The organism is Colwellia hornerae (assembly GCF_007954355.1).
GTDB lineage: Bacteria > Pseudomonadota > Gammaproteobacteria > Enterobacterales > Alteromonadaceae > Colwellia_A > Colwellia_A hornerae.
Genome location: NZ_VOLR01000001.1, coordinates 115,344 through 173,014, shown reverse-complemented (window position 1 = coordinate 173,014; position 57,671 = coordinate 115,344). Strand labels below are relative to the sequence as shown.

Here is a 57,671-nt window from a genome sequence, read left to right as displayed (position 1 = left end):
GGGAACTACCGATGGTATCTTTAAAGTCGATATTAAAACCGGCGCATCAACACAATACAATGTTGGTATTAACGGCGCAAATGTAAGGGTTAGCGGGATAATTCGTCTAGCATCTGGAGATATTTGGGCAAGCACACAAGGCGGCGGACTGGTTCGTCTCTCTTTTTCTGGCCCTGATAAGCGCACCGTTAATATAAAAACAATGACCAAAGAAAATGACCTGCTTAACGGTCAATTAAAATCAGTGGTCGCTCAAGGAGAGAGTCGACTTTGGTTTACTACCAGCAATGAGCTCTACATGTATGACATTTATACTGAACAAGTAACTCAGTATAAGTCTTTACTCTTGGACAAAAACTTTAACTTCATTGAAGCGGCTATTGCCATCGTTGATAACACCTTACTATTAGCGACCAACAAGGGCTTAATTCGTGTTGAAACAGATAAGTTGTCGCAAAATAACTTTAACCCCCCGATCCAAATAACTGAGATCATTGTTGCTAATAAGAGCACAGTGATAGTCAGTGATAAAACTTTTTCTGAAAGCTTGGTTCTCGATGGTGAAAACCCCAATATTCAAATTTATTTTGCTTCGCTTGATTATACAGCGCCTAAAAACAATCATTATCGATATCAGCTTAAAGGCTTTGATAGTGATTGGGTGTACAGTGAGAATACCAACTTTGTTCAATATACTAATTTAGATCCGGGCAGTTATCAGTTTGTTGTCCAAGGAACGAACAGCGATGGGGTATGGAGTCGGGATCAATCGACGATGATGATTGATGTTGGCATGCCCATTTGGTACTACCTTTTTATCGTTTTATCACTTATTACCCTAGCTATATCAATTCGTTATGTAATGTTAAAAAAACAAAAGCTGATAGAACTTAATCAACGAGCCAACCATGATGCATTAACAGGATTGGCTAATCGCTATTATTTAAACCAAAAATTAAACGAATTAGTTGCTAAAAAGAACAGCTATTTTGCCATTGTCTTTGTAGACATTGACCATTTTAAAGAAGTTAACGACACCTTGGGCCACGACGCAGGCGATCAGTTGATTATTCAAATAGGTAAACGACTGCAATCATGCTTACGCGCTCACGACCTTTTAGCTCGATGGGGTGGTGATGAATTTGCCATTATCATCATTACCTCCCCTGATGATGATGGTCTTGCCCATATAGTTGAAAGAATGCACAAGCGTATTAGTGCTTTGTATCATATTGATGATCAAAGGATCAAAAGTTCAGCAAGTATGGGGGTTGCCAAATTCCCTCATCACGGAGATGACAGGAAAACCTTACTTAAAAATGCCGACATTGCCATGTATGCAGCTAAGAATTCTGGCAGAAATAGCGTCAACTATTACAGCCCTATTTTAAGTAAAGAAATGTTAGAAAAGTTTGAGCTCAGCAATACCTCAACATCACAGTAACTTGAACCTTGTTATTGCTACAGTAGTGAATTAATGGTGTTGCATCTTAACTTTCACACTTATTAGAGTGGTGCTTCTTAGCGGTATTCGAGGGTAAATCATTAAATAACAATCGCTAAGTCATTTAGAAATAACAGGTCGTTGTTAGCTAAATTGATGATATCGTTATTTTAGCGAAATAGCGCTAAGCACTATATTTAAGAGATTGTCAGAGGAGAATATTGTTGAAAAAGCCCTCTTGCGTTGCAGTTAATCTATATCGCGATAATGCCCAAATATGTCAACTAACAAATAAAAACGACTCCGACAGGAGCCGTTCTTTATTAATAAGATGTTTGTTTATGCTTTTTTACGTTGCGCTTTAATTGCTAAGCCAAAAAGTGCTAAAGCAAATAACCACAGCGTGGCAGGCTCAGGAACTTGGGTGACGACAATGCCATCTGCAGAAACTCTGCGCTCGCCATTGGTACAATCTTTTTTACCAATAACGGTATCAGCACCAAATTCAATAAAGTTACTTGCTGAATAAGCACCGCCGCAATCGTTGCCTATGCCGGCTATCATTGAATCAGCACCCGTTTGAACAAAACCTCTAGCAAAAATATAACCTCTAGCCTCAGCGCCCGCGCCCAATTGTGTGTAACCGGCTGAGCCGGTTTTGTCACCAAGAACATTCCAGATAATAGTGCTGTTATCAGTAACATCTTTCAATATTACTTTTGCGTTTGCAGAGAAGGTCAGATAGTTGGCAATGTTAAAAATCCAAGAGCCATCCATGCCTTTGCCATCAAGCGTTAAGGTTTTACCAATCGCTATGGTTAAATAATTTACCGTGCTGTAGATACCGGCTTCAAGTGTTTCGTCATTGGTGCCAAAAGTGGTTGATACAAGCTCTGTTCCTGTACCCAGGTCTTTTATATCTTGTTGCACAGAGGTAATAAGTGCTTCCTGATTAGTAATGATGGGGGTCAGCGCAACAACTTTCAAAGAATTAGCGGTAAGCTTGCCAACGATGCCAACACCAGCACCAATAGTGGTGGTAGTTCCGGCATCAACATTGCTCCCGAAAAGCGAACTAGCGCCAACCGTTACTGTACTGCCTGCTAAAACATTGCCGCCAACAGCCACTGTCGCACCAATGGTGACCGTAGTGCCAGCACTCAGCTCACCATCAATTTTTACACTAGCGCCAAGCGTTGCCGTGGTGTTAGCTTTAATAGAGCCCTTAACTGCTGCGGCTGCGCCAAGAGTAGCTGTTGAGCCTGCCTGAATAGAACCATTTACACCGGCAGCTGCGCCAAGCGTTACTGCGGTTCCTGCCTCAACACTACCGCCAACAATTGCATTTGCTGCCAGTGTTATCGCAGTGGCACTTTGAATATTACCACCAACAGTGGTACGTGCACCCATGGTTATATAGCCACTGGCATAAAGCGACTGGTTATTTAGGTCGGAGCCTAACAAAGGTTGAAAGCTCGCTTGTGCGCTAGGCACAGCAGATAACACCAAAAAAAAGAGGAGTAGCTTGATAAGTTTCAAATTAGACACCATTTCATATAGCTGATAGCTGATAGCTGATAGCTGATAGCTCAGCATATAAAAAAACTTAATTTTTACAGAACAAAAAAACTTATTCTAAGACTTGTACAATTGTATAATAACAGATCACCGCTCTCTTGTATGTAACTTAAACAGTTAAATTATAATGCTAGGTAATCATTGTTTAACTTTACAGCTTATTGAACCGTTTTGTGTCAATTGATACTATTCAATGTCTAAAGTTAAGGCTATTAATTATTTCATGCTTAAACTCGTCTACTTTCAAGTTTACCATCGAGTAATAAAATATATTTGCAAAAAAGGCTGTGAATTATTGATGACAACAAAGAAATATTGACTTTCCTCTAACATAAATAAAAATAGCGACTAGAATAAAGTAGACAGTAATTATTACGGTGTTATAGTCACACATGCTCCCTAATTAAGATTACTCACGTTTGCTGTTCACTCGCCTAAGCTATTAGGACTATAGACAGTGACAATGTGACATTGTCTTAATGTTTATCAATAAATGGTTATACTGGGTCACTTTTGACCATTACCACCTCAAAACTGCTAATTATAAAACGGACTTTATGAAACATACACAGCAATGTCTTATTATACTGATGCTTTTTGTTTGCACTAATGTACAAGCAGCTCTACCGCCTAAGCTAGCTCCTCCTTTGGATAGCCTAATCATCTATTCTGGTGCGGCAATAACCATGGGCGCGAGTTCAATTGTCAATGGTAATATTCAAGTAGAGGCCGCCGCAACGATCGGCGCAAGTTCAACAGTTGGTGGCTATATTGTGGCTGGAGCCGCTGTAACACTTGACGCGTCTGTACAAGTTGCTGGCTATATTGAAGCCCGCGACTCTGGAACAATTGGCGCAAACTCAACGGTTGGTGGTCACTTAACGACCGGAGATGCCGCAACGCTTGGCGCAACAACCATAGATGGCAATATCATGATTGGTGGTGATCTTACCGCCGGCGCCGCCATACTGGTGGGCGCAAATGCAGTAATTTTAGGTAACCTTAGATCAGGAGCCGCGGCATCGGCAAATATTGGTGCGGATGCAATAGTCGGTGGCAGTGCAACCGCCGGAAGCGCACTAACATTAGGCACAGATGTCAATGTTAGTGGTCATGCTCAAGCAGGAACCGGTGCAATAGCACTTGACGTGAATGCAGCTGTTTCAGGAAATGCTCGCGCCGGAACCAGTGTAACGCTAGCAGCAGGAGCAAGTGTTAGTGGCACTATTACCGAGCAGAGTATTGAGAAATTTGCTAACGCGCCCAAAGACCCCGTAGATAATCAAACTCCACAACTCGAGCAGATGCAAGCAGATCTGGCTGCGATAGCTGCACCTGCGGAAAATCAGCTACCTACATCAATGACAGTAAGCAGAACACTGACTAAGGGTGTATTCCACACTACTGCCCTAACGACGACTGCAGGCATAACGCTCACCTTTGATGGCGAAAATGAAGATGGCCATTGGCTTATCAATAGTGATTCCTTTATTGCTTTTGGTGCAAGTACGATAATGATATTAAAAAATGTAACGCCTAACAGTACGATTACTTGGAATGCAGGAAGCTATACATCGACAGGCGAGAGCGTCAAGATGATAGGTACTTTTTTTGCTGGCTCTTATATCCTTACTGGCGCAAGCACTACATTAAAAAGCGTTGGTGATGCTTGTGGTGGCCTATTTACCGCTACCGGCGCCGTCACATTAGGCGCCAGTAACATCATTGGCACATTAGGTTGTACGGTTCAACCCATTGAACCCTTGCAGTGCATTGCAATCGCGGTTTCTGATAAAATAACAATTGAGAGTTCTGCCAACATCTATCAATGGAACGGTAATTCGGCAATATCAACTAACAGCACGGCCAGTAAAAAAATTAAAGTTAAAGATTCAAGTACTGTACACACTGATGTTCTCGTTGGATCCGGAGGCAATACCACTACAGTGATTGAAATCACAGGTTCTGGTTCCATCACAGGTTCGCAGAGTGTCCAATCGTCGAACGAAATAATACCATCTAGCATTATTGCACCTAACGTAGGTGGTAATTTCGGTGATGTTACTTATAAGAATGTGTCGGTCACCATCAGTAACAGCTTTGAGGCTGACGATCTAAAAATAACAGGCAACGCGATAGTTTATATTTCCGGGGACGTTACCCTAGTGACCAAAAAATTCAAAATTGAAGATACTGGGCAATTGATTCTCAATCAAGGAGCTAGCTTAAAAATTTACGCCGATAAAGGTTTTGAATTTAAAGACACTGCCCAAGCAAACAACGGTGGTGATCCTGCAAATTTAATGTTTTACGGCACTAATAAAGATATAAAAATTGAGGATGATTCTCGCGTTTATGCACGAGTAGAGACAGTAAATAGCAAATTGGAAGTTAAAGATGAGGCCCAGTTCCGAGGTGGTTTTAAAGGTCGTGAGTTCAAAGTAAAGGATTCAGCAAGTGTATATGCAGATTACAACGCTTGTGATATACCACCCCCTTTAACGCCTATTCCCATGGTGGCAGGAAAAGTAACCTTAAATAATACAGTAGATAATCCAACCTTTACTCATGTATGTTTTGATACCCCTTTCGAAGAGGTGCCGATAGTATTTAGCTTGCCAACCACTGCCAATAACAGCGATCGTTTAGCCCTTAGGATCCGCAATGTTACTACTGATGGCTTTGATATTGCTCAAGTAGAATCACCAGAAGACGCCAATCCTAATCCACCAGCCGGTAACTTACCTCAAACTGTCGATTTTTTAGCGATAGCTGCGGGCGATTATAATCTAGATGGCGGTGCAAAAATGCGGGTAAACACCTTACAAACCTTAAAGTTTCAAGGCAGACAAATAGCAGGTGCGTCTTGGCAAACTGTTTCTACTGCAGATTTAGGTTTTTCCCAATCACCAGCCATCATCACCTCCATTCAAACAATGAATAACGAAACCAACCCGTTTTCTATTTCTAACCCCTTTTTAAGTACTACGGTAGACAAAGTGTCTAACACAAAATTTCAAATCGCTTTGGAGCGAGGGGAAACAAACTCAGGAACACTTAACACCCCTGAAATCATAGGTTATATTGCTATTTCTGCGGGGTTTAACGGTCAGTTGACCAATAGCATCAGTTACGAATCATTTAAAACTAGTAATAATGTTACCGGGATCAATAGCTGCCGATTGTTCAACTTAACAGATAATTACACCGATAATCCACTCGTAATAGCCAGCCAAAACAGTCGAAATGGTAGCGACGGCGGTTGGCTAAAACGCTGTTCAATTTCAACGTCGAGTGTTGGATTTTCGATCGTTGAAGATGCCGATAGAGATAATGATAATTATCATACCAATGAACTAGCCGGTGGCTTGGCGCTGGGCGGTACCTTTGAAGATTTCACCAATACTTGTGCTAATGTTAAATACTACAAAATTGAACACGATGGTCAAGGATTAACCTGTGAGTCAGAAACTGTAACGATTAAAGCCTGCACCGATGAAAGTTGTTCGAATTTAAGTACCGAACCAGTGACACTTGACTTTATCGCTAATGGCACGGTAATTAATTCGCCAACCTTTAGCGAAAGTACTACCGTTAGCTTTGATCATACGGTGGTTGAAACGCTCACTTTTTCGCTAGCCAATGCCACTATTCCAGCGACTAGCCCGTTTGTGTGTGACGATAACAGTAGTAATAGTTGTGATATGGCATTTGCCGATGCCGGTTTCAGGTTTCTCTCAGGTACGGCTAATAACGCCACAATACCTAATCAAATAGCTGGCTCGGTATTTAACGAAGTATTAAAGATTCAAGCGGTGAAAAATACGAATGGTGTTTGTAGTGGCTTATTTATCGATAATAAAAACATTGCTTTATCACAAGAAAACGTCGACCCCGGCGGTAGCAGTGGCCTGAGTTTTAATGTGGATAACGAGAACATTGCCAAACACTCAAATGTCACTCCTATCTTATTAGATTTTGATGCCGACAGCATGGCGATAATACCGACACCGATATATCACGATGCAGGAAAAATTCGCTTACATGCCAATTATGACATAGACGGTATCACACTATCGGGAAGCAGTAATTCGTTCTGGGTTAGTCCGGCAAACCTTATTATTAGTGCCAAGTCTGGGGCCATTAACTTAAATGGCGCTAGCGCAACGGCAACGACAACTCATCCCGCTGGAGAAAACTTTACACTGACGGTCACCGCCTATAATGCGGCTAGTCCTGCTGTTATAACGCCGAACTATTCACCAGGACAAATAGCGCTGAAGTTAACTCGAACCGGTCCGACCTTAACAGATAGTGTCAACGGTAATTTAAGTTACGGGGCATCAGGCACCTTAGCTACAAATACCAGTGCCGTCTTTCAAGATGTGACCCTGAATAATTTTTTGTTGGGCAGCTCTACCTATAATGCGGCACAATATTCTGAAGTTGGCTTAGTTAATTTAGATGTTCAAGACAGTAACTATGGCAACGCGAGTACTATTATACCCGCCGAAGCAATTAACATCGGGCGCTTTATTCCACATCATTTTAGCCAAACAGTGGCAGATAATGGTTATTTTATTGCAACCTGCAATACCGGAACAACCTTTGCCTATAGCGGTCAAAAAGATGAAGCGACCAGTAGTATTGGAGCAATTTCATATTTAACCAATCCGGTATTGGCGATTACCGCTTATAATAAACAAGGCAATGTTACCCAAAATTATTTTCAGGACAGTCAGGGTAGCGCTAATGATTATATGAAACTTATTGCTAATAACGTCAATATCACAACACCAACATTAGACCAATTAGCAAGAGGAATTAATGGTAACAGGATAGCGTTAACGGCCACTATGCATCCCGGTACTTTAAGTCAAGTTGACTTAACTCAATTACCTAGTGTCGTCGCATTACCCAAAGGTGTATTGCACTATCGATTGTCAGATGACGATCATTATTTCTACAACCGCTCTGCCAATGCACTTGTCGCGCCATTTACCTCCGATATTGATTTTGCTACGACGACTATTATAGATGCAGACTCAGTTAACGTAACCACGACTGTCGATGCATCACCCACTGGCGTTGAAATTCGCTTTGGCCGCTTACTGTTAGAAAATAGCTTTGGACCTGAAACCTCAGATATTAAGCAACCGATGAAAGTTCAACATTTTGATGGCAGCGCCTTTATTACCAGCTTGAATAATCATTGCACAGGTTATAACGATAATAATATTTCATTAACCGATATTAGCTTAGATCCCACACTGACTAATGCCCAAGGCGGCACAGGAAATTTCATTGCTGGTAAAACACGAGATATCGAACTAGCTGCGCCAGGCGCTGATAATCGAGGTAAAATAGGTGTCTCATATGATGCTTATGAATGGTTGGAATACGATTGGAATAATGATGGCCTCTATAATAATAATCCTACCGCCGTTGCTACCTTTGGTATATTTCGAGGTAACGACCGGATCATTTCCTGGCGTGAAGTCTTTAATTAATGAAAATTGGATATTTTAAATGATTAAGCCAAACGACATGACTTAACACTTTAACGTGTTTCGATTTATTGAGCTACATACTAGCAGTAATATATAGCGTGTAGCTCAAAGTGCTTTCAATAATTATTAATTATATAAAGTACACAGGCAGTTTTGGCATATAGAATAAGGGGAATAAGCCCATAACAGCATGTACAAGAGCTTTAAACGAAAATAAGCGCTATAGTTTATGTTGAAATCAATATCACACATTTTACTGAGTGGCATATTGCTTAAATTTCACCTTGTTCAGTAAAATACCCCTTAAATCATAATATGGTTTATTAATAAAATTTAAAATAAGTGTTTAAAGCGCATGGCTAATCGCTTGCATAAGTTGTTCGTCGCTTAGCAAAACTGGATTAGCAAGCATACTACCGCTTCGACAGCTTGAAATAACGGGCTGAATATTATCGAGCGAAAGTCCGTATTGTGATAAACCTTGTGGCGTATAGTTTAAAGCATAGTCTTTTAAGGTTTTAAGTAGCCCAGCTAAAATATCTTCGTCCGCCAAGCTGGGATTAAATAGTTTACCAATTTGTTTATACTTATTTAATATTAAAGATCCTCCATCTGTTGCTAATAGTACGTCGATATTGGCCGAGGTTATAGGGGCTAACAGTTTTGCGCAAACAATGCCGTGTGGAGCATCAAAAAATGCTCCGATGGGTCCTGCTAGACCATGTACAGCACCAAGTCCCGCATTAGCTAAAGTAGTACCCGATAGTGATGCCGCTAGCATTAGATTGCTATACCCTTGCTGCTGTTTACTCTCATCGGCACTATTAATATTTTCAAACGCCCCTTTAAAAAGAGACATACCTTGCCAAGCTAAAGCGTCGGTGATTGGATTGCTTTTGGGAGTCGTATACGATTCAAGCAACTGGGTAAACGCATCCATACCAGTGGCGAATAAAACCTCTCTAGGACAAGTTTTGAGTAATTCAGGGTCTAACCAAGCTTCTTTAGCTAACAATTTATTATCACGAAAAGACTTTTTAAATTTACCTATGCTCGACAAAACGGCATTTTTTGTCGTTTCACTGCCGGTACCTGCGGTAGTAGGCACGGCAATAAAGGGACACGTTGTCACATTAAAAGCCTTGCCCATTCCGACTCCTTCTAAATAATCCATCACAGACGTTTGGCTTGGGATCAAACCGGCAATGGTTTTCGCAGCATCTAAGACACTGCCACCACCAATACCAATCACTAGTTGTGTATCTATTTTACATTTAGAAACAATATCATCCACCAATTCTGGTGAGGGCTCACCCGAAACGATAAAATGGTCAAGGTGGCGAGTGGTCTCGGTTAATGCAGCACGAATAATTTGTCCAAATTGACCTTTCTGACTCAAAAAACTTCCAGTAATAAGCACAATTCGCCCAGAATATTGCTTTTGTAAATGGCTAATTAAAGAATGGCGAACTCCCCAACCAAAGTGAATGTAAGGCATAGGGGCAAACTGAAAAGCAGTGTTGGACATAGGAGACCCTCGATTTTTATAAATATGTAGATTAAAGAAATGAGCGTTGCTCGTTGGGGAAAGCAGCCAAGAACACCTCTGGTCTGCTGACACAATAACCACAAAACTTTCAACGCTGCTCGGTAATTATTCCAATATCATCATGATATTTATATTCTTATAGTTATTTAAATCAAAAACTTAAAAACAAAGTTCTATTTACCTTTACTAGGGTAACTCAACAAGACAAAGCCATAATCATAGTAACTAACGACTTCGATAGAGTTTAATAAGTGCATTTGTTGAGCCATCCATGTCTAGCGTTTCACTGGGATCAGATATTTTTGTTAGGACTTTATTACCGAGCGACTTGCCTAGTTCAACCCCCCATTGGTCAAAAGAATTTACATTCCAAATAACGCCTTGAATAAACACTTTATGCTCATACATAGCAATTAAACTGCCGAGCACCTTAGGTGTTAACGTTTCAAATAAAAGTGTATTACTGGGTTTATTACCCTCCATAACTTTATGTGTAGACAGTTTTTGAATCTCTGATACATCACAGTTCGCTTTTTTCATTGCCGCTTTCACTTCTTGAAGACTCTGCCCAGACATTAAGGCCTGACTTTGACCAAAACAGTTAGACGCGAGCATGTCATGATGATTACCCATCTTATGAAAAGGAAATAACGGCATCAAAAAATCAACTGGAATAGGCGTTTTGCTCTGATGAATAAGTTGGTGAAACGAATGCTGACCGTTGGTCCCTTCACTACCCCAAATGATAGGCCCAGTATCATAAGACATCGACTTATTATCAAGTGAAATAGATTTACCATTACTTTCCATATCCAGCTGTTGAATATAAGCGGGTAAACCTCGTAAATAATGGTAATAAGGTAATAATACTTGCGATTGCGCGCCATGAAAATTACGGTACCAAATGCCTAATAACGCTAGAATAACGGGGATATTTTTTTCCAGCGGCGCCTGGGTAAAATGTTCATCCATTTCAAACGCGCCTTGTAAAAATTCACGGTAATGGTCAAATCCAATCGCTAATGCTAAGGGTAAACCAATCGCAGACCACACCGAATAACGACCGCCCACCCAATCCCACATCGGGAAAATATTGTCTTTATCTATGCCCAATGCTTGCGCGGCCTCAACATTTGACGACACACAGGCAAAGTGATGTTTAACCTCTTCGTCTGATGCGGTTGCCACAAACCAATCACGTGCTGTTAGGGTATTACGTAAGGTTTCTTGGGTGGTTAATGTTTTCGATGAGGTAATAAAGAGCGTTGTTTCAGGATTGACTTTAGCAAGCACATCATGAATATGGCATCCGTCAACGTTCGCAATAAAATGCACATTTAACTGGCTTTGTTGATAAGGCTTTAGTGCCTCTGACATTATTTTAGGCCCCAGAAAAGAGCCGCCAATCCCAATACTAATAACATCGGTAAACGCTTTGCCGGTATAACCTACTTTTTTACCTGATGAAATATCATTAACAAAGATTTCAAGTTTAGCCAGTGTTGCCTGTATTTGTGGCATCACATCGACACCCTCAACATAAACAGCCTTCCCTGAAAAGTTACGTAGCGCGGTGTGTAATACCGGACGATTTTCCGTGGTATTAATTGCTGAGCCATTAAACATCTCAGCACGCTTGTCGACTAAACCCGATGACTGTGCCAAATTCATTAATAAATGCATGGTTTCATCGGTAACACGGTTTTTAGAATAATCGAGCATTATTCCCGAGGCAGATAGCGAAAAATGAGTAAAACGTTCGGTATCTTGCGTAAATAAATCGCGCATTTGTACCGATACGTTTTTATTATAATGATTGACGAGTGATTTCCACTCAGGGGTGCTTGGTAACATACCCGTTATATCCTAATTTAAAAGAGGAGACTGACTACAAAGTCACATAATAGCGCAACCTTTAGCTATCAGTCTTGTTTATACCAACAAATCATTACAAGTGATTAGAGAGCGGGCTTTAAATACCCTAAACAGGCATCAACTTCTTCCGTTGACCCCATAATAACTGCCACACGTTGATGGATATGTGATGGGGTGATTGTTAAGATACGCTCGTGCTCAGTAAAAGCTTTACCCTGAGCATGTTCAACAAGCATGGCTAAGGGATTGGCTTCATACAACAAACGTAATTTAGCCGGTTGCTGAGGGTTTTTAGTATCACTGGGGTAGCAAAAAATACCGCCACGAGACAAAACACGATGAACATCACCGACCATAGCGCCATTCCAACGCATATTATATTTTTTAGCGCGCGGGCCTTCATTGCCTAACAGTAAAGCATTAATGTAATCGGTAAAGCCCGATGACCACTGAGTAAAGTTTGACATATTGACCGCAAACTCTGCTGTCTGAGTTGGTACTTCTAATTGTGCCGTGGTCAGTAAATAGCAGCCTTGGGTTTTATCTAATGTATATAAACGTGACGGACCGCCCGTTGTTAGCGCCAGCATAGTCGAAGGGCCGTATAACACATAGCCTGCACATACTTGCTCCGTTCCTTGTTGAGCAAATTGTAATTCGCTGGTTGCTGGTACGTCGTCTTTGGCGCGATAGATGGTAAATATCGTGCCTATTTGACCATTGATATCGATATTAGAAGAACCATCAAGCGGGTCAAAGGCGACAATATAAGGGGCACCTTCGGTTGCCGCAACAACCGAGTCTTCTTCTTCAGACGCAATGGTTCTAACGCGACCACTTGCTAACAACATATCTTTAAGTAACTGATTGCTGATGATATCTAATTTTTTTTGCGTTTCACCCTGAATATTTTCATCTAAGGTAGAGCCCAGCACATTTGACAATGCGCCTTGTCCTACTCTAAAAGAAATTTCTTTACAGGCCGTTAACAGGGTATCAATTAACAGGATAAGTTCAATATCAACCTTATCGTTTTCTAAACAGTTTATTAAACGTTTCATAGGTCTCCCTTATAGCGATTAAGGCAATTAAGTTCTTTAAATGAAAGGATTAAACGTTCAGCCATCGACAATTCAACTTTGCGCAACCAGACTCGTGGATCATAATATTTTTTATTAGGGCTATCGTCACCCGTAGGGTTACCTATTTGGCTTTGCAGATAGGCTTTATTGTCTTGATAATAGTCAGCAACCCCTTTCCAGCTTGCCCACTGAGTGTCGGTATCGATATTCATTTTTATGACACCATAACCAATAGCCTCAGTGATTTCTGCCGGCGCAGAGCCTGAGCCACCATGAAAAACAAAGTTCAGTGTGTTATGTCCTAAACCATATTTCTCGGCGACAAAGGCTTGTGAGTTTTTCAATATCTTAGGCGTTAATTGCACATTACCCGGCTTATAAACGCCATGGACATTACCAAAAGAAGCCGCAATGGTGAATGAATCACTTACGCGACTTAAATGCTCAAAAGCATAAGCAACGTCTTCGGGTTGGGTATAAAGTAATGAAGCATCAAGGCCGGTATTATCGACACCGTCTTCTTCGCCGCCGGTACAACCCAATTCAATTTCTATCCCCATATCTAGTTTTGACATACGTGCTAAGTACTTCTGACAAGTCTCAATATTTTCAGTTAAGCTTTCTTCCGACAAATCAAGCATGTGCGAACTAAATAATGGTTTACCATGTAAATTATAATAGTCCTCCCCTGCTGCTAATAAGCCATCAATCCAAGGTAATAATTTTTTAGCGGCATGATCGGTATGAAGAACAACGGGTATACCGTAATTTTTTGCTGCCTGATGTACGTAATGAGCAGCGGCTATGCCACCCAATATAGCTGGTTCATGGTCTTTTAGTGGTACACCTTTTCCTAGAAAAAATGCTGAACCACCATGCGACAACTGAATAATAATCGGTGACTTACATTGATAAGCAGCTTCAAGTGCGGCATTAATCGAGTTAGTACTGACAACATTGACTGCTGGAATAGCATAATTTTGCTGACGAGCAACACGGTACAGTGTATTTAAATGCTCGCCACTCACAACACCTGCGGGTACTAAATGGGTTAAATTTTTCATTAATGATCCGTATATTATAAAAATGTTAAGCTAATAAAATTGCATCTTATCTAAATGACAAAACGACTGACATCATTCATTAGCCGCTTTGCAACAGCATCTAGCTATTGCAGCTTCTATTGTGCATTCAATGCCAATAAATTAATTTGCCTAGCCACAACATTTATTACATCGAGAATACGACCAATTTCAGTACTGTCATCCGCTACCCGTTTAATGATCATTTATGCTTGATTTGTTCACAAAGTTGGTCAATAGATGTCTTTGCTCCTTCACCAATAATTCAGCGGTAACGATAGTATTATCAGCAGATTTAGATTTATCAGCCGTACCTAAACAATTAGCGGTCACTTCTTGTACTGTAGCGCCTAATTTATTAACAGCCACAACGACCATTTCAATTTGGTTTAAATCCGTACCGACTTCTTTATTAACCATTATTATGATCTGCTGAATGTCACCAGTCGTCTAATTTTTTGATGAATACAGTGATCGAAACTACTTTTTCTTTATCAGATATTTAATAAAAAAACCTGTGCAATAATGCACAGGTAAAGCATAAAGAGCAGTCGGAGAGTGCAAAACACTCACTTAGAGGACAGACTTACTGCTCACTTGCAAAATATGACCCTCAGCACAAAGAATGAAGAGGCTTTATACTGATGGTCATCTCAAAAGTTAAACACTAAAAGTAAGGTTAGTTAGTAACCTACTCAGTTAAAAATCATATTGAAAACCAACTATTACAGCAGAATAATCCGCTTGTACGTCAGATTTATATTCTTGTAATTCACCCACTAAACGTAATTGAGGAGTTACTTGATGATGAACAAATAGCATTGACAATTCATTATCAACTTCCGCTACTGCACCAAGTCCTTTGGTATCATCAGCATCTTTACTATCTTGATGTCCTTCACCATAACTATAACCAAGGGTCGTTTTGTCAAAGGTATAAAAGGCTTCAACATACCATTGGGTAGCGTCAACATTAGCATCGTTAATAGTGCCACCGTATAAACCATCAGCACCAATACCGGTAGTATCGCTATATGATAAAGCAATACTGAAATTACCTAAGTTAACTTTAGTACCAAGATCAATGCCTTCTAAATCGTAGTCAAATGACGTAGCACCTGAGACAGAAACATTTTGTTGTAAAAATCCTGTCCATAGCGATATGCTGCCATTGTCGAATTCAGAGGTGTAGTTGATTTGTGCTTCAAAACGCGGAGAGTCTGTTTCAATAGCAGCATCTTGTGGCTCTTCAGGGTTGATCAAGGCCACTTTAAATTCTAAACCATCATAATTTTTTGAAGTGTATTTTATCTGGGGATTAAAATTAGCATATACATAACCTGTGCCTATACGGCCACCCGTTGCATTACCCGTATCTGCACCGCCACCTAACCAACCAACACCACCTTGACTTGCTTTATCACCAATTGCAGAACTATTGAAAACGCCAAAATCTTTACCCGCGGTTATCGTACCAAAATCACCCGCAATTTGAATTTTTGCAACTCGGCTTTCGAAAGCACCACCATTTTGTACGCCATTTGAACCATTTAAATGCGTATCTATTTGGAAGTGACCTGATACCGTTAAACCGTTGATCGTTGGAGCAACGATATTGAAGTTCAAGTTAGCGGGATTAAAGCCTGATGCAACACGAAAGGCTTTTTCAGAATCATCATGATCTGAGCTAATGGCAAAAACTGGAATAGAACCATTAATACTTGTTTCCCAACCTGTATCACTTTTAAGTACAACACCCGCATTAGCGGCATAAGGAACGGCTAATGCCAAAGCAATTGCACTTGTTAATATAGAGACTGATTTTAAATTGTTTAATTTTTTCATACTGTTAAATCCTAAGCATAATATTTTATTATGAAATTTTGATAGCATTATCCATGCCCTAAGAGTTTCTTAGGGCTGGATATCTATTTATTCAGAGAGTTAAGGCTTGGTTATTCTGCACGCCAGCTTTTTAATAGATCATCATAGGCAATGGTTTTGCCTTGAGGTTTTTCATTATTAAGTTTAGCTTTTGGTGCACCAGGCTTGCTTAACCAATAGTTAGGGTCACGTTTTTTATTCAGTTTTGGACCACATTCACCTTGAACATTGGCACGCTCTAAACGTTGCATGACTTTGTCTTGTGCCGCAGCTAAATTATCAAGTGCTTGTTGTGGTGTTTTTTCGCCACTTGCTGCTTCAGCAATATTTTGCCACCAAAGTTGAGATAATTTAGGGTAATCAGGTACATTAGTTCCCGTTGGTGTCCACTGCTTACGTGCTGGACTGCGGTAAAACTCTACTAATCCACCTAGTTTTGGTGCGACATCAGTCATGGCTTGAGAGTTCAAGTCGGACTCACGAATAGGTGTTAAACCTACCAATGTCTTTTTCAATGAAACTGTTTTAGAAACAGTAAATTGTGCATATAACCATGCGGCTAAACGACGTTTTTCAGGTGTTGATTTCAAAAAGGTCCAAGCACCGGTGTCTTGATAACCTAATTTCATGCCTTCTTCCCAATAAGGTCCTTTTGGAGAAGGAGCCATACGCCATTTAGGTGTACCATCATCGTTAACAACAGGTAAACCTACATCTGTCATACTTGCAGTGAAAGCAGTGTACCAAAAAATTTGCTGAGCAATATTACCTTGCGCGGGTACAGGACCTGCTTCACCAAAAGTTAAGCCTGCGGCTTCTGGTGGTGCATAAGCATGTAACCAATCAACGTATTTAGTTGTCGCAAATACAGCAGCTGGTCCATTGGTGGCGCCACCACGAGAGACACTAGAGCCTACTGGACGACAACCATCAACGCGGATACCCCATTCATCAACAGGCAAACCATTAGGTAAACCTTTATCACCTGCTCCAGCCATTGAAAACCAAGCATCAGTAAAACGCCAGCCTAAAGAAGGATCTTTTTTACCGTAATCCATATGCCCATAGACACGCTCACCATCAATATTTTTAACTTGATTGGTAAAAAAATCGGCAATATCTTCATAGGCTGACCAATTTTCTGGTACTCCTAATGCGTAACCGTAACGTGCTTCAAATGCTTTTTTCAAATCAGCACGAGCAAACCAATCAGCGCGAAACCAATATAAGTTAGCAAATTGTTGATCAGGTAATTGATATAATTTTCCGTCCGGACCTGTGGTAAAATCTAAACCAATAAAGTCTTCGAGGTCTAAGGTAGGTAAAGTATATTCTTCTGCTTCATTTTCTATCATGTCCGAAATAGCAACGACTTTACCGTAACGGAAATGAGTACCAATTAAATCTGAGTCGTTAATATAAGCATCATAGATATTACGACCTGTTTGCATCTGAGTTTGCAATTTTTCAACAACATCGCCCTCTTGAATCAAGTCATGAACGATATTGATCCCGGTGATTTCGGTAAATGCTTTAGCCAAAACTTGTGATTCATAGGTGTGTGTTGCTATCGTTTCAGACGCTACATTTATTGTCATCCCTTTGAAAGGTTTAGCTGCTTCCATAAACCACTTGAGTTCCTCAAGTTGTTCGTTTTTAGTCAAAGTAGACGTTGAAAATTCTTTGGCTAGCCATTTCTCTGCTGTTTCAGTAGATTGATCTGCTAGCGAAGGTAAAGCCCATCCTGCTAGTGATAAAGCAGTACCTAGTAATACAATCTTCTTTAATTTATAATTTCTCATGATTTTTCTCATTTTTATTTTAGATTGTGATAAATCACTGGGAGCATGTTTCAGCTGCTAACTTGTTCATGCTTCCAGTTCTATTGTTGGTGTTAACCAACCGAGCTACCTGACAAATAGTGTTTTAATCCCCCGAATCAATCTATTTGTTCAAGCCTTAAACATACCGAATTTTATATCTAGCTCATTCAATATATTTAATTTTTACCAAGCAACAATTTCCTTTAAAACATTGCTTGTTTTTACTTACTTTTGCACTGTCTATCCCCAGCGTAATAATACCGCTAGCCAGATGACTGACAATGCTAATGCAATCATTAAACTTAATTCAGTAAACGCTAAAAAGGCTAAGTGAATATAAGCACTGGAAAGAAGACCAATAAAAAGGCGATCTCCACGAGTGGTGCTGATCGGCAAAAAGCCTTTGCGATCGATGCATGGCACCTTGATTTCATAGACAGTCATGCATAAAAGTATGACTCCGATAACACTAAAAAATGTTGCTGTTAGGTCAGTCCACGCCATCCAATTCATAATATATCTCCTAAAGTGTTTTACACACGTCCCAAGGCAAAACCCTTGGCAACATGATTACGTACAAACCAAATAACTAATATGCCAGGAACAATCGTTAATATGCCCGCAGCCGATAATAAGCCCCAGTCAATTCCAGCAGCGCCAACAGTACGAGTCATAATAGCGGCTATCGGTTTTGCTTCGACTGAAGTTAATGTTTTTGCAAGCAGTAACTCGACCCAAGAAAACATAAAACAAAAGAAAGCCGTTACACCTATACCTGAACGAATCATAGGTAGAAAAATTCTTATAAAAAAACGTGGAAAGCTATAGCCATCAATAAAGGCCGTTTCATCGACTTCTCGCGGAACACCAGAAATAAAGCCTTCGAGGATCCATACCGCTAGCGGTACTGTAAATAAACAATGGGCGAGTGCTACTGCTATATGCGTATCAAACAAACCTACCGATGAGTAAAGTTGAAAGAAAGGTAATAAAAACACAGCGGGTGGCGCCATTCTATTTGTTAGTAACCAAAAGAATAAGTGCTTGTCACCAACAAATTTATAGCGGCTAAAAGCATAGGCTGCAGGTAGCGCAACAACTAAGGTAATGGCCATGTTCATAGATACATATATCATCGAATTTACATAACCCATATACCAACTTGGATCGCTAAAAATCGTAATGTAATTGTCAAAAGTAAAGTCATTTGGCCACAATGTTAGTGCACCCAATATTTCATCATTTCGCTTAAATGACATATTAAGTAACCAGTAAATTGGCACTAATATAAATAATAAGTAAGCGGTCATGCCTAGTGTTTTACGTTTATTCATTTGCATGGGATATTCCTTACTTCGCTTTGTCTTGAAGGTTAATGATGGTGAAAAATAGATAGCACACTAATAAAACAATTAAGTAATAGATAAGTGAGAAAGCCGCAGCTGGCCCTATATCAAATTGACCTATCGCCATTTTTGTCAGGGCTTGGCTGAGAAAAGTTGTTGAGTTACCGGGTCCGCCACCTGTTAAAACAAACGGTTCGGTATAAATCATAAAACTATCCATAAAGCGTAATAACACGCCAATCACTAAAACACTTTTTAAGCGCGGTAATTGAATAAACCGAAAGATAGCCCAGCTTGATGCGCGATCGATACGAGCTGCCTGGTAAAAAGCTTCTGGTATCGCTCGTAAACCTGAGTAACAAAGTAATGCAATTAGCGATGTCCAATGCCAAACATCCATCAATAATACGGTAAACCAAGCATCTCCGGCATTAGATGCATAGTTATAGTCAATGCCTATAGCGTTTAATGACCAACCAAACAAACCAATGTCTGCACGACTAAATGTTTGCCAAATAGTACCAACAACATTCCATGGAATTAATAAAGGTATAGCAACAAGAATTAAACTGACTGAAGCCATTCTGCCCTTGGCTGGCATCATTAATGCAACCGCAATACCGAGTGGGATCTCAATTAATAACACAGAAAATGAATAACTAAATTGTCTGAGTAACGAATCAAGTAAGCGAGGACTACGGAGCATTTCTCGATACCATTCTGCGCCGACAAAATAGGCAGTATTTTGATCGAAAATATCTTGTACTGAGTAATTTACTACGGTCATGATTGGCACTATTGCTGAGAATGCCACCAGTAAAAAAACCGGTAAGACAAGAAACCATGCCTTATTATTGGGGATCTTCTTCATTATTCGATTCCTTGTTGTTCGGAAGAGGCATCAATTAAAAATTCATCAACATAAACCAGTAACCATTGTTCAGGGAAACTAATATATGCTTTATTTTTAGGTATTGTCTGGTCCTCGTCTATTCGTACCTTTAACTCTATTCCATCGAGTTTTAGCTTAAGTATTTTGTAAGTCCCTAAATCTTCAACATGCATAAGATCACAACAAAAAGCATCAGTATTAGGTCCATCCCAAACATGAATAAATTCAGGACGGATACCAACCTTTATATTATCACTTGGCATTTCAGCTAATAAATCAACCATTTCTGGTTCTAAATTAATATGAGTATTGCCAAATTTCACGCCATTAGTAGAACGCTGGACTTCGATTAAATTCATACCTGGACTACCGATAAAATAGCCAACAAAAGAATGGTTTGGTCTTTCAAATAATTCACGTGGTGTACCAAATTGCACTATTTGTCCACCGTACATGACCGCAATTTTCTCTGCGAATGTAGACGCTTCTAGTTGATCATGGGTAACATAGACCATAGTAATATTGAACTGCTCATGGATTTGCTTTAACTTTCGACGTAATTTCCACTTCAATTGGGGATCGATAACGGTCAGTGGTTCATCAAACAAAATGGCAGAAACATCGCTTCGAACAAGCCCACGTCCCATTGAGATTTTCTGTTTTTCATCCGCAGAAAGATTACTCGCATTTTTCTTTAAAAGTGCGGTTAGCTCTAATGCTTCAGCAATTTCATGGACTCTGCTTTGTACTTTAACTTCTGGGGTTTTCATATTGCGCAACGGAAAAGCTAAATTATCAAAGACAGTCATTGAGTCATAAATAACCGGGAATTGAAAAACTTGCGCAATATTACGATCTTCAGGTGGTATATTATTTACTTCGATACCATCGAATAATACTTGACCATTAGTCGGTGATAGAAGTCCTGACATAATGTTTAGTAAAGTACTTTTACCACAACCAGAAGGGCCCAATAACGCATAAGCGCCGCCATGTTCCCAAACATGGTCCATTTCTCTAATGGCATAATCAGCAGGTTTATTCGGATTTTTACTGTAACTATGTGCCAATGATTTTAAATGTATTTCAGCCATGGATTAATTACCTCGGATACGTTGAGATGGTGTTTGAATAGTATTACCTGCTTGGTCAAAAACGAAAAGTTTATGGGTCGGCAAATAGACTTTAATCGAGTCACCAATATGGTAGCTAATAACACCAGACAATTGTAAAACCAAATTAAAATGGTCATTAACAACATGCATATAAGTTTCAGAACCACTAATTTCAGCAAGTTGCATACGCATGGTAATTTCTAAGTCGTCATCATGATTAGGCACTAAGCCGATATGACTTGGAAGAACACCAAAGACATAATTCCCTGGTGGGATCTTACTTAAATCATCATCAAGTGGAAAATGAACAGAGTCATCAAAAGTTACTTCGTTTTGACTAAGACGACCCGGAATAAGGTTAATGGCAGGTTCACTGAAAAGCTTTGCTGCTTCAATATTAATAGGGTTACGGTATACTTTAGTGGACAGACCGGTTTGTATTACGCGACCTTCATGTAATAAAGTGGTAACTCCGCCTAACGCCATTGCTTCATTAGGTTCTGTTGTTGCGTATACGGCAATAGCATTACGTTCTTTAAATAAGTCTCTTAGTTCTGAACGTAGCTCTTCTCGCAGTTTGTAATCGAGGTTAACTAAAGGTTCGTCGAATAAAATGATGCTTGCATCTTTAACTAATGCGCGGGCCATCGACGTTCGTTGTTGTTGTCCACCTGATAATTCAAGTGGGTATCTATCGAGGAAAGGTTCGATCTGTAAAATTGCAGCAGTTTCATTAACACGTCTGGTAATTTCTGAAGCTTTAGTTTTTGCGATGATTAATGGTGATGCAATGTTTTCACGTACGGTTAAATTTGGGTAATTAATGAATTGCTGATAAACCATGGAGATATTTCGCTTTTGAACAGCAATATTGGTTACATCGATACCATCCATATAAATACTGCCAGCAGTAGGCCTATCTAACCCAGCAATCAGGCGCATTAGAGAAGTTTTCCCAGCCAGTGTGCGACCTAAGAGTACATTGAAAGAACCTGGTTCTAATTTAAGGTTTACGTCGGTGAGGTATTTTTCTCCTTCAACCTCGTAACCTAAATTTTTTAAATCAAGTGACATATTATTTTATCTTCCTATTCATATTTTTAATTTGCTTAAAATATTGCGCAAATTAATGAACAAAACTTTTGTGTAGTTGTGTATAAGCACCAATCAGACCAATATGTAAAAATCTTTACAAAAAAAACACAATAACCACATAACTTATTGTCACCAAAGGTAAAATACAAAACAATCGCCGTAAATATATTAAAATCAAAAATAATCCAATGTGTTCATTTGTGTTCAAATTAATGTATAAATGAACACAAAAAAAATTTGAACACTTATTTTTGAACACTCTAGATTGAACACCCAATAGTTAAGTATTAATCTAATGACTAACCAATCCCATATGAACAACTGACGATTGAACATCAAAAAAACGTAACAAAATAAAATATTAGCAGTTGTTTTATAACAATAAAGATTAAAAAAGCAGGTTGACAACCATGTTTATTAATTAACATAAAATATAACAATTTTTGATAATAAAAACGAAAAGTCTATAAATTGAATGGGAAATAGTTTAGATTTGGCTGTCAAAATTGTTCAAAAAGTTCAATTTATGTTCTTTTTGTCGGACTATCAAAATTATTTCTTATATTTTTACTGATAAAGTAAAATGTTAAATGTTCATGCTCTAAAACGGTATACGCGATGAAAACAGTTAAATGATCTACAATAATTTGCAAATATTATCGTTGATAGTGCGAGGTATAACTGGTGAGCAATAATGATGAGATAATTAAAAGTTCTTGGCAGCGTTGTCAACGTTATGGTTTAGAGCAATCAAGCAAACCTGAATTACACCGCTTAGACCAAAATGATCGGAATAGTTTGGATGAAGAGTATCGTAAGCTCATCCAGACAACCAGTACTGAAGTTTTACCTTATTACGAAAATATACTATCGAATACCCAATGTTTAATTATGCTTACCGACAATCAGGGACATGTACTAAATAGTTGGGGAGATAAACGATTTTTAGCCTCATCCCAAAAATCAATCTTTGAAAAAGGTATTGATTGGAGCGAGATAAAAAATGGTACTAATGCCATTGGTACTGCTCTTGCTTGTGGATCCGCCGTGCAGGTCCAGCGAGATGATCACTTCCTCAAAGCCAATCGCTTTATGATTGGCTCTGCCGCCCCTATTTATGATGTAAATCGCACTTTACTTGGCGTGTTAGATATTTCTAGTGATGCCTATTTACCACAATCTCACACATTAGGCATGGTAAAATTGATGTCGCAATGTATTGAGAACAGGTTGATCATTAGCACGTTTGGCGACGACTACTTTTTACTGACCTTTAATACCAATATAGATAACTTGGATAGTCAATGGACAGGCATTATCGTTTTTAACGATGAAGGCACCATTATTTCAGCAAATAAGCGCGCAGAAGTATTACTATGTTACGATCTTGCTTTAACAAATATTGTTGATATTATTGATATCCCCTTACAAAAAATCAAAACAAAGATCTCTAACTTACCCTTCTCTTTTAAGGTATTGAATAAGTATAATATGCATGGGTTTATTAAAGCCCCTATCCAAGCTGACATACAAGCCGTTGATTTTCGAACAAATAAACCATCAACTTATGACGCTGATATTATCCCATTAGAAAAATTTGGATTTGGTGATGAAAAAATATCTCGCTGTATTGAACAAGCTGAACGAATTATAGATAAAGATATCCCTATTCTCATTTATGGTGAAACTGGCGTAGGCAAAGAGGTATTTGTTAAAGGATTACACAAAAGTAGTCAACGTAAGAATCACCAACTTATTGCGGTTAATTGCGCGGCAATTCCTAGTGACTTAGTAGAGTCCGAACTTTTTGGTTATGAAAAAGGCGCTTTCACTGGAGCATCCACTAAAGGCGCTATTGGCTTTATTCGCAAGGCTCATAAAGGGACTTTATTTCTTGATGAAATAGGAGAAATGCCACTCGGTGTCCAAAGTAGGCTATTACGTGTTCTTCAAGAAAGAAAGGTGACTCCTTTAGGGTCAACCGAAAGTTATCACGTTGACATAAAACTTATCTCAGCGACTAACCGTAGTTTAAAACAAGATATTGAATCAGGATTATTTCGTCAAGATTTATATTATCGCGTTAGTGGTCTCAATATAGAATTACCACCACTACGTGAACGAACTGACAAAAAACAGCTTTTTCACCAAATCAATGCACTTTATAGCAGTAATAGCAGTACTGAGAAGTTATCAACTGAAATTGTTGAATTATTTTATCAACACCCTTGGCCTGGAAATATACGACAACTGGTTAGTGTCATTAAAATTGCTCAGGCAATGGCTGATAATAAAACCATTGAAAAAAAGCATTTACCCGATGATTTTTTTGAAGATCTAAAAGAAAATAAAGCAAAAACTAACAAAAATATAGATACAATAGAACAATTCACCCCCGTAAATAATAATTCGGCAGACCAAGCAGAATTACTGCAAGTGTATAACGAATATAATGGCAACATTTCAAAAACAGCAAAAGCTTTAGCCATTAGCCGGAATACTTTATATAAGCGATTAAAGGAAATAGGTATTCGTTAAGCCGCCCTGTAATAACGCTTATTTTAGTAAGATAATGTCGGTAATTTAATCAATAATCCATTCATGTCAAAAACAAAAAACTTATGAATAGGGATATAAATTTTTATTTGTGTATCGGTATGATATTTATGAATTCCCGCAAGATGCATCACTAAGTTAAAATGATTATTTGAAATTCTCAGGATTGTTTCAGAACCACTAATCTCAGCTAAATCAACTCTCATTGATAACTCTAAGTCACTATCGTCAACAGGCGCCATTTTTAAATGACTCGGTCGTATACCGAAACGGTAATTACCTGGGATTAAATCATCAAGTAGTGAGCTCAGCGGAAAGCGCAAAAATTGAGCAAAGATAATTTGACTGTCATCTATACAGCCATCTATTAAATTTATTTCCGGATCACTGGAAAGTTTAGCCGATTCAATATTACTCGGTTGATTGTAAACATCAACAGCAAGCCCTTCCTGGATAACGTGTCCTTCATGCATTAAAATCGATTTTCCGCCTAGTACCATGGCAATTTTAGGGTTGGTTGTCGCATAAATAGCAATACAATTACGCTCCACTAATAAATCTCTTATTTCCGCGCGTAATTCTTCACGTAATTTATAGTCAAGGTTAATTAATGGCTCATCTAAGAGTAGAATATCGGCATCTTTAACCAAGGCGCGAGCCATAGCCGTTCGTTGTTGTTGACCACCAGAGAGCTCTAATGGATAGCGGTCTAGGTAAGTCTCAATATGTAATGAGGTAGCAATTTCGTTGACTCGGTAATCAATTTCAGTTTTTTTTAAACCAAGCACGCGTAATGGCGAAGCAATATTTTCTCTAACCGTGAGATGTGTATAATTAATAAATTGATGATGTACCATCGACACATTCCGCTTCTGCACCGGGGTATTAACTAGGTCTACACCGTTCAGTAATATACGGCCCGAAGAAGGAGTTTCTAAACCAGCGATTAATCGCATTAAAGTGGTTTTTCCTGCATTGACGGCACCTTTCTTGCCGAGCAACACATTAAAAATGCCTGACTCTAATGTCAAGTTCACATTATGAATACGTGTTGAACCATTTAATTCGTACGAAAGATTTTCCAACACTAACGACATAAAATTACTCAATTGACTTACTTACTTTCTTTATTACTAGCTATAGTATGACAATTTTTGATTGCTGTCTGTTTGATTATAATCAAAAATTGCTCTTTATTTAATAAATTACCCCCTAATAAGTTATTACTCTTAGGTCAAATCAGATTCTATTAATAGTGTCTTTGGTCACGTTAAATTATAAAGGCGCTAAGCAGAGATCGGTGAATAATGTACACTGGGCAAATATAAAGAAGTAACGTTATTTATTAAATAAGGCTGATTAATATTGATTATTATGCTGAGTTAAGGGGACGTTGTTGATAAATTAACAATTGTTATAACGATATATGACAGTAAAACAAGCGAGTATTATTTTTAACTGAAATTTGTAAAGCGTATTAAATATAAATATTTACTGGGTTGCACAAACACGGATATGCCGAATAATAGCGATTATTTAGACTTTATTATTGTGAATCAAATTATTACAGTACTCAACTAACTAAAGTAGCTAAGGTGAGCACTGTACTTGTAAAGAAAAAGCTAGCAGAATTAGGCTTTTCTTTGTTGTAATTCAATGGTTGATTTGACTTTTATACCTGAATTAAATATCTCGATAAAACGTTCCAACTCAGATTTTTCTATTGAGGTTAAATGCAGGCTAAGTTTACTTCTACGCCAAATAATATCTTCAAGGTCAACAGCCCATTCTTGTTCAATTAAATACTCAACCTCGCGTTGATAAAGACCCGCACCAAAATACTCTCCCATACCTTCAAGCGATTTAATACCACCACAAATTTTGTGGCTTAATGTGCCATAAGAGCGAACATAACGATTAATTATTTTACGGGGTAACCAACTATATTGGCGTTGCAAGCTGGTTTGTAAATTGTGTTGATTGTCAAAATTTCCCCCGGGTAAAGCTGTATGTGCTGTCATGCATTTACCGGCATCAGGGAAATGATTAATAATGCCATTAACTGCAGCTTCAGACAATTTACGATAAGTGGTGATTTTGCCACCAAATACTGATAACAAAGGCGCTTTTCCCTGAGGTGCATCTACTTCGAAGGTATAATCACGGGTTACTGCTGCGGGTGAATCTGATTCGTCATCAAGTAACGGTCTAACACCTGAATAAGTCGCAACGACATCGCTGCTTGATATTTGGTGTTTAAAGTGGCCATTAACTACCGAGATTAAATAATCCGTTTCTTCTTTTGAAATACACGCAGTCGCTGGATCACCAATATGCTCTATATCTGTTGTCCCAATCAAAGAAAAGTCATCTTCATAAGGAATGACAAAAACAATACGCTTATCTTCATTTTGTAAAATATAGGCCTGCGTCTCATTATGAATACGCGGAACTATAATGTGGCTACCTTTAATCAAACGAATTTTTTTAGGAGATGGCGTTTTCAATGCTTCATCAAAAATACTTGTTACCCAAGGACCAGCGGCATTTACTAACGCTTTAGTTTTAACAACCTGCTTTTGCCCGGTTATATTATCATGGAGTGTTACTTCCCAAATATCACCGACTCTCTTTGCATCAGAGCAACGAGTACGTGTCATAATATTTGCGCCTTTCTCTCTTGCGGCTATGGCATTAAGAACCACCATCCGAGCATCATCAACCCATGCATCAGAGTATTCAAAGCCCTTAGTGATTGTGTCGACAACGGGACTATTTTTATCAAATTTAATTCCCTTTGAGCCCTTTAGTGTTGCTCGTTTAGCTAAGTTGTCATACATAAACAAGCCAATTCTTATCATCCATGAAGGACGTAGATGGCTACGATGAGGCAAACGAAAACGTAAAGGCCATATAATATGCGGGGCATTTTTTAATAATATTTCACGTTCAGCAAGTCCTTCACGAACTAAGCGAAACTCATAATACTCAAGGTAACGTAAGCCGCCATGAATAAGTTTACTACTGTTTGATGAGGTTGATGAGGCGAGATCATTCATTTCACAAAGTAAAACATTTAGCCCTCGACCTGCTGCATCGGCAGCAATACCTGTACCGTTGATCCCCCCGCCAATAACGAGTAAATCATGAATAACGCTTTGATCTTTCATATTGTCCCTTTAATTGCCACAAGGAGGAAGTTAACTTCGACCCTAACTACCTTGTCGCTATATGTACTTAACTTTAGAATGTTATATTCTGAACAATACAGTCAATGTGAAACCAAAGCAACACAAAACGAACATAAACGAACATATATTTATACTTTTTTTATTAAGTCATCATCACCTAATTGCAAAGCATTTAAATTGAAAGTGCGTGTTCAAAATTAAATAATTAGAAATACACTAAAATTTAACTTTAATATAAAGGGGGAAAGGTAATAAAATTAATTATTAAGGGTTAGTAGTAATCAATAATTTTTAATCAAACTAAATGTAATGTGACTTTATAATCTAAAAGAATTTTCTGTATTTCTTCAGGAGGGAGTGCATCGGTAAAAAAGTGATCTGCTTGATTAATATTACCTAAACGTACCATAGCGTTACGACCAAATTTAGAGTGATCAGCCGCCAAAATCACTTGTCGTGAATTGGCAATAATAGCTTGAGCTACCCTAACTTCTCGATAATCGAAGTCTAAAAGAGAACCTTCGATATCAATGCCACTGATGCCAATAATACCAAAATCCATACGGAAATTTTTAATGAAGTCTTCTGTTGTTTCACCTATAACGCCACCATCTCTATGTCGAACTTCTCCGCCAGCAATAACAACAGAGAAATCTTCCTTAGCGCCTAGTATAGAAGCAACATTTAGGTTATTGGTCACAATTTGAAGGCCTTTATGATCCAATAAGGCACGTGCAATGGTTTCAGTTGTAGTACCGATGTTAATAAAAAGTGAGGCTCCATTTGGGATCATCTGCACGAGTTCTGCAGCAATTTTTTCTTTGGCTTGAAGATCCATAATTTTTCGTGTTTGATAGTCAGTATTGACAGTGCTCGACTCAATACCCGCACCACCATGATGACGTGATATTTTTTGTACTTTAGCTAATTGATTAAGATCACGACGAACGGTTTGAGGTGTCACTTTAAAGTGTTCGACGAGTTCGTCAATGCTGACAAAGCCGCTTTTTTTAATCATCTCTAAAATTAACGCTTGTCGTTGCTGTTGTGTCATTAAACTTATACTTTATTAATTAGAAGTTGCTATTTTGCCAGCTACATCGTGATAAGCAAACAAATTAACCAATAATATTTTTTGTGATGTTGTAATTATTATATAAAGACTATAAAGTGAACATAAGCGAACTTTAATGAAAATTTAACAACGTACTTGGATTTTGCATGACTGACTATATTTTATCAATTGATCAAGGCACTACCAGCTCTCGGGCTATTCTATTTAACCGTGAAGGTCTAAGTGTGCATTCTGCCCAAGAGGAGTTTCCACAATATTTCCCAAATGATGGTTGGATTGAACATGAGCCAACAGATATATGGCAAACCGTAGCGCGTACCTTTCAACAAGTCATTACCAAAATGGATACCGATAAAGATGTCATTAGAGCGATTGGTATCACCAATCAACGTGAAACAACACTCGTATGGGATCGTAAAACAGGTCAGCCGATCTATCGAGCCATTGTTTGGCAAGATCGTCGTACCAGCGAGTATTGTCAAAAACTTAAAGATGATAATTTAGAATCGTTAATCAGTGAAAAAACAGGATTGTTAATTGACCCCTATTTTTCGGCTACAAAAATTTGTTGGATTTTAGACAACGTTGATGGTGCTCGTCAACGAGCTGAAAATGGAGAGTTAGCTTTTGGCACCGTTGACAGCTATATATTATGGAAATTAACCGCTGGCAAAGAACATCGTACCGATGCAACGAATGCATCACGTACGATGTTATTTAACATACATACACAAGAATGGGATGAAGAGTTACTCACCATTTTCAATATTCCCCGCGCTTTATTACCACAAGTTATGGACTCTTCTGATAACTTTGGTGTTACAGATAAAGCTATGATGGGCGTAGAAATTCCTATATTGGCTATGGCGGGTGATCAACAAGCCGCACTATTTGGCCAAACCTGTTTTCGCGAAGGTATGGCAAAAAGTACCTACGGCACCGGTTGTTTTATGATTGTTAATACCGGTGAAGTAGCGTTAAAATCAGAAAGTAGACTACTGTCAACTGTAGCTTATCGACTTAATGGTAAAGTAACCTACGCTTTAGAAGGGAGTATTTTTATTGCTGGCGCTACTGTTCAATGGTTACGCGATGGTCTTAAACTGATTGATGATGCCGGAGATACAGAGCCTCTAGCACGACAAACTCCCGTTGATCATGGCGTTTACTTAGTACCCGCATTTACAGGCTTAGGTGCACCCTATTGGGATCCGAATGCGCGTGGAGCTATCTTTGGTTTAACTCGCGATACAGGCATTAAAGAAATCGTTACCGCTGGTTTGCAATCTGTTTGTTATCAAACTAAAGATTTACAAAAAGCGATGGAAAATGATGGTGAAAGACCTATTGCATTGCGTGTTGATGGTGGCATGGTACGAAATAATTGGCTGATGCAATTTCTTGCTGATATTTTAGGTGCTACGGTTGACCGTCCCAAAATCACAGAAACAACGGCATTAGGTGTCGCTTATCTGGCAGGGCTCAAGGCTGGAGTATATAACTCTCTTGAGGAGTTAGAAGATATGTGGCAACGAGAAAGGCGTTTCGAACCACAATTTGATAAGACAACTCGTGATGATTTATACGATGGCTGGAAAAATGCTGTACGCCGCGTGCAAAGTGAGTAAAAACCATAAATTCAGTGTGTTGCCTTGTTAATATTCAACAACGGTAATTTATTTACTGGGGTATATAAAACAACTAATGACCAAGTGAATTGATAAGGTAGATTACTGTCTTATATTATGCACTAAAACAAAAAAAGCCTGAATAACAAATTATTCAGGCTTTTTTTATGGGCATTGCTAAAGCAAAACCGACTTAAAAAGCGCCTATCTTTTGGTCAACTTTCCTTTAAGACCTGATTTACTGCCAGATAGCTCGCGCAAGTAGTAAAGTTTGGCTTAACGTACATCACCACCGCATTTGACTTCAATAGAGTCACAATAGGGCTATATGTCTGCCATACATAGTAAAGAAGAGTAAGGCATTATCGAGATGAAAAGCTATCAGTAAGGTAACAATGATTTGTAACTAGTACTTTAGCTAACAAAACGCCTCAAATTATAGTTTACAAAAAAGCATTTACTCGGTGAGTAAATGCTTATTAAGAATAACCAAACTGATATATCGGATTATCCGAATTTAAAATCAACGATAGTTAATGCTGATACCGGCTATTTTAAGACTGTTTTTTAAATTTACGCGAGGCTAAACCTGTCATTGCCAACAAAAAAATAGCAAATGTCGATGGCTCAGGAACCGTCGATGGATCGGGAACGTCAACACTACGTACGAAAAATGCCCCTACAGTAATGTCAACGTTATTGGTTAGTAAACCTCCTCCCCAAATATCTAAACCTAGGTTAACGGCGGCAATGCTTGATATTGCATTTAAACCGCCTAAGTTACTTAAGCCATCGTTGTTCGTATCAGCAAGTATGCCTTGTAGTAAGGGTAATCCCATGGGACCTCCGCCAAATTTTTCATGGAGTTCTTGTATAGCGACTATGCTAGCCGGTGAATGTCCTAGTCCTAACCCAAACCCCAGAGTGCCGGTTCCGTCTAAGCCCAGTGTGATACCAACATTTTGGAATAATGAGATTAACTCTACATCTGTTGCCAAATGAAACCCATCAGCCGTCCACTGATTAGCGCCTTGGAGAGCATCTAAGTTCATACCATAAAAAATTGATACATCTAACCACTCCATTTGGCCAATTGTATCGACAGTAAGTAATCCATCTGCTGCTGCTGAGTAATCTTTACTGATTAACCCTGCATTCGCGTATGCACCTGCAACCATAGAGCACATTATTATTAATTGCTTTAAAAATTTAAATTTCATTTTGCTTACCTCTTATAGTAAATAATCGTAGGATAAATATTCGCAGAATGGATAACATAATTTTTATCATGCAAATAAATCACTCCACTTATTGACTAATGCAATAAACACACCAAAAATAATAACCATTAAATTCAATAACATAAAAAAGTTAAATGATAATATTATTAAATTGCAAATTATTATGAGAAGTGACTGACCTGCTTCTTTAACATCATACTGTTAAACTTCATTATAAGCCGACCATGCGCAAAAAATTGTTGTTCGCTATTAGTACTGTCCAATTAAGTTAATAAACTGCCTCTGATAAGTAAAATCAGTGAGTTTTAAATCTTCAGTAAAGTAATATGAGGGTTTAACTTGTTAGTCGTGTTAGGTAGGTAAGAAAATAATTTTTAGGATCAGTAAGGTACGGTTGATTTATTTCAGTATGCACTAAAACAAAAAAAGCCTGAATAACGAATTATTCAGGCTTTTTTTATGCGTATTGCTAAAGCAAAACGGGCTTAAAAAGAGCTTATCTTTTTGCCAATTTCTCTTTAATACGTGCTTTACGGCCAGATAGCTCGCGCAAGTAGTAAAGTTTAGCTTGACGTACATCACCGCGACGTTTGACTTCAATAGAGTCAACAATAGGGCTATGTGTCTGGAATACACGTTCTACACCAACACCGTTCGAGATTTTACGAACAGTGAATGCAGAATTGATGCCACGGCTTTTTATTGCAATAACTACACCTTCAAATGCTTGAAGACGTGATTTATCACCTTCTGTAACTTTTACTTGTACAACAACAGTGTCGCCTGGTGCGAATGCTGGTAAATCTGTTTTCATCTGCTCTTTTTCGAGCATATCAATAATGTTACTCATAATACCTTCTTCCTAGGGTTCACAGGCATCAACAAAATCATTTATTATCTTCTTTAATAGAAGCTAACATTTTCTTTTGTTCTGCTGTCAGAGCTAGGTTAGTTAATAGTTCTGGTCTTCTGGTCCATGTTCTTTCTAGTGACTTAAACATACGCCATTGCTTTATGTGTTCGTGATTACCACTTAATAGCACTTTAGGTACCGACATAGCTTCTATTGAAGTGTCGAGTACTTCTGGCCTTGTATAATGAGGACAATCTAATAAACCCTCTGAGAAAGAATCTTGCTCAGCTGACTGATTATGTCCTAAAACACCGGGCACAAAACGTGCTATAGCATCGATCATGTTCATTGCGGGGAGTTCTCCACCACTTAAAACATAATCACCGACAGACCATTCTTCGTCGATTTCCGACTCAATTAATCGTTCGTCTATGCCTTCATAACGCCCTGCTATAAATAGCAGCTTATTATGTTGTGCTAATTCGCGTACACCAGCTTGGTCGAGCTTACGTCCCTGCGGCGACAAATATATAACCTTAACTTGTTCTTTATCAGAACTACTATTATCACCTATCGCAGAATCTGCAGCGAAATTCGCAGCAGCTTTTGCAGCTTTAATAGCATCACGTAGCGGTTGCACCATCATTAACATGCCCGGACCACCGCCATAAGGACGGTCATCAACGGTTCTATGTTTATCGTGCGTAAAGTCTCTTGGATTCCACTTATGAAATTCAATTAACCCGTTACGGATCGCTCGGCCTGTCACCCCATACTCTGTAATGGCGTCAAACATTTCAGGAAAAAGGCTTATCACCCCATACCATCGTTTGTTTGTTGAAACACTATTACTCAAGTTAGAAACCTGGGTCCCAGTCAACACAAATTTGTTTATTTTCAGCACTAATTGATTTTACAACTTGTTCAAAAAGATACGGAATTAAACGCTCTTTTTGACCAAAGCCGTCATTACGATTAGCTTTAACAACCAGTACATCGTTAGCGCCAGTTTCTAAAATTTCAGAAACATGACCAAGGTCGTAACCTTTGTCAGTAACAACAGACATGCCGATCAAATCGCGCCAGTAAAACTCCCCGTCGGGCAATTCTGCTAGTGCGCTTTCGTTGACAAATATTTCTGAGCCGACAAGCTTTTGGGCTATATCACGATCATCAATACCAGCAACATGAACAACGAGTCCGTTATTATGTTTGCGCCAATCAGATATATCGACTGATTGTATTTTATTCCCTAATTTTAGAGACCAAGGAAAATAGTCTAATATAGCTTCGGTTTCATCAGTGAACGAATGAATTTTCAACCAACCTTTGATACCGTAAACTGCGCCTACTTTACCTAAGATGACTTCTTTATTTATTTCTTCCACAACAACTCCTAAACCTACTAAATTAATTAAGCTGCTACTTGAGCGTCTTTAACTAACTTAGCCACACGATCAGATAAACCAGCACCTTGACCAACCCAATGGTTGATACGGTCTAGGTCTAAGCGTAATTTCTCAGCTTGACCTTCTGCTGTTGGGTTAAAAAAGCCAACTTTCTCGATGAAACGACCATCGCGAGAGTTACGGCTATCTGCAACAACAACCTGATAGAATGGACGCTTTTTGGCGCCGCCACGAGCTAAACGAATGGTTACCATATCGCCCTCTATTATTTAAAGTGTTAAAACGAATTTTCCAGACATTTCCTGACACCCTAGGTGACAGAAAAGCTCGCGTATTTTACGCTTCCTAGGATAAATAGCAAGTATAAAGATCGCGCAGTGCTAATGATAAACCTGAAATGACTAAAGACTAAAAGCAAAAAAGGTAACGAATGCTACCTTTTGAAATAAAATATCGATGATGTTTACCTTAACGGCCAAACATTCCGCCACCTGGGCCGCCTGCACCGCCACCTGGGGCATCATACCTTTCGTAGGAGATTGCCGCATCATTTTATGGTTAAATAATGCGTAACTTAACGGCCAAACATTCCACCACCTGAGCCGCCTGCACCGCTGCTTGGGGGCATCATGCCTTTCGTAGGAGATTGCCGCATCATTTTATGGTTAAATAATGCGTAACTTAACGGCCAAACATTCCGCCACCTGGGCCGCCTGCACCGCCGCTTGGGGGCATCATGCCTTTCGTAGGAGATTGCCGCATCATTTTATGGTTAAATAATGCGTAACTTAACGGCCAAACATTCCGCCACCTGGGCCGCCTGCACCGCCGCCTGGGGGCATCATACCTTTCATCGAACGCATCATTTTTTGCATGCCACCTTTACCTGACATTTTTTTCATCATTTTTTGCATCTGCATAAATTGTTTTAATAAACGATTCACATCTTGAATTTGAGTACCTGAACCTGCGGCAATTCTGCGTTTTCGAGAGCCTTTAATAATATCAGGACGCTCACGTTCACCTTTAGTCATAGAGCTAATAATAGCTTCCATTCTTAAAGTTAATTTATCATCCATTTGATCTTTAATTTTATCTGACATATTGCCCATACCCGGCAATTTATCCATCATGCTGGTCATGCCACCCATGTTTTTCATTTGCACAAGTTGCTCACGAAAATCTTCTAAATCAAAACTTTTACCACTTTTGAATTTTTTGGCTAATTGCTCAGCTTTCTTTTTATCTACTTTTTGCTCAACTTCTTCGATTAAAGAAAGTACGTCACCCATACCAAGAATACGCGAGGCAATGCGGTCAGGATGAAAAGGTTCTAATGCTTCAATCTTTTCACCAACACCCATAAATTTAATAGGCTTGCCGGTAATATGACGAATAGAAAGCGCAGCACCGCCTCGGGCGTCACCGTCAGTTTTGGTTAGTATGATACCGGTTAACGGTAAAGCGTCACCAAAAGCTTTCGCGGTGTTCGCCGCATCTTGTCCGGTCATCGCATCAACGGTGAATAATGTTTCTATTGGATTAATAGCGGCGTGTAGGTCTTGAATCTCAGTCATCATGTCTTTATCGACATGTAAACGACCGGCGGTATCAACAATTAAGACATCAAATAAAAACTTTTTAGCATGTTCGATAGCCGCATTAGCAATATCTATAGGCTTTTGCGAAATATCACTTGGGAAAAATTCAATGTTAATTTCATTCGCTAATGTTTCTAGCTGTTTAATAGCCGCCGGACGATAAACATCGACACTGACCACTAATACTTTTTTCTTTTCACGCTCGGTTAAGTATTTTGATAACTTTGCCACAGAGGTTGTTTTACCCGCCCCTTGCAAACCTGCCATTAAGACTATTGCTGGTGGAGCCGCTTTTAAATTAAGGGTCTCATTGACTTCCCCCATAGCATGTTCAAGTTCTTTTTGAACAATTTTTACAAAGACTTGTCCTGGAGTTAGACTTTTAGAGACATCTTGACCAACCGCGCTTTCTTTTACTTTAGCGATAAAATCACGAATAACCGGTAAGGCAACATCCGCTTCAAGAAGTGCCATACGCACTTCACGTAATGTTTCTTTGATGTTGTCTTCAGTTAATCGGCCACGGCCACTGATATTTTTTAACGTTTTCGTTAAACGATCGGAAAGATTCTCAAACATGTATGACTCTATATTGTGCTGAATATAAAAATTATTGCATATTATACCCGCCAATAAAATAAGCGAAAGGATTAATACCAAATCCCTTTAGTTTCTTCACACTTAATCGCGTTAAATTTATTAATGGGTTACAGCCGTCATTAACCGCAGCTAAAGTAAAAAAGTCGTCGTTATTTGATGTAGACTAATGCACCTTAATATAAGTATGGTAAGCTGTAGGTTAGTTTAACTTTTATATAATTAACATAGTGACTGTCTTGGAATATTTATCTGCATTATTGACCAACTTTTTAGCCTTAAGTGCTGAAGCAAGTCCTTGGTTATTATTAGGTTTACTCATTGCTGGTTTAATGAAGTCTTGGGTACCGACTAAAATTTTAAGTAAACATTTAGGCGAAGGGAAACTCGCTATTGTTAAAGCCGCTATTATTGGTGCACCACTACCTTTATGCTCATGTGGTGTTATTCCTGTTGCGACTGAATTACGTCGCAGTGGTGCTTCCGCTTCCGCAACTGCTTCCTTTCTAGTTGCCACGCCAGAAACAGGCGTTGACTCGGTTTCTGTTTCTTATGCTTTATTAGGACCAGTGTTTGCTATTTATCGGCCAATAACAGCGATACTTTCTGCTATTATGACTGGTCTACTGGTTTCAACGATAAAAAAAGAAGACATTACTTTACCTAAAGCGGCTCCAAAAGATGCTCCGAGTTGCTGCCCAAGTCAGAAAAAAATGGTCGCCGAGCCAGTACTTGTAACCGAAAATGTAAAGCCTTCATGTTGTGCCAGTGAAAAAAAAACCGCAACAGCTAAAAAACCAGCAAGCTTTATCAGTAAAACCACCTCAGGTATTCATTACGCGGCAACACAATTGATTGACGACATTATTATCTGGTTACTCGTTGGTCTAGTTTTTGCGACCTTAATAAAAACATTTCTGCCCACATCATTTTTACTCAGCTACGGCAGCGGTTTAGGCGCAATGTTAGTGATGATTGTTATTTCAATTCCTATGTATATTTGTGCAACAGCCTCGACTCCTGTCGCTGCTGGTTTTATTTTAGCCGGTATATCGCCAGGCACTGCTCTCGTCTTTATGATGGCAGGCCCTGCAACCAACATTTCAACGTTAGGCGTCATTAAAAATGAAATGGGTAGCAGTGTTTTAATCCGATATTTATTAGGTATTTCATTATGTGCGATTGGCTTTGGTTTGTTACTTGATTGGGGCTTAGCGTTTTTCGATATAAATATTAGTCAGCAAATGCAACACAGCCATGAATTACTACCTTTTTGGTTTGGACTAACTTGCGCAGGTTTAATTGCCTTCTTATCGATAAAACCTTTAAGAAAATTAGTTTTATAGTTTTAATATAGGGTGTATTACCCGCATTCTGATAGAATCGTTTGCAGGTATAAATACCTAACTTTTAAGTTCTTGTGTGGGAGCACGTTGTGAGTTTTTCGGATATTTGTTCTTTAATTGCATTTTTTGCTTATGCTGTGGCAACTTCTGCAATGTTATTACGTTTATTTCATCCTAAAGGGCCTAATTTAGTTTTTGTATTATTTTTTGGTTGTTTAGCTATGGTGCTACACACGTTAAGTAATGCACAGTTTTTAGTTGCTCAAGCGGATATTAACTTTGCCTTGCCTAATGTTATTTCTTTAGTCAGTTTAATTATTTGTTTATCCATTTCAGCCTTCGCCTTGCGCTTTAAGGTAAATTTACTCTTGCCGGTTATTTATGGCTTTGCGGGTATTTGGCAATTACTGATGGTATTCATACCCAGCGTAGAGCAAGCCCCCTTAATTAATCATCAATTAAGTGTGATAAGCCATGTGACGCTTGCACTGCTCTCTTATTGTACCTTGATTATTGCCACACTCTATGCGTTTCAAGTGGCTTACATCCATTTTAAACTAAAAACAAAAAATTTGGCGGCGGTCAGTCACTTACCGCCACTGATGCAAGTTGAAGGTCAGCTTTTTATTATCTTAAGTATCGGCACGAGTTTTTTATTGCTCAGCCAAGTGATTGGTTTCTTATTTTTAGATGGGATGATCTCACATGAAAACTTACATAAAACAATACTGTCTTTGTTAGCCTTGTTGGTCTATTCAACGACATTATGGGGTCATTATAATAGAGGTTGGCGCGGACACCGTGTATTAATATTAATGGTTACCGGTAGTGCTTTATTAACATTGGCATATTTCGGTAGTCGATTTGTTAAAGAATTTATTTTACTGTAAATTATCAAAATAATGGTCATTAAGAAACGTTATAACGTACTTAATGGCTATCTATAACACAACATAGGGTTCCTTTTTTGGACAACATATCAACGGAAATGCTCTTTGCCATTCTTGGCATTCTAATTATTCTATCTGCCTACTTTTCAGGATCTGAAACTGGCATTATGTCGCTTAATCGCTATCGACTTCGCCATTTAGAAAAACAAGACCATCAGGGTGCGAAACGTGTTAGTAAATTATTGGAGCGTCCAGACCGTTTAATTGGTTTGATACTCATTGGCAATAATCTTGTTAACATTGCGGCCTCTGCGATAGCGACTATTATTGGATTACGTTTATTTGGTGACATGGGGGTATTAATTGCAACTATTGCATTAACACTTGTTGTGCTTATCTTTTCTGAAGTAACCCCAAAAACATTAGCGGCGTTATACCCTGAAAAAATCGCTTTTCCTAGCTCAATTATCTTATCTTTTTTATTAAAGCTGTTGTTCCCTTTCGTCGTTGCAGTGAATTGGATAACTAACGGTTTATTACTATTGATTGGTGTAAGTTCTGAACAACGTGTTCATCATAGCTTAAGCTCTGAAGAGCTAAGAACCGTAGTAAATGACTCAGGGGCTATGCTACCCGAGCGCGATCAAAATATGTTGGTGGGCATTCTTGATTTAGAGAAAGTGACCGTTGAAGACATTATGATCCCGCGCAATGAGTTAGTCGGCATTGATATTAATGAAGACTGGAAAAAAATTCAAAAACAACTGGCTCAATCAAACCATACCCGTGTTCTGTTGTATCGGGACAATATGGATGATGTTGTCGGTTATATTCATCTTCGTGATGCCTTAAAGCTATTATTCAAAAATCAATTTACTAAAACCACCTTAATCAGAGCGATAAAGGAATTGTATTTCATTCCTGAAGGCACCACTCTAAATGTCCAGTTATTAAAGTTTCAGCATGCCAAAGAACGATTAGGTTTAGTGGTTGACGAATATGGCGACATTCAAGGCCTAGTGACCCTAGAAGATATTTTAGAAGAAGTTGTTGGCGACTTCACAACAACGATGACCCCCACAACAAGCGAAGAAGTCAATGCACAACCTGACGGCAGTTACTTAGTCGATGGTAGTGCTACAGTTAGGGATATTAATAAAGAAATGGCATGGAATTTCCCTACCAGTGGTCCTAAAACATTAAATGGCTTAATCATTGAATATTTAGAAGATATTCCAGAAGCTAATTTAAGTGTCCGCATCGCAGGCTACCCTTTAGAAATTGTTGATGTTTCAGATAATATGATCAAAACAGTTAGGATCCTTCCTGAACTTTATGTCGAGAACGATAAAGAAAAATAATCAGGATAGTCTCATCACTGATATAACATAAGGCCTTAAACCATCATTTTAAGGCCTTTTTTTATGGCATCCTTATCATAGGAGTAGTTTGTTTTTTATCAGCTTATTTCTTATTTTGTGGATAATAGCAGCAAGTAACAAAGTTATTCACAGAGTTATTCACAACGCCTGATCTAATCATGATTTTTCCACAATTTCTGTGGATAACAAAACGCAGCCCAATAAGAGCGAGCCCTCGAATAATGCAATGCCTTTCTTTAATATTTATGAAGTTTTTTTTACAATAATTTTTATGATAAGAAACGTATGCCTTTGCGGGCATTTTTTACTGAAAAGAGATTATTTAGGCACTATTTATGCTATATGCTATGACTATTTATGTTATGTACCTTATAAACGATAGTTGGTTTTAATTTAGCCCTAGAAATTAAAAAGCATGACCTTTTTATCAAAGATCATGCAAATAAAGCCACTTTCCACTATGTGGGCTAATACACCTTAAGTAAAAAATAACCGCCACAACCAACCGTGGTTTAAATCTGCTTCACAGCTTTTCAATTGACTACTATAGCGTCGTGCGCGGTTATCAACTTTTCTAGCAACTTTTGCCAGCCAAGGTTTCTTTTTATAAGAACGACGCTTAAAACCACCCCAACCTTCGTGATAATTTAAATATTGATTGTAAGCATCCCATTTAGAGACCTTATTAATTTTTTGGGTTTTAAATATAAACCAGCCCATAAAGTCGATAGCGTCATCAAAGTCATCACGGTCGGCGCCTGAGTTGTCTGTTTCTTTAATATAATCATCCCAGGTCATCGTTTTTGCTTGAGAGTAACCATAAGCGGTACTTACGCGTCCCCAAGGGATAAAACCCAGTAAATAGTCCCTAGGAGGCAAAGCATCGGCTCTAAATGAACTCTCTTGGAACATCATACTCATTGGCACATGAATGGGCACACCCCAGCGCTCACGGACTTCTTTGGCAGCAAAATACCAATCACGATGCTCGCGAAAAATTTCACAGATATTTTCAGGGTTTTTGGGCGGTGACGTAGCACAACTACCGAGGAGTGCGATGCTGAACAATGAAATAAAAAAAGGCTTAATAAACGACATAACATCAGTACGTTATTGAATTAGATGCTGTTATCATGACAGAAAGATCACCTTATACCAACTAGATAATAATGAGGGTAGTGCTGTAAAAAAAATATTTTCATTTTAAGGAAACTTTATTGAACTAAATATCAAACAGCCACTCTTACCTTATAAGTGTTTATGTTTCCCTTAGTACTTATGTTTTTATTGCGCATGCTTTTTTAAGTCATGCGTTTTTTTTTGCCTAAATTTCCGTAATTATTTTTCAAAAACATCTTAGTTAATCATCAACAACTCTATCAATAAAACAATTAACAAAAATATATAAATAAATGGAACTAAAGCCAGAACGGCTAGTCCTACTTTATAAGTGTTTATGTTCCCTTAGTACTTATGTTTTTATTGCGCATGCTTTTTTAAGTAATGCGTTTTTTTTTGCCTAACATTTAGCAAAATAAAATGAGTAAAGTTAATCCAACAACGAAGTGAAGGCTGACGAGAACAGTTATACTTGAACAGGAGTTTTATTGACGGGAGTGAAAGATTAAATAGCGCGTTATCTAACGCGCTATATTGGTTAGTAATGATTAATAAGGACTATTTACCAAAATAATCCGCTAAAAAAGTATCAAAGTCTACTTGATCTGAATTCTCAATATCCTTTTGTCCTTGATGTGACTTTATTGCCGCGTCAATAAAATACTGCTCATTAAACACTTGATAATCTGCCGCCAGTAACTGTTGACGATAGTCTTGTGCTTTTTGTAAAGCGATCCCCGTTAAACTTTTATTTTGGTTTACCACACAGTCAAGTAATTGCGCGGAAGGTGTTAAATTGGGATCAAGCAATTTTTGTTGTTCATTGGCGACCGCTTGACTATACTTTTTACTGCCATAAGCGCTATCTAACAAGGTTGCGACTTTCTGCAGTTGCTCAAAGATTTCACTGCCCCACGTTTTCACTGATTTATCACAACCATTATCATTGAGTAGTAAAAGTGGATCTCTGCCTCGAACAACAACTTCATCCATATTGGCATCGCAGCTTTCTTGTTGTTGATAAGTAAATAAAGGGCTGTCTGCTAAGGCACAATAGGTAATAAAAACATCAAGAAAATAAACTTGCTCGATGCTTATTCCCGTATCAGAGAATGGATTAACATCAAGGGCACGCACTTCAATGTATTCAACCCCTCTATTTCTTAATGCCTCTGAAGGTTTCTCTCCAGATTTAGCGACTTGCTTAGGTCGAATAGGCGCGTAAAGTTCATTCTCAATTTGTAAAATATTGCTGTTAAGCTGCTGATATTTTCCATTAACTTTGACACCAAAGGCAGCAAATTTTTCTGAAGGTAAATTAATCGCATTTTGCACACCATCTAAATAACCATCTAAATCGTTATAACAGATCTTCAACGATGCTTGCTCGCTGTTGGTGTATCCTAAATCACTCATTCTTAATGATGTAGCGTATTCGAGATACATATAGCCACTCGCTGACTTTTTAAAAGGTAGCGTGGTGGTTTTATTTTTTAAAAATGAACCACAGATGGTGGGCGAACTGCCGTAAAGATAAGGTATCAGCCAACAATATCGTTTGTAGTTACGCAACAGTGAAAAATACTTTTCAGAAATGAAATCATTTATTGGTGCCTTATTTTCTGAAATCTTTTGCATACTTTGCCAAAAGTTTTGAGAAAATGAGAAATTAAAATGAATACCAGAAATAACCTGCATCATACTACCGTAGCGATTTTTTAGCCCTTGACGATAAGCCGTTTTCATCTGACCTACGTTTGATGAGCCGTAGTTTGCCAGCGGTATAGCATCATCATTGTCAACAAAGCATGGCATACTCATCGGCCACAGCAATTCACCATCAATTTTGCTTAAGGTATATTTTTGAATGTCTTGCAGTTGCGCGATAGTTGTTTCGGGATCAAAACTGACCGGAGTAATAAACTCTAATAACGTTTCTGAGTAATCCGTGGTGATATTAGGGTGTGTTAACGCAGAGCCTAAGCGCTTATGGTGGGGTGCTAATGACAAACGCCCCTCAGGTAAAACACGTAAACCTTCACGTTCTATGCCTCGCCCAATACCGGTTAAGGAAGATAAATGTTCATCTTGGCCAAATGCCATTACATAGTCATCAAAAGAAAGTTTCAAAAATAATCCCTAATACATTAAGCGGAGCTGCTATTCACTATTTGAGGGTAATAATTAACTTTTCAATACTTTATCGTATTAAAAATCAATCTTAAGTGACATCCTCAAAATAACCATTCATCTTCTCAAAGCACTAGACCGTATTACTCTACCTATATTTTCAAAATAATACTCAATCTCTTACAAAGCAGTTTCTAAACATTAACGCTTACGGTAAAGTGCCTTACAAGATAATAATAAGAAAATAGTTAAAATCATGCAAGACAGTCCTTTATCATTACTTCCTCCACTTGTTGCTATTGTTATTGCCGTTTGGCGAAAAAATGCTTTGTTAGCGTTATTCTGTGGTTTGATTTTAGCAAGTATAATGTCGACAAACTGGCAATTAATAACAGGCTTAACCGATGGTTTATTTGCCATTGGTGGTGTATTCACTTCAACCAGTAACCTTTATATCGTTAGCTTTAGTTTATTGATTGGCGCTTTAGTGACCTTGATGAATAAATCAGGCGCGGTTAATGGTTTTATCGAAAAACTGTCCTCATTAAATTTAGTCAAAAACGCTCGACAAGCCAGTATGCTGCCAACAATTATTGGTACCAGTATTTTTACCGATACTAATTTAAGTATGTTTACTGCCGGTATGGCCAGTCAGAAACTCTTTGATAAATATAAAATGAGCCGCGCAAAGCTGGCTTACCTTATCGACTCAACGTGTGCGCCAGTCAGTATTTTATTATTAGTAAACGGCTGGGGCGCTTATGTATTAGGCTTGCTTGATGATTATCAACTTGCTGACTCAGTGGGTGTTTTAATCGGCACTGTTAGTTATAACTTTTATGCGATAATCGCTATATTACTGGCTTTTTATACCGCCTACAGCGGAAAAATTTATGGTCCAATGAAAAGAGCCGAGTCCTTGGTAACCGAACAGCAACAAGACTCAGTAAAACAAATCGCGCCTGCATATATTATGTGGTTACCGTTATTAACGTTACTAGCCTTAACCTTAATTTTATTATGGATAACAGGTGATGGCGACATACGTCGCGGCTCAGGCTCCTTTGCTGTTTTCTGGTCAATCACCAGTTCTTTCATTTTATTAGTGCTATTAATTAGCTTTCATAAACTCCTTAATGTTAAAGAAATCACCACAAGCTCCGCCGTGGGTATTAAACATATGTTCCCTGCTGTTGCCATTTTAGTGTTGTCATTTGCTTTTGGTGATGCGATAAAAGGTTTGGGCACAGGTATTTACGTCAGTGAGTTATTTAATGTTGAACTGCCGTTATTTTTGATGGCGCCAGTTATTTTTATTGCTGCCGCGTTAATGGCTTTCGCAACAGGAACCTCTTGGGGCACTTTTGCAATATTGGTTCCTATTGCCGTACCTATAGCTCAACAGAGTGGTTTACCCATAGAGTTTTTAGTCGCTGCTGTACTAGGTGGTGGCGTATTTGGCGACCACGCTTCTCCTATTTCTGATACAACCGTGGTGGCATCAATCGCCAGTGGTTGTGATCATTTCGAACATGTTAAAACACAATTACCTTATGCCTTATTTGGTGCAGTGCTTACTATTATTCTTTATATCTTCGTAGGATTAGGGCTTTCATAAGTGCAATCGATTAATATAATTTTTGAACACAATGATTTCATCATTGTAGAAAAACCGGCCGATATGAACTTTCATGATGAAGGCGAGCTTGAGCAAGGTTTTTTCAACCAAGTAAAGAAACAGGGTAAGTTTGACGATTTATTTCCGGTACATCGCCTTGACAAAATGACTTCGGGCTTAATGATTTTTGCAAAAAATTTAGCGACCACACAACAGTTTCAAACCTTATTTGAACAACATAAGGTTGAAAAGTATTACCTGGCGATCAGTGATAAAAAACCTAAGAAAAAACAAGGTTTGATCAAAGGCGATATGGAAAAAAGTCGCCGAGGTATGTGGAAATTACTCCGTACGCAAGTCAACCCAGCGGTTACACAATTCTTGTCGTATTCACTTAGCGATGGCCAGCGTTTATATTTATTAAAGCCGCACAGTGGTAAAACACACCAACTACGTGTTGCCTTATCAAGTATTGGCTCACCGATACTTGGCGATCCACTTTACGCAACGCAAGACGCTTATCAAGAGCAACGTGGTTATTTACATGCATACGCGCTGAGCTTTACTTTACATGGGCAGAAATATCAATATCTACTTTGCCCTTCTTTGGGTGAAAAATACTTAAGTGAATCTTGCCAGCAACAATTAAGCGCTATTAAAGCGCCTTGGTCACTTGCTTGGCCAAATATAAGTTAGCAACTGCCGCTACTGTTCAAGACATATCCTGAACGTATTTCAGTCATCATGATACAGAAATACGTTCAACATGACGATAAGAGTGGACAAACTCCGTTCATCCTGAACATTCGTCGCTCCTTACCATCCTTGGCAACACGACATACCGTTCATCCTGAACATTCGCCGCTCCTTACCATCCTTGGCACCACGACATACCGTTCATCCTGAACATTCGCCGCTCCTTACCATCCTTGGCACCACGACATACCGTTCATCCTGAACATTCGCCGCTCCTTACCATCCTTGGCACCACGACATACCGTTCATCCTGAACATTCGCCGCTCCTTACCATCCTTGGCACCACGACATACCGTTCATCCTGAACATTCGCCGCTCCTTACCATCCTTGGCACCACGACATACCGTTCATCCTGAACATAAAAAAAGCGAGCTAAGCTCGCTTTTTGTTAATCAAGTTTTTAATTCTACTGTGTTAGAAAAGATTTAATGAATGAATAAACACGACACCTATGGCTGTTGGACAAACGAACTTAGTATACCAAGGCCAAATCTTCCAAAAAATGCTATGTTCAGCACTGTCATTACCTTGCTTAAGCTCCATAAGTACATCATTTCTGTGCCAGATCCAACCAACAAAAACACAACATAGCATAGCTATAATCGGCTGGCCGTATTGTGTAGCAGCAATAGCAACAAAATCGAGCATGGTTTCAATATTTAAAACGATGACCATGCTCAATAAAAAAATGCCGATACCAATTAAGGTAGTCGCTTTTTCTCTCGGAATATCATGACGTTCAACCACGTAAGACACAGGTCCTTCAAGCATTGAAATAGAAGATGTTAAAGCGGCAATAGACATCAGCAAGAAAAAAGCAAAAGCCACAAAACTGCCAATATTACCCATGCTTTCAAATAAACTTGGTAAAACAGTAAAGACCAGACTTGAACCATTGATTAGACTGCCATCTTCAGCAAATATAGCCACACCTTGCGCTTGAGCTACGTACATAGCAGGAATAATTAATAAGCCGGCTAAGAATGCGATAGATACATCAATCAGAGTAACTTGTGCACCAAGGGTGATTAAGTTTTCTTTTTTAGAAATATATGAACCATAAATAATCATGACACTGGTGCCTAGCGACAAAGAAAAGAAGGCTTGCCCTAACGCGCTAATTAATAAATCAGGTTCGAACACACGAGAAAAGTCAGGATTCAAATAAGCATTTAAACCTTCAGCAGCGCCATCTAAGGTAACAACATAAATGATTAAAAGTATTAATAAACCAATCAACATTGGCATTAAACGTTTTGACCATTTTTCAATGCCATTTTCAACACCGTGGCGAATAATAAAAACGGTCAAGATCATAAATAAAGCGGTAAAGCCTAAATTACGCCACAAAGATTGTGAAATAACCCATTGCGCTGCATCACTCAAGCCGACAAAGGTCAAAACGGGTTCTACAGCATAAGACATCATCCAGCCAGCTAAAATCCCATAAAAACTAAGAATAAGTGCGGCACAAACTATGCCACCAAAGCCAACAAAAAAGGCGAACTTTTTCTGCCAAAGGCTGCGTGACATTTTTTCTAACGAGCTAACCGCATTCGCCTGCCCGTACCGGCCTATCAATAATTCAGCCATAAATGCAGGGTAAGCTAAGCAAAAGGCTAAAACTAAATAAACTAATACAAAAGCAGCACCACCATTACTTGCTGTTTGCGTTGGGAATCCCCAAATATTGCCTAAACCAACAGCCGAGCCTGCTGCTGCCATGATAAAACCAATGCGAGAACTAAACCCACCTCTTGAAACACTCATTAAACGTCATCTTTATTATTTTTAGAATGCGGTTAATCTACTTAATGTGCCAACAAATAAACAGCGTTAATTTTGAAAAAGTGAGCAATTAATCACTAAAATCATGATGCGCTTGTAAAGATAAGATTACTAAAAGAGTAAAGAAAGAAATTACGTATAAAAAAACAGCACGAATAGCGCTGTTTTTTAAGTATGCATACTTCAACGCTTGAAACGCTATACGTATTAGTCGCGAAAGTTGTTAAACTGAAAAGATTGCTCTAAATCGCCTTCACGAATTAATTGCATTACCGCTTGTAAATCATCACGTTTTTTACCAGTCACCCGTACTTGCTCGCCTTGAATACCCGCTTGTACTTTTAACTTACTGTCTTTAATTAACTTAATGACTTTTTTAGCGATAGGCTGCTCAATGCCTTCTTTAAATGAAAGATTTTGAGTGAAGGTTCTACCTGTATGTTCGGTATTTGAAAGGGTTAAAGCTTTAGCATCGATATTACGTTTTGCCAGCTGTACGCGTACCAAATCTACCAATTGCCTTATTTGAAAGTCACCTTCAGCTTTTAATACCACATTCGGCTTTTTCCATTCAATACTCGCTTCAACACCGCGAAAATCAAAACGCGTTTCTAATTCTCTCTTACAGTTTTCGGTTGCATTTCTAACTTCTTCCAAATTAATTTCGGAAACAATATCCATTGAGGGCATGATCTTGGCCTTTTGGTTATTCAATAATATAAGTGTGGTAATCTTAGCAATATTATCACTAGTGGGTAAAGGTGATCGCAACGGCTATTTTCACATGTTATGATGGATGCCTCTAAACTAATGACTTCATAAAATAACACCTTAATGAAACGTAACATTCAACTACTAATTATATTAGTTTCTTTACTGGTCTTAGCACTAATATTTTTGATCCCTAGCGATTTAAAAACCACTGTTATTAATAAAATACAAATAGATACGATTGGCCATATCATAGGTTTTTTTGGTCTGACTTGGATTTTAGTGGGTTTGATGAAACTGCCTTTAATTAATACGGTTATTTGTTTATTTTTTTATAGTGCACTGACTGAATTAAGCCAATACTACTTAGGCTTTCGCCATGGTGAATTTTTTGACTTTATCGCTGATGTTATTGGTATTTGTTTATTTGCTTTTTTTCAATGGCTCTTCGTCCTTTGTTATCCGCTAAAAGGCATAAGATGAATACTGTTATTGTCGGTCAAGGTGCGATAGGTTTACTTTGTTATCATCGGCTTTCTCAAGCGGAAAATAATAAACAAGGTGATGACTTAGTTTCATTATGGCCGTCAACGCCAGCAACACGCATAGATTATTCTTTTAATGAAATGAATGGCGTAACGAAAAGGTTTCCATTAACTATTGCGGATAAGCCATCATTAACCTGTGCCGACGTTATAATTGTTTGTGTAAAGTCTTATCAAGCCACTGATGCTTTAAAAACTATTCATCAGTTCATCGCTGACGATGCCATTATTATTCTTACTCACAATGGTTTAGGTACTCTTGAAGAAATTAACCCGCCACTTAAACCATCACAATGTTTATTGGCTTTGTTGTTAACACAAGGGGCTAAAAAAATTGCTCCTTATCATGTTGAACATACCGGCATGGGACATAGCGATCTGGGTATTATTAGTGGGAAACTGTCGGCAATAAAGCAAAAGCAACTGTTAGCCTGCCTCAATAAAAGCCTGAAACAGCTTAACTGGCAAGAAAACATTCAACAAGCGCAGTGGAAAAAGTTAGCCATTAACTGTGTGATCAATCCTATTTCCGCACTGAACAATACTGAAAATGGTCAAATAAACCAAAAGCCTTACCAAGAGATGACCAAAGATATTATCAGTGAAATTGTCGCTGTAGCGGCTAAGGAAGGCGTAACCTTGAAGGTAAGCTTGTTACGACAGTTAGTTTATAATGTTGCTGAAAGCACTGCAAAAAACACATCATCGATGCGTGCCGATGTGCTTAATCAACGTCGTACAGAAATAGATTATATCAACGGTTATATTCACCGTTTAGGAGAAAAACACCAACTAACCACAACAATAAATACTCAGTTATGGTTAGCCGTTAAAGCACTTGAGAATAAGTACTTACCTTAGTAAATCAGTCATCTTAAGGACGGTAAACTTTAACGTTCTTATAACCTTCACCAATTAAGTACAGCGCTTGTAGCTTACTCATCACACCTTGGTCACAATACAATAAATATTCTTTGTCTTGCGCTAGCTCACTAAATTTACTTGATAATTTATAAAAAGGAATGTGAACAACTTTCACGTTTTCAAAATCTAAGGGATTATCTTCTTCTTCGTCAGGACTGCGAATATCAATAACAATCGCCTCATCAGATAGATTTTCTACGGTATCGACCGCGTGGATTTCTTCTTCACTTTCTTTGCCTATATCACGTATATCGTAAACACGGGTTTCTTCAACCACTTTGTCTAAAATGTCAAAATCAAAATTTTCTTCTTCGGCTTCGATTTTTGATAATATAGCTTTTATCGTTGGTCGTTTAGAAATAACGCCACAATATTCAGGGATAGTTTTAGCAAAATCTTCCGTGCCAATTTCACGAGCAATATCAATAATATCTTGTTTATCATAAGCAATTAATGGACGAAGAATTAAGGTATCCGTTACTCTGTCAATTACGTTTAAATTAGTTAGCGTTTGACTTGATACTTGCCCTAATGCTTCGCCGGTAACCAATGATTGTATTTTTGCTCTTTTAGCGATTTTAGCGGCCGCTCTCATCATCATACGTTTAAGAATAACGCCCATTTGTCCGTTATCTACTTTTTCTAAAATTTCAGCGACGACCGGTTCAAAATCAACAGAAAAGAACTTAACTTTGTGTGAGGCACCAAATTTATTCCATAAATAGTAGCTGACCTGCTTTACGCCAACTTCATGCGCTGCGCCACCTAAATTAAAGAAACAGTAATGAGTACGCGTACCTTTTCTTATCATTTGAAAACTAGAAACACCTGAGTCAAAACCGCCTGACATTAACGATAATACATCTTCTTGTGTTGCTATTGGGAAGCCACCTAAGCCTTTATGACGCTCTGCAACTACAAATAAATATTGATCTTTAATTTCTAATAATATGGTTACATCGGGCTTTTTTAGTTTAACTTTTGCTGACTCAACATGTTGATTTAAACCACCACCAACATATTGTTCAACTTGTAATGAACTAAAATCGTGGGTTCCTTTACGCTTCACCCTAACGCAGAAGGTTTTATTCTCAATAGTCTTTTGATGTGCTGCTAGCGTTTTTTCAAAAATGCTTTGGACGTCAGTGAATGGCGTTTGTTGAACCTCAAGAAAATGGGCAACACCCGGCACACACTTTAGGGTTTCAATCACTGCCAATCGATTTTTAGGACAGTTATTTTTAGTATTAACCTCAATATTATCCCAGTTTGCCTGAGTGGTAATGTGCTCATCGACACGTCGTAAAACGTTTTTAATACTGGATTCTAAAATTTTAGTAAAGCGCTTACGAACCGGGCGACTTTTTACAGCAATTTCAGCTTGGAGTTTTACGATGAATTTCATGAACAAACGACCCTAAATATAAAGCTAGACTAAAGGCCATAATCGGCCGACAAAAATAATGGCGCGAATTATACACGAAATTGAAATGAAGAGTAAGTTGAAAAATGGCTGTTAAGTCATAAACGCGAGGTTTATCACTTAACAGCCATGGCTACATTTGAGTTTATCGCCTGTATTTATTTTTTTATAATAGAAACCGGCTCAGTTTCCTTTGCTTTACCTTGGTTGATTGAAATCTCAACACGACGATTTCTTCGACGATTCAGCGCGTTAGTATTCGGCACTACTGGTCGGGTATCTGCATGGCCAACCACCAATAAACGCGATTGGTCAAACTCGGGAACTTTAATTAATTCATGGGCAATAGCGACCGCTCGTTTACTTGATAAGTCCCAATTTGAAGAAAATAACTCTGAGCTAATACCGCGGTTGTCGGTATGTGCAGAAACCATAATTTCACCCGGCACGGTATTAAGTAGTTCACCGATTTCTCTAATAATAGGACGAAATTGTGGTTGTAAAAAAGCAGATCCCGAAGGGAAAGAGCCATTTTCACGAATACGAATTATCACTTGTTGTCCAAGAGATTCAAGCTCTATGGCACCATCTTGAATTTGTTGCTCTAATTGATCAGCAATTTTTTTAACTAATTCATTTACTTGTTCTTGCGAAGCCTGCTCTAATTCGTCTTGTGCCTTTTGCATTGCTTGTGCTGACATCTCATCAGCAGTACTTTGTGATTGTCCACCGCGTTCTGTACCGCGTTGTTCTTGTCGACCACCGGCAGACGTTTCATCACCCGCTTGAAACTCTAACATTTGCTGGGTCATTTCCATGGTTTGCTGTTGAATAACTTCAATCGGTGTTGGTTCGGGTTTACCGGGGCGAAATTCTTGCGCGATAATACTGGTACCTTTAGGGATATCTTTTACTTCAATTTTATTTTGGACACCAAACGCAAACTTCATCGAACCCGCAATTTGTTTAAACTTTAGAACATCCATTTCAGAAAAAGATAACAGCAAAACGAAAAAGCACATCAATAGTGACATTAGGTCAGCAAAAGTACCCATCCAAGCGGGGAGTCCTGGGGGTGGACATTTACATTTTTCAGCCATAAATTACTCCCGTTACTCTTCTTCTGTGGTATTTACAGCACGCTTACCTTCAGCAAGATAATTTTTCAGTAACCCTTCGATAACACGTGGATTTTGTCCATCTTGAATACCTAAGATAGCGTCAAGGATCAGCTCCTGGTTCATTTTTTCTTCAGCAAGGCGAAGTTTGAGTTTTGATGCAATAGGAATAGCAATAACGTTAGCGAGGAAAGCGCCATAAAGTGTGGTTAAAAGTGCAACTGCCATGGCTGGACCAATAGATTTTGGATCATCCATGTTAGATAACATCGCCACCAAACCAATCAAGGTACCAATCATGCCCATGGCGGGTGCAACATCAGCAAGAGACATCATCATACCTACACCTCTTTCATGGCGTTCGGCAGTAAGCTCAATATCTTTTTTTAGTGTACCTCGTACTACATCTGCATCGTGGCCGTCGACCAACATATCGACCCCCTTCTGCATAAAGCCATTAGTTATCTCTGCCTCTTCTAAAGCCAAAAATCCCCCTTTACGAGCGGCGTCTGCCATTTCAACTGATTTTTCAATAAGATCGTCAGGCTGTTCAATTTTGAACATAAAAGCCTTGCCAATAATTTTGCCAATACCAAAAAATTGACCAAGGTTATAATTAGATAAAACAACAAATATTGAACCACCAAAAACAATAATAACTGACTGAACATCAATAAACATACCGATATCACCAGACAACATCATTGCCATAATGAGTAAACCTATTGCGCCTAATACACCTAGAATTGTTGCTATATCCACAAAAAAGTCTCCACAAAAAAATGATACGGATAGTCGTATTATTTGATAATACATTAAGGTATTACGATACGCGAATACTTATATTTTTATCCGCGCTCGTGATTTACCCATTACCATCAAAGCGCAGAGTTGAAACTTGCATATTAATGGCTTAGGGCTACATAAGTTTATTATCGTCCATATTGTCAATAACTTAAGTAATTAAGTCACTATTTTTCGGTTAACGTTACTAAACCAAATAATTGTCCAATATCTTTAACAACGTGGCGCCTTACAAAGTTAACGCTGCCTGCTAAGTGCACTGAACTTGAGTCAATCAAGTTTATACCTCTACGTTATAGTAAACCGCAAGCGCTGTAGCAATAAATATAAGCACTAGTATCGTGGTGAAATGACTCGCAATAGAATAGGTATAATAGTCATTAAGGGGCAAAAGCATTTGAAGTTGATTGATTAATTAAGACGTTTGGTATAAATTTGCGCCTAGATATTTAATCACTGACCCCTCGCTGATGGCTAAGAAAAAAATAGAAAACTTAAGCTTTGAAGAATCACTTTTAGAACTCGAAACTATTGTTCAAAATTTAGAACAAGGAGCGTTGAGCTTAGAAGATTCAATGACGCTTTTTGAGCGCGGCTTAAATCTCAGTCAAGCCAGTCAAGAAAAGTTAAAGAATGCTGAACAAAAAATTCAAATTTTACTGACTAAAAATGGTAAAACTCAACTTGAAAATTTTGAAAATGAAGGTGATTCAGACAGTTTGGGTAGTAATTAGTGACCCAATTAAATCAACTCGACTTTTATCAAACACGCATCAATCAATATCTTGCCGACAAATTAGCCGCATATGAAGTAAATGATGAAAAATTGCTGTCAGCAATGCAATATGGTTTATTAATTGGCGGTAAGCGTATGCGTCCTTATTTAAGCTATATTACCGGTGAAGCACTGGGACTTAAATTATCTGACGTCGACGGTATTGCTGCCGCATTAGAATGTATCCATGCTTTTTCATTAATACATGATGACTTACCTTCGATGGATGATGATGATTTACGTCGTGGTCAACCGACTTGTCATAGAGCCTTTGATGAGGCGACCGCTATTTTAGCGGGTGATAGTTTGCAGACGCTTGCCTTTGATATTTTAGTTAACCATAACTTTAGTGCCGGTGTTGAATCAAAACGTATCAGCTTAATCCGTCAATTAGTTAATGCTTCAGGCTACCAAGGCATGTGCGGCGGACAAGCACTTGATATTTCTGCAACTGATAAAGTGATCACTTTAGCTGAATTAGAAAAATTACATTCACTAAAAACAGGCGCCTTGTTAAAAGCGTCGGTGACCATGGTTACCGAGATGAGTAACGATATTTCTACTGATGAAAAGCATCAACTCGCCGTTTATGCTGATCATATTGGTTTAGCTTATCAAGTGCGAGATGATATAATTGATATTATTTCTAGTGAAGAAGAGCTAGGGAAACCAGCAGGTTCAGACGTTTCCTCTAATAAAAGTACCTACCCTGCGCTATTAGGTTTACAGGGCGCTCAGCAAAAAGCTGACAACTTATATCAACAAGCACTTCAAGCTTTAGCGACTTTACCCTACAATACAGATAACTTAGCTCAATTTGCGACGTTTATTATAAAACGCGCTCATTGATCTTGATCTTGCAATTTAAAGACTAAACAAAATATATATGACTATAAATCTTGCCGACTACCCTTTATTGGCCAATATAAATTCTCCTGACGATCTGCGCATGTTAGATAAAAGCCAGCTAACTCAGGCAAGTACAGAACTACGTAGTTACTTATTAAGTTCAGTAAGTAAAAGTAGTGGCCATTTTGCTTCAGGCTTAGGCACAATAGAATTAACGGTCGCATTACACTATGTTTATAAAACACCTTTTGATCACCTAATATGGGATGTTGGCCATCAAGCTTATCCACATAAAATTTTAACGGGTCGACGCGATCAACTGCATACTATTCGTCAAAAAGATGGTTTACACCCTTTTCCGTGGCGTGAAGAAAGTGAATACGATGTATTAAGTGTTGGCCATTCAAGTACGTCTATCTCAGCGGCACTCGGTATGGCCGTCGCTGCAGAAAAAGAAGCAAAAAATCGTAAAGTCGTTGCTGTGATTGGTGACGGCGCAATGACCGCAGGCATGGCTTTTGAAGCCTTAAATCATGCGGGTGATATTAAAAGCGATATGCTAGTTATTTTAAATGACAATGAAATGTCGATTTCAGAAAATGTTGGCGCCTTAAATAATCATTTTGCTAAATTGTTGTCTGGCAGCATATATACCGGAATACGCGAGGGTAGTAAGCGCATACTTAAAGGTATTCCTCCTATTAAAGAATTGGCAAGTCGCGCCGAAGAACACTTAAAAGGCATGGTTGTACCCAGTACATTTTTTGAAGAGTTAGGCTTTAACTACATTGGTCCTATCGACGGTCATGATGTCAATGGTTTGGTTGATACCATCAAAAACATGCGTAACTTAAAAGGGCCTCAAATCCTTCATATTGCCACTAAAAAAGGCAAGGGTTATCACGCAGCGGAGCAAGATCCGATAAAATATCATGCGGTACCTAAATTCGATCCCGCGCAAACCAGCTTGCCAAAGAGTAAACCAAGTTTACCCACTTATTCAAAAATATTTGGCGACTGGCTTTGTAAAACGGCAGAAAAAAATGATTCTCTAATCGCTATTACACCTGCCATGGGTGAAGGCTCTGGCATGGTTGAATTTAGTCAGCGCTTTCCTAAGCAGTATTTTGATGTGGCAATTGCCGAACAACACGCGGTAACTTTTGCTGCTGGTCTTGCTATTGGTGGTAAAAAACCGGTAGTCGCCATTTATTCAAGCTTTTTACAGCGTGGTTACGACCAATTCATTCATGATGTAGCAATTCAAAATTTACCAGTATTGTTTGCGATTGACCGAGCTGGCATTGTTGGTGCAGACGGGCCAACACATCAAGGATCTTTTGATTTAAGCTTTATGCGCTGTATTCCAAATATTGTCATTATGGCACCATCGGATGAACGAGAATGTCAATTGATGCTTACCACAGGCTTTAACCATAATGGTCCTGTGGCGGTTCGTTACCCTAGAGGTTCAGGTAACGGTGCATCTTTACCTGAAATCAGTGAAACAATTGAAATAGGTAAAGCAAAAACTATTTTACAAACAACAGCTGATACTACTGAGTCAAAGGTTGTTATTTTAAATTTTGGTAGCACCTTGGATGAAGCCAAGATAGCGGCTCAACAATTAAATACCACGCTCATTGATATGCGTTTTGTAAAACCGCTTGATTCAACACTTATCGACCAAGTCGTAAAAAGTCATCATGTTATTGTGACTGTTGAAGATAATGCAATTGCGGGTGGCGCAGGTTCAGCAGTCAATGAATATATATTGAGCCAAGGTATTGCGATTAAAATATTAAATATTGGCTTACCTGATACCTTTATTAAGCACGGCACCCAGCAAGAAATCCATCAAGAACTTGGCTTAGACAGCAAAGGCATTATTGATAAAATAACGGCTTTTATTCAAGGCTAACTGTTTTATAATACTCGGCACAAAGCTACTAATAATTCATTATTATTAGTAGCTTATCTTTTTAATTACTCTTCCTTCCATTTTTAACTCTTCTTAGACTATTGACGACTAATTCTCGTTTCACCTTTAAAAATCTGTATTTATCTGCTTAAATAATATACGTGATATTTTTCTCATATATGAATAAGGATTATTTAATGAAATTCACTCAAAGTATTATCTCTGTTGCGCTAATTTCAGCCCTCACCGCTTGTGGTGGCTCCAGTAGCTCTAGCGCTAAACCCCCTACAATAGACCCACCGCCGGCTCCAGTCCTCGTACAAACAGTTATCAAAGGTAAAGCGATAAAAGGCACAATAGCCAACGCTGTGGTTACTGTTTATAAATACGTTGATGGACAGGCGGTAAAACTTGAAGATGCCGAATTAGCAGCCGCTTCAATTATTACAGAAGATGATGGCAGCTATACGATTACCATTTTAGATTACGATGGCGCTATCAAGGTAGAGTTGTCTGTTGGTGAAGATACTACGATGATATGTGATGCTCCTGCAGGTTGTGGAGAAGTAGCACATGGCGATCCAATCGCACTAGCCACTGTAGATCCATCCTTAGTATTATCAGCGATTTCAACAGTAGGAAGTGATAATGCGGGTACCGCAAATGTAAATATTTCTGCATTAACGCATTTAGCCGCCGCACTTATAGAAGCGGATGACAGCGGTGTTAGTGGCACATCAATACAAGCGCACTCTTCTGTCATTGCCAATGCTTTTAATATTATGGGTAGTTTGACTGCACTTGAGCCAACAGCTGTCGAAGATGCCGCCAGTGTAGTGGGTGAAGACAACGTTAATGAATTACGCTACGGCTTGATCAATGCTGGCATCATGTCGGCTTTGTTTGCTGGTCAGGAAAATGCCAGTGGCGTTTTATCAGATAGATTAGCTGAAGCTGTTGAAGATATAGTAGAACACAATGGCGCATTGTTGGTAAACCAAGATGATGATGAAGGTTTTGAACTGTCTTTAGTTGAAGTTCTTGACGGTGCTGGCGATGTTGCAGCCGCTGCCGCTGAAGCGATAACAGCAGATCCGGTATTAGCAGCCCAAGATAACAGTGAAATACTGGGTGAGCTTGATCA

Annotated in this window: 44 protein-coding genes (2 of these 44 cut by a window edge); 15 read left to right on the top strand and 29 right to left on the bottom strand. The window is 38.7% G+C overall.

Going from position 1 to position 57,671, the window contains the following annotated elements; all coding sequences use genetic code 11:
* Positions 1–1,444, top strand: the 3' portion of a protein-coding gene (locus ESZ26_RS00635) for a ligand-binding sensor domain-containing diguanylate cyclase (protein ID WP_146796105.1). The gene continues 1,217 nt to the left of window position 1, outside the view; the window shows 1,444 of its 2,661 coding nt (coding positions 1,218–2,661); its start codon lies beyond the left edge, outside the window; its stop codon occupies positions 1,442–1,444.
* 339 nt (positions 1,445–1,783) lie between these two features.
* Here the strand turns inward: ESZ26_RS00635 and ESZ26_RS00630 are convergent, their stop codons facing one another.
* The gene (locus ESZ26_RS00630) at positions 1,784–2,983 is read right to left on the bottom strand and encodes an ice-binding family protein (RefSeq protein WP_223813301.1); all 1,200 of its coding nucleotides are present in this window, start codon (positions 2,981–2,983) and stop codon (positions 1,784–1,786) included.
* Between the two features lie 596 nt (positions 2,984–3,579).
* Here ESZ26_RS00630 and ESZ26_RS00625 point away from each other — a divergent pair.
* On the top strand, positions 3,580–8,532 hold the full coding sequence (locus ESZ26_RS00625; protein WP_170246275.1) for a DUF6701 domain-containing protein: 4,953 nt from the start codon (positions 3,580–3,582) through the stop codon (positions 8,530–8,532).
* 346 nt (positions 8,533–8,878) lie between these two features.
* On the opposite strand, the gene ESZ26_RS00620 is transcribed toward ESZ26_RS00625, so the two are convergent.
* The 12 genes from ESZ26_RS00620 to ESZ26_RS00565 form a co-directional block, all read right to left on the bottom strand.
* A complete protein-coding gene (locus ESZ26_RS00620; protein ID WP_146796097.1) occupies positions 8,879–10,060 on the bottom strand; it encodes an iron-containing alcohol dehydrogenase in 1,182 nt (393 codons plus the stop codon).
* 246 nt (positions 10,061–10,306) lie between these two features.
* Positions 10,307–11,935, bottom strand: a complete 1,629-nt coding sequence (gene pgi / locus ESZ26_RS00615) for a glucose-6-phosphate isomerase (RefSeq protein ID WP_146796094.1) — start codon at positions 11,933–11,935, stop codon at positions 10,307–10,309.
* Positions 11,936–12,039: 104 nt separating this feature from the next.
* Positions 12,040–13,017, bottom strand: coding sequence for a class 1 fructose-bisphosphatase (locus ESZ26_RS00610; RefSeq protein ID WP_146796091.1), 978 nt, complete (start codon positions 13,015–13,017; stop codon positions 12,040–12,042).
* Positions 13,014–14,102 (bottom strand): class II fructose-bisphosphate aldolase, encoded by a 1,089-nt coding sequence (fbaA, locus tag ESZ26_RS00605; protein WP_146796089.1) that lies wholly within the window; start codon positions 14,100–14,102, stop codon positions 13,014–13,016. The genes ESZ26_RS00610 and fbaA overlap by 4 nt, the downstream gene beginning before the upstream one ends.
* A 213-nt stretch (positions 14,103–14,315) precedes the next feature.
* Positions 14,316–14,540 (bottom strand): hypothetical protein, encoded by a 225-nt coding sequence (locus ESZ26_RS00600; protein WP_146796086.1) that lies wholly within the window; start codon positions 14,538–14,540, stop codon positions 14,316–14,318.
* A gap of 279 nt (positions 14,541–14,819) precedes the next feature.
* Positions 14,820–15,965: a porin gene (locus ESZ26_RS00595; RefSeq protein ID WP_146796083.1), complete on the bottom strand. Its 1,146-nt coding sequence runs from the start codon at positions 15,963–15,965 to the stop codon at positions 14,820–14,822.
* 110 nt (positions 15,966–16,075) lie between these two features.
* Entirely contained in the window at positions 16,076–17,806 is a 1,731-nt protein-coding gene (locus tag ESZ26_RS00590) for an ABC transporter substrate-binding protein (protein WP_146796080.1), read from the bottom strand.
* 261 nt (positions 17,807–18,067) lie between these two features.
* Entirely contained in the window at positions 18,068–18,340 is a 273-nt protein-coding gene (locus tag ESZ26_RS00585; protein WP_146796077.1) for a DUF2160 domain-containing protein, read from the bottom strand.
* Between the two features lie 20 nt (positions 18,341–18,360).
* Positions 18,361–19,167 (bottom strand): carbohydrate ABC transporter permease, encoded by an 807-nt coding sequence (locus ESZ26_RS00580; RefSeq protein WP_146796074.1) that lies wholly within the window; start codon positions 19,165–19,167, stop codon positions 18,361–18,363.
* A gap of 10 nt (positions 19,168–19,177) precedes the next feature.
* Positions 19,178–20,044 carry a carbohydrate ABC transporter permease gene (locus ESZ26_RS00575; RefSeq protein ID WP_146796071.1) on the bottom strand — a complete coding sequence of 289 codons (867 nt, stop codon included), beginning with the start codon at positions 20,042–20,044 and terminating at the stop codon, positions 19,178–19,180.
* Positions 20,044–21,159: an ABC transporter ATP-binding protein gene (locus ESZ26_RS00570; protein ID WP_146796068.1), complete on the bottom strand. Its 1,116-nt coding sequence runs from the start codon at positions 21,157–21,159 to the stop codon at positions 20,044–20,046. Before ESZ26_RS00570 ends, ESZ26_RS00575 begins: the two co-directional genes overlap by 1 nt.
* 3 nt (positions 21,160–21,162) lie before the next feature.
* A complete protein-coding gene (locus ESZ26_RS00565) occupies positions 21,163–22,254 on the bottom strand; it encodes an ABC transporter ATP-binding protein (RefSeq protein ID WP_146796065.1) in 1,092 nt (363 codons plus the stop codon).
* Positions 22,255–22,959: 705 nt separating this feature from the next.
* On the opposite strand from ESZ26_RS00565, the gene ESZ26_RS00560 reads away from it, so the two are divergent.
* Complete coding sequence (locus ESZ26_RS00560; RefSeq protein ID WP_223271692.1) at positions 22,960–24,813, top strand: sigma-54-dependent Fis family transcriptional regulator; 1,854 nt, start codon at positions 22,960–22,962, stop codon at positions 24,811–24,813.
* Positions 24,814–24,836: 23 nt separating this feature from the next.
* Here the strand turns inward: ESZ26_RS00560 and ESZ26_RS00555 are convergent, their stop codons facing one another.
* From ESZ26_RS00555 to ESZ26_RS00545, 3 genes are all read right to left on the bottom strand, one after another.
* Positions 24,837–25,928 (bottom strand): ABC transporter ATP-binding protein, encoded by a 1,092-nt coding sequence (locus ESZ26_RS00555; protein ID WP_146796059.1) that lies wholly within the window; start codon positions 25,926–25,928, stop codon positions 24,837–24,839.
* Between the two features lie 534 nt (positions 25,929–26,462).
* Complete coding sequence (gene glpD / locus ESZ26_RS00550; RefSeq protein WP_146796056.1) at positions 26,463–28,001, bottom strand: glycerol-3-phosphate dehydrogenase; 1,539 nt, start codon at positions 27,999–28,001, stop codon at positions 26,463–26,465.
* A 316-nt stretch (positions 28,002–28,317) separates the two neighbouring features.
* On the bottom strand, positions 28,318–29,076 hold the full coding sequence (locus ESZ26_RS00545) for a DeoR/GlpR family transcriptional regulator (protein WP_146796053.1): 759 nt from the start codon (positions 29,074–29,076) through the stop codon (positions 28,318–28,320).
* A 167-nt stretch (positions 29,077–29,243) separates the two neighbouring features.
* Between ESZ26_RS00545 and glpK the strand changes: the two genes are divergently transcribed.
* Positions 29,244–30,725 (top strand): glycerol kinase GlpK, encoded by a 1,482-nt coding sequence (gene glpK / locus ESZ26_RS00540; protein WP_146796050.1) that lies wholly within the window; start codon positions 29,244–29,246, stop codon positions 30,723–30,725.
* 554 nt (positions 30,726–31,279) lie between these two features.
* Here glpK and ESZ26_RS00535 read toward each other — a convergent pair.
* The 6 genes from ESZ26_RS00535 to ffh form a co-directional block, all read right to left on the bottom strand.
* Positions 31,280–31,945, bottom strand: a complete 666-nt coding sequence (locus ESZ26_RS00535; protein WP_146796048.1) for a PEP-CTERM sorting domain-containing protein — start codon at positions 31,943–31,945, stop codon at positions 31,280–31,282.
* A 517-nt stretch (positions 31,946–32,462) separates the two neighbouring features.
* Positions 32,463–32,816: a 50S ribosomal protein L19 gene (rplS, locus tag ESZ26_RS00530; RefSeq protein WP_070375882.1), complete on the bottom strand. Its 354-nt coding sequence runs from the start codon at positions 32,814–32,816 to the stop codon at positions 32,463–32,465.
* Positions 32,817–32,853: 37 nt separating this feature from the next.
* Positions 32,854–33,675, bottom strand: coding sequence for a tRNA (guanosine(37)-N1)-methyltransferase TrmD (gene trmD, locus ESZ26_RS00525; RefSeq protein ID WP_223271693.1), 822 nt, complete (start codon positions 33,673–33,675; stop codon positions 32,854–32,856).
* A 1-nt stretch (position 33,676) separates the two neighbouring features.
* A complete protein-coding gene (rimM, locus tag ESZ26_RS00520) occupies positions 33,677–34,207 on the bottom strand; it encodes a ribosome maturation factor RimM (RefSeq protein WP_070375881.1) in 531 nt (176 codons plus the stop codon).
* Positions 34,208–34,233: 26 nt separating this feature from the next.
* The gene (gene rpsP / locus ESZ26_RS00515) at positions 34,234–34,482 is read right to left on the bottom strand and encodes a 30S ribosomal protein S16 (protein ID WP_070375880.1); all 249 of its coding nucleotides are present in this window, start codon (positions 34,480–34,482) and stop codon (positions 34,234–34,236) included.
* Positions 34,483–35,016: 534 nt separating this feature from the next.
* The gene (ffh, locus tag ESZ26_RS00510; protein ID WP_146796042.1) at positions 35,017–36,408 is read right to left on the bottom strand and encodes a signal recognition particle protein; all 1,392 of its coding nucleotides are present in this window, start codon (positions 36,406–36,408) and stop codon (positions 35,017–35,019) included.
* 248 nt (positions 36,409–36,656) lie between these two features.
* Here ffh and ESZ26_RS00505 point away from each other — a divergent pair, with 248 nt between their 5' ends.
* The 3 genes from ESZ26_RS00505 to ESZ26_RS00495 all read left to right on the top strand — a co-directional run bounded on the left by ESZ26_RS00505 (position 36,657) and on the right by ESZ26_RS00495 (position 40,023).
* Positions 36,657–37,772: an SO_0444 family Cu/Zn efflux transporter gene (locus tag ESZ26_RS00505; protein WP_223813300.1), complete on the top strand. Its 1,116-nt coding sequence runs from the start codon at positions 36,657–36,659 to the stop codon at positions 37,770–37,772.
* Positions 37,773–37,861: 89 nt separating this feature from the next.
* Entirely contained in the window at positions 37,862–38,662 is an 801-nt protein-coding gene (locus ESZ26_RS00500; protein WP_146796035.1) for a cytochrome C assembly family protein, read from the top strand.
* Between the two features lie 77 nt (positions 38,663–38,739).
* Positions 38,740–40,023 carry an HlyC/CorC family transporter gene (locus tag ESZ26_RS00495; protein ID WP_146796032.1) on the top strand — a complete coding sequence of 428 codons (1,284 nt, stop codon included), beginning with the start codon at positions 38,740–38,742 and terminating at the stop codon, positions 40,021–40,023.
* Between the two features lie 498 nt (positions 40,024–40,521).
* On the opposite strand, the gene ESZ26_RS00490 is transcribed toward ESZ26_RS00495, so the two are convergent.
* Together ESZ26_RS00490 and gshA are read right to left on the bottom strand one after the other, a co-directional pair.
* Positions 40,522–41,142 carry a transglycosylase SLT domain-containing protein gene (locus ESZ26_RS00490; RefSeq protein ID WP_146796029.1) on the bottom strand — a complete coding sequence of 207 codons (621 nt, stop codon included), beginning with the start codon at positions 41,140–41,142 and terminating at the stop codon, positions 40,522–40,524.
* 579 nt (positions 41,143–41,721) lie between these two features.
* Complete coding sequence (gene gshA / locus ESZ26_RS00485; RefSeq protein WP_317615693.1) at positions 41,722–43,293, bottom strand: glutamate--cysteine ligase; 1,572 nt, start codon at positions 43,291–43,293, stop codon at positions 41,722–41,724.
* 256 nt (positions 43,294–43,549) lie between these two features.
* Between gshA and ESZ26_RS00480 the strand changes: the two genes are divergently transcribed.
* Both ESZ26_RS00480 and ESZ26_RS00475 read left to right on the top strand, forming a co-directional pair.
* Positions 43,550–44,911, top strand: coding sequence for a Na+/H+ antiporter NhaC family protein (locus ESZ26_RS00480; protein ID WP_146796026.1), 1,362 nt, complete (start codon positions 43,550–43,552; stop codon positions 44,909–44,911).
* Complete coding sequence (locus ESZ26_RS00475) at positions 44,912–45,607, top strand: TIGR01621 family pseudouridine synthase (protein ID WP_190278358.1); 696 nt, start codon at positions 44,912–44,914, stop codon at positions 45,605–45,607.
* Between the two features lie 476 nt (positions 45,608–46,083).
* Here ESZ26_RS00475 and ESZ26_RS00470 read toward each other — a convergent pair whose 3' ends face one another.
* On the bottom strand, positions 46,084–47,439 hold the full coding sequence (locus ESZ26_RS00470; RefSeq protein ID WP_146796023.1) for a sodium-dependent transporter: 1,356 nt from the start codon (positions 47,437–47,439) through the stop codon (positions 46,084–46,086).
* Positions 47,440–47,664: 225 nt separating this feature from the next.
* On the bottom strand, positions 47,665–48,147 hold the full coding sequence (locus ESZ26_RS00465; protein WP_146796021.1) for a YajQ family cyclic di-GMP-binding protein: 483 nt from the start codon (positions 48,145–48,147) through the stop codon (positions 47,665–47,667).
* A 144-nt stretch (positions 48,148–48,291) separates the two neighbouring features.
* Between ESZ26_RS00465 and ESZ26_RS00460 the strand changes: the two genes are divergently transcribed.
* Both ESZ26_RS00460 and ESZ26_RS00455 read left to right on the top strand, forming a co-directional pair.
* Entirely contained in the window at positions 48,292–48,651 is a 360-nt protein-coding gene (locus ESZ26_RS00460; RefSeq protein ID WP_146796018.1) for a VanZ family protein, read from the top strand.
* Positions 48,648–49,574 (top strand): ketopantoate reductase family protein, encoded by a 927-nt coding sequence (locus tag ESZ26_RS00455; RefSeq protein WP_170246274.1) that lies wholly within the window; start codon positions 48,648–48,650, stop codon positions 49,572–49,574. The genes ESZ26_RS00460 and ESZ26_RS00455 overlap by 4 nt, the downstream gene beginning before the upstream one ends.
* 13 nt (positions 49,575–49,587) lie before the next feature.
* Here the strand turns inward: ESZ26_RS00455 and thiI are convergent, their stop codons facing one another.
* The 3 genes from thiI to pomA all read right to left on the bottom strand — a co-directional run bounded on the left by thiI (position 49,588) and on the right by pomA (position 52,940).
* Positions 49,588–51,042, bottom strand: a complete 1,455-nt coding sequence (thiI, locus tag ESZ26_RS00450; protein ID WP_146796012.1) for a tRNA uracil 4-sulfurtransferase ThiI — start codon at positions 51,040–51,042, stop codon at positions 49,588–49,590.
* 176 nt (positions 51,043–51,218) lie between these two features.
* Positions 51,219–52,160, bottom strand: a complete 942-nt coding sequence (locus ESZ26_RS00445) for a flagellar motor protein MotB (protein WP_146796009.1) — start codon at positions 52,158–52,160, stop codon at positions 51,219–51,221.
* Between the two features lie 12 nt (positions 52,161–52,172).
* Positions 52,173–52,940, bottom strand: a complete 768-nt coding sequence (gene pomA, locus ESZ26_RS00440; RefSeq protein WP_146796006.1) for a flagellar motor protein PomA — start codon at positions 52,938–52,940, stop codon at positions 52,173–52,175.
* Positions 52,941–53,452: 512 nt separating this feature from the next.
* Between pomA and ESZ26_RS00435 the strand changes: the two genes are divergently transcribed.
* From ESZ26_RS00435 to ESZ26_RS00420, 4 genes are all read left to right on the top strand, one after another.
* On the top strand, positions 53,453–53,716 hold the full coding sequence (locus ESZ26_RS00435) for an exodeoxyribonuclease VII small subunit (RefSeq protein ID WP_146796003.1): 264 nt from the start codon (positions 53,453–53,455) through the stop codon (positions 53,714–53,716).
* Positions 53,716–54,606, top strand: coding sequence for a (2E,6E)-farnesyl diphosphate synthase (ispA, locus tag ESZ26_RS00430; protein ID WP_146796000.1), 891 nt, complete (start codon positions 53,716–53,718; stop codon positions 54,604–54,606). Before ESZ26_RS00435 ends, ispA begins: the two co-directional genes overlap by 1 nt.
* A gap of 37 nt (positions 54,607–54,643) precedes the next feature.
* Positions 54,644–56,527, top strand: a complete 1,884-nt coding sequence (gene dxs, locus ESZ26_RS00425; protein WP_146795997.1) for a 1-deoxy-D-xylulose-5-phosphate synthase — start codon at positions 54,644–54,646, stop codon at positions 56,525–56,527.
* A 197-nt stretch (positions 56,528–56,724) separates the two neighbouring features.
* A protein-coding gene (locus ESZ26_RS00420; protein WP_146795994.1) for a hypothetical protein crosses the window boundary here: on the top strand, positions 56,725–57,671 show its start. The gene runs 2,716 nt beyond the window's last position; 947 of the gene's 3,663 nt are visible here — the first part of the coding sequence; it begins with the start codon at positions 56,725–56,727; its stop codon lies beyond the right edge, outside the window.

What these genes read in the sequence shown, in the direction of transcription:
- ESZ26_RS00625 (WP_170246275.1), top strand. Translation starts at nt 3,580, where the DNA reads ATGAAACATACACAGCAATGTCTTATTATACTGATGCTTTTTGTTTGC.
- ESZ26_RS00620 (WP_146796097.1), bottom strand. Translation starts at nt 10,060, where the DNA reads ATGTCCAACACTGCTTTTCAGTTTGCCCCTATGCCTTACATTCACTTT.
- pgi (WP_146796094.1), bottom strand. Translation starts at nt 11,935, where the DNA reads ATGTTACCAAGCACCCCTGAGTGGAAATCACTCGTCAATCATTATAAT.
- ESZ26_RS00610 (WP_146796091.1), bottom strand. Translation starts at nt 13,017, where the DNA reads ATGAAACGTTTAATAAACTGTTTAGAAAACGATAAGGTTGATATTGAA.
- fbaA (WP_146796089.1), bottom strand. Translation starts at nt 14,102, where the DNA reads ATGAAAAATTTAACCCATTTAGTACCCGCAGGTGTTGTGAGTGGCGAG.
- ESZ26_RS00600 (WP_146796086.1), bottom strand. Translation starts at nt 14,540, where the DNA reads ATGGTTAATAAAGAAGTCGGTACGGATTTAAACCAAATTGAAATGGTC.
- ESZ26_RS00595 (WP_146796083.1), bottom strand. Translation starts at nt 15,965, where the DNA reads ATGAAAAAATTAAACAATTTAAAATCAGTCTCTATATTAACAAGTGCA.
- ESZ26_RS00590 (WP_146796080.1), bottom strand. Translation starts at nt 17,806, where the DNA reads ATGAGAAATTATAAATTAAAGAAGATTGTATTACTAGGTACTGCTTTA.
- ESZ26_RS00585 (WP_146796077.1), bottom strand. Translation starts at nt 18,340, where the DNA reads ATGAATTGGATGGCGTGGACTGACCTAACAGCAACATTTTTTAGTGTT.
- ESZ26_RS00580 (WP_146796074.1), bottom strand. Translation starts at nt 19,167, where the DNA reads ATGCAAATGAATAAACGTAAAACACTAGGCATGACCGCTTACTTATTA.
- ESZ26_RS00575 (WP_146796071.1), bottom strand. Translation starts at nt 20,044, where the DNA reads ATGAAGAAGATCCCCAATAATAAGGCATGGTTTCTTGTCTTACCGGTT.
- ESZ26_RS00570 (WP_146796068.1), bottom strand. Translation starts at nt 21,159, where the DNA reads ATGGCTGAAATACATTTAAAATCATTGGCACATAGTTACAGTAAAAAT.
- ESZ26_RS00565 (WP_146796065.1), bottom strand. Translation starts at nt 22,254, where the DNA reads ATGTCACTTGATTTAAAAAATTTAGGTTACGAGGTTGAAGGAGAAAAA.
- ESZ26_RS00555 (WP_146796059.1), bottom strand. Translation starts at nt 25,928, where the DNA reads ATGTCGTTAGTGTTGGAAAATCTTTCGTACGAATTAAATGGTTCAACA.
- glpD (WP_146796056.1), bottom strand. Translation starts at nt 28,001, where the DNA reads ATGAAAGATCAAAGCGTTATTCATGATTTACTCGTTATTGGCGGGGGG.
- ESZ26_RS00545 (WP_146796053.1), bottom strand. Translation starts at nt 29,076, where the DNA reads ATGACACAACAGCAACGACAAGCGTTAATTTTAGAGATGATTAAAAAA.
- glpK (WP_146796050.1), top strand. Translation starts at nt 29,244, where the DNA reads ATGACTGACTATATTTTATCAATTGATCAAGGCACTACCAGCTCTCGG.
- ESZ26_RS00535 (WP_146796048.1), bottom strand. Translation starts at nt 31,945, where the DNA reads ATGAAATTTAAATTTTTAAAGCAATTAATAATAATGTGCTCTATGGTT.
- rplS (WP_070375882.1), bottom strand. Translation starts at nt 32,816, where the DNA reads ATGAGTAACATTATTGATATGCTCGAAAAAGAGCAGATGAAAACAGAT.
- rpsP (WP_070375880.1), bottom strand. Translation starts at nt 34,482, where the DNA reads ATGGTAACCATTCGTTTAGCTCGTGGCGGCGCCAAAAAGCGTCCATTC.
- ffh (WP_146796042.1), bottom strand. Translation starts at nt 36,408, where the DNA reads ATGTTTGAGAATCTTTCCGATCGTTTAACGAAAACGTTAAAAAATATC.
- ESZ26_RS00490 (WP_146796029.1), bottom strand. Translation starts at nt 41,142, where the DNA reads ATGTCGTTTATTAAGCCTTTTTTTATTTCATTGTTCAGCATCGCACTC.
- ESZ26_RS00480 (WP_146796026.1), top strand. Translation starts at nt 43,550, where the DNA reads ATGCAAGACAGTCCTTTATCATTACTTCCTCCACTTGTTGCTATTGTT.
- ESZ26_RS00470 (WP_146796023.1), bottom strand. Translation starts at nt 47,439, where the DNA reads ATGAGTGTTTCAAGAGGTGGGTTTAGTTCTCGCATTGGTTTTATCATG.
- ESZ26_RS00465 (WP_146796021.1), bottom strand. Translation starts at nt 48,147, where the DNA reads ATGCCCTCAATGGATATTGTTTCCGAAATTAATTTGGAAGAAGTTAGA.
- ESZ26_RS00460 (WP_146796018.1), top strand. Translation starts at nt 48,292, where the DNA reads ATGAAACGTAACATTCAACTACTAATTATATTAGTTTCTTTACTGGTC.
- ESZ26_RS00455 (WP_170246274.1), top strand. Translation starts at nt 48,648, where the DNA reads ATGAATACTGTTATTGTCGGTCAAGGTGCGATAGGTTTACTTTGTTAT.
- thiI (WP_146796012.1), bottom strand. Translation starts at nt 51,042, where the DNA reads ATGAAATTCATCGTAAAACTCCAAGCTGAAATTGCTGTAAAAAGTCGC.
- ESZ26_RS00445 (WP_146796009.1), bottom strand. Translation starts at nt 52,160, where the DNA reads ATGGCTGAAAAATGTAAATGTCCACCCCCAGGACTCCCCGCTTGGATG.
- ESZ26_RS00435 (WP_146796003.1), top strand. Translation starts at nt 53,453, where the DNA reads ATGGCTAAGAAAAAAATAGAAAACTTAAGCTTTGAAGAATCACTTTTA.
- dxs (WP_146795997.1), top strand. Translation starts at nt 54,644, where the DNA reads ATGACTATAAATCTTGCCGACTACCCTTTATTGGCCAATATAAATTCT.